This is a genomic window from Porphyromonas sp. COT-108 OH1349 (assembly GCF_000768755.1).
GTDB classification, from domain to species: domain Bacteria; phylum Bacteroidota; class Bacteroidia; order Bacteroidales; family Porphyromonadaceae; genus Porphyromonas_A; species Porphyromonas_A canoris.
Window position 1 is genome coordinate 173,015 of the sequence record NZ_JRAH01000034.1, and the last position, 57,671, is coordinate 230,685.

Annotated in this window: 45 protein-coding genes (2 of these 45 running past the window's edge); 29 read left to right on the forward strand and 16 right to left on the reverse strand. The window is 44.0% G+C overall.

All coding sequences use genetic code 11. The annotated features are described in order from the left end of the window. The 3 genes in view from ftsH to JT26_RS08575 are tightly spaced (at most 36 nt apart) and all read right to left on the reverse strand, a layout consistent with a single transcriptional unit that may run on beyond the window. Positions 1-1,289, reverse strand: partial view of an ATP-dependent zinc metalloprotease FtsH gene (gene ftsH, locus JT26_RS08565; protein WP_052110480.1) — the 5' portion only. Its footprint begins 757 nt before the window's first position; the window shows 1,289 of its 2,046 coding nt (coding positions 1-1,289); it begins with the start codon at positions 1,287-1,289; its stop codon lies beyond the left edge, outside the window. A gap of 36 nt (positions 1,290-1,325) precedes the next feature. Then, positions 1,326-1,682 carry a ribosome silencing factor gene (gene rsfS, locus JT26_RS08570; RefSeq protein WP_036848857.1) on the reverse strand — a complete coding sequence of 119 codons (357 nt, stop codon included), beginning with the start codon at positions 1,680-1,682 and terminating at the stop codon, positions 1,326-1,328. A gap of 27 nt (positions 1,683-1,709) precedes the next feature. Then, entirely contained in the window at positions 1,710-3,113 is a 1,404-nt protein-coding gene (locus JT26_RS08575) for an MFS transporter (protein WP_036848860.1), read from the reverse strand. Between the two features lie 1,042 nt (positions 3,114-4,155). Between JT26_RS08575 and aspS the strand changes: the two genes are divergently transcribed. The 5 genes from aspS to rho all read left to right on the forward strand — a co-directional run bounded on the left by aspS (position 4,156) and on the right by rho (position 11,741). Then, on the forward strand, positions 4,156-5,919 hold the full coding sequence (gene aspS / locus JT26_RS08580) for an aspartate--tRNA ligase (protein ID WP_036848863.1): 1,764 nt from the start codon (positions 4,156-4,158) through the stop codon (positions 5,917-5,919). A 12-nt stretch (positions 5,920-5,931) separates the two neighbouring features. Beyond that, positions 5,932-7,038 carry a Nif3-like dinuclear metal center hexameric protein gene (locus tag JT26_RS08585; RefSeq protein ID WP_052079276.1) on the forward strand — a complete coding sequence of 369 codons (1,107 nt, stop codon included), beginning with the start codon at positions 5,932-5,934 and terminating at the stop codon, positions 7,036-7,038. 4 nt (positions 7,039-7,042) lie between these two features. After that, entirely contained in the window at positions 7,043-7,804 is a 762-nt protein-coding gene (locus JT26_RS08590; RefSeq protein ID WP_036848866.1) for a zinc ribbon domain-containing protein, read from the forward strand. A gap of 124 nt (positions 7,805-7,928) precedes the next feature. Continuing rightward, positions 7,929-9,278, forward strand: a complete 1,350-nt coding sequence (tilS, locus tag JT26_RS08595; RefSeq protein WP_036848869.1) for a tRNA lysidine(34) synthetase TilS — start codon at positions 7,929-7,931, stop codon at positions 9,276-9,278. 339 nt (positions 9,279-9,617) lie between these two features. Beyond that, on the forward strand, positions 9,618-11,741 hold the full coding sequence (gene rho / locus JT26_RS08600) for a transcription termination factor Rho (protein ID WP_036848872.1): 2,124 nt from the start codon (positions 9,618-9,620) through the stop codon (positions 11,739-11,741). Positions 11,742-12,400: 659 nt separating this feature from the next. On the opposite strand, the gene JT26_RS08605 is transcribed toward rho, so the two are convergent. The 9 genes from JT26_RS08605 to folB all read right to left on the reverse strand — a co-directional run bounded on the left by JT26_RS08605 (position 12,401) and on the right by folB (position 24,107). Further along, positions 12,401-14,869 carry an endonuclease MutS2 gene (locus JT26_RS08605; RefSeq protein ID WP_052110481.1) on the reverse strand — a complete coding sequence of 823 codons (2,469 nt, stop codon included), beginning with the start codon at positions 14,867-14,869 and terminating at the stop codon, positions 12,401-12,403. Then, on the reverse strand, positions 14,870-16,174 hold the full coding sequence (rseP, locus tag JT26_RS08610; protein ID WP_036848875.1) for an RIP metalloprotease RseP: 1,305 nt from the start codon (positions 16,172-16,174) through the stop codon (positions 14,870-14,872). It lies immediately after the preceding gene. Between the two features lie 25 nt (positions 16,175-16,199). Further along, complete coding sequence (locus JT26_RS08615) at positions 16,200-17,378, reverse strand: 1-deoxy-D-xylulose-5-phosphate reductoisomerase (protein ID WP_036848878.1); 1,179 nt, start codon at positions 17,376-17,378, stop codon at positions 16,200-16,202. Beyond that, positions 17,375-17,950, reverse strand: coding sequence for a 5-formyltetrahydrofolate cyclo-ligase (locus JT26_RS08620; protein WP_052110482.1), 576 nt, complete (start codon positions 17,948-17,950; stop codon positions 17,375-17,377). The genes JT26_RS08615 and JT26_RS08620 overlap by 4 nt, the downstream gene beginning before the upstream one ends. A 4-nt stretch (positions 17,951-17,954) precedes the next feature. After that, on the reverse strand, positions 17,955-19,688 hold the full coding sequence (locus JT26_RS08625) for a S41 family peptidase (protein ID WP_052110483.1): 1,734 nt from the start codon (positions 19,686-19,688) through the stop codon (positions 17,955-17,957). Next, complete coding sequence (locus JT26_RS08630; RefSeq protein ID WP_036792156.1) at positions 19,678-20,121, reverse strand: dCMP deaminase family protein; 444 nt, start codon at positions 20,119-20,121, stop codon at positions 19,678-19,680. Before JT26_RS08630 ends, JT26_RS08625 begins: the two co-directional genes overlap by 11 nt. 44 nt (positions 20,122-20,165) lie before the next feature. After that, entirely contained in the window at positions 20,166-21,962 is a 1,797-nt protein-coding gene (argS, locus tag JT26_RS08635; RefSeq protein WP_036792159.1) for an arginine--tRNA ligase, read from the reverse strand. Positions 21,963-22,784: 822 nt separating this feature from the next. After that, the gene (gene rfbA / locus JT26_RS08640) at positions 22,785-23,672 is read right to left on the reverse strand and encodes a glucose-1-phosphate thymidylyltransferase RfbA (RefSeq protein WP_036848881.1); all 888 of its coding nucleotides are present in this window, start codon (positions 23,670-23,672) and stop codon (positions 22,785-22,787) included. A 54-nt stretch (positions 23,673-23,726) separates the two neighbouring features. Next, entirely contained in the window at positions 23,727-24,107 is a 381-nt protein-coding gene (gene folB / locus JT26_RS08645; protein ID WP_036848884.1) for a dihydroneopterin aldolase, read from the reverse strand. A 120-nt stretch (positions 24,108-24,227) separates the two neighbouring features. Between folB and purB the strand changes: the two genes are divergently transcribed. From purB to meaB, 16 genes are all read left to right on the forward strand, one after another. Next, positions 24,228-25,592, forward strand: a complete 1,365-nt coding sequence (purB, locus tag JT26_RS08650) for an adenylosuccinate lyase (protein WP_036848886.1) — start codon at positions 24,228-24,230, stop codon at positions 25,590-25,592. A 150-nt stretch (positions 25,593-25,742) separates the two neighbouring features. Continuing rightward, complete coding sequence (locus JT26_RS08655; protein ID WP_052110484.1) at positions 25,743-27,329, forward strand: pseudouridine synthase; 1,587 nt, start codon at positions 25,743-25,745, stop codon at positions 27,327-27,329. 31 nt (positions 27,330-27,360) lie between these two features. Continuing rightward, complete coding sequence (asnS, locus tag JT26_RS08660) at positions 27,361-28,764, forward strand: asparagine--tRNA ligase (RefSeq protein ID WP_036792171.1); 1,404 nt, start codon at positions 27,361-27,363, stop codon at positions 28,762-28,764. Between the two features lie 467 nt (positions 28,765-29,231). Beyond that, positions 29,232-30,089 carry a neutral zinc metallopeptidase gene (locus JT26_RS08665; RefSeq protein ID WP_036848888.1) on the forward strand — a complete coding sequence of 286 codons (858 nt, stop codon included), beginning with the start codon at positions 29,232-29,234 and terminating at the stop codon, positions 30,087-30,089. 122 nt (positions 30,090-30,211) lie between these two features. Beyond that, on the forward strand, positions 30,212-31,576 hold the full coding sequence (locus tag JT26_RS08670) for a dipeptidase (RefSeq protein ID WP_036792173.1): 1,365 nt from the start codon (positions 30,212-30,214) through the stop codon (positions 31,574-31,576). A gap of 8 nt (positions 31,577-31,584) precedes the next feature. Beyond that, positions 31,585-32,871 carry an amidohydrolase gene (locus tag JT26_RS08675; protein ID WP_036848890.1) on the forward strand — a complete coding sequence of 429 codons (1,287 nt, stop codon included), beginning with the start codon at positions 31,585-31,587 and terminating at the stop codon, positions 32,869-32,871. Positions 32,872-32,900: 29 nt separating this feature from the next. After that, positions 32,901-33,728, forward strand: coding sequence for a purine nucleoside phosphorylase I, inosine and guanosine-specific (locus tag JT26_RS08680; protein ID WP_036848892.1), 828 nt, complete (start codon positions 32,901-32,903; stop codon positions 33,726-33,728). A gap of 419 nt (positions 33,729-34,147) precedes the next feature. Beyond that, positions 34,148-35,095: a LiaF domain-containing protein gene (locus JT26_RS08685; RefSeq protein WP_036848895.1), complete on the forward strand. Its 948-nt coding sequence runs from the start codon at positions 34,148-34,150 to the stop codon at positions 35,093-35,095. A gap of 3 nt (positions 35,096-35,098) precedes the next feature. Next, positions 35,099-35,854 (forward strand): LytTR family DNA-binding domain-containing protein, encoded by a 756-nt coding sequence (locus tag JT26_RS10280; RefSeq protein WP_052110485.1) that lies wholly within the window; start codon positions 35,099-35,101, stop codon positions 35,852-35,854. Between the two features lie 97 nt (positions 35,855-35,951). Beyond that, positions 35,952-38,429: a DNA translocase FtsK gene (locus JT26_RS08695; RefSeq protein ID WP_036848897.1), complete on the forward strand. Its 2,478-nt coding sequence runs from the start codon at positions 35,952-35,954 to the stop codon at positions 38,427-38,429. Between the two features lie 28 nt (positions 38,430-38,457). After that, complete coding sequence (locus tag JT26_RS08700) at positions 38,458-39,102, forward strand: LolA-like putative outer membrane lipoprotein chaperone (protein ID WP_036848899.1); 645 nt, start codon at positions 38,458-38,460, stop codon at positions 39,100-39,102. 31 nt (positions 39,103-39,133) lie between these two features. Beyond that, on the forward strand, positions 39,134-40,081 hold the full coding sequence (gene trxB / locus JT26_RS08705; RefSeq protein ID WP_036792858.1) for a thioredoxin-disulfide reductase: 948 nt from the start codon (positions 39,134-39,136) through the stop codon (positions 40,079-40,081). Positions 40,082-40,602: 521 nt separating this feature from the next. After that, entirely contained in the window at positions 40,603-41,187 is a 585-nt protein-coding gene (locus JT26_RS08710; protein WP_081966427.1) for a DUF5063 domain-containing protein, read from the forward strand. Next, the gene (locus JT26_RS08715) at positions 41,180-41,854 is read left to right on the forward strand and encodes a 3'-5' exonuclease (RefSeq protein WP_036849158.1); all 675 of its coding nucleotides are present in this window, start codon (positions 41,180-41,182) and stop codon (positions 41,852-41,854) included. Before JT26_RS08710 ends, JT26_RS08715 begins: the two co-directional genes overlap by 8 nt. A gap of 11 nt (positions 41,855-41,865) precedes the next feature. Next, positions 41,866-43,062 carry a class I SAM-dependent rRNA methyltransferase gene (locus JT26_RS08720; RefSeq protein WP_036849159.1) on the forward strand — a complete coding sequence of 399 codons (1,197 nt, stop codon included), beginning with the start codon at positions 41,866-41,868 and terminating at the stop codon, positions 43,060-43,062. 31 nt (positions 43,063-43,093) lie between these two features. Beyond that, positions 43,094-44,182 (forward strand): methylmalonyl Co-A mutase-associated GTPase MeaB, encoded by a 1,089-nt coding sequence (meaB, locus tag JT26_RS08725; RefSeq protein WP_036848902.1) that lies wholly within the window; start codon positions 43,094-43,096, stop codon positions 44,180-44,182. Between the two features lie 41 nt (positions 44,183-44,223). Here the strand turns inward: meaB and JT26_RS08730 are convergent, their stop codons facing one another. The 3 genes from JT26_RS08730 to JT26_RS08740 form a co-directional block, all read right to left on the reverse strand. Further along, positions 44,224-45,699, reverse strand: a complete 1,476-nt coding sequence (locus JT26_RS08730; protein WP_160217653.1) for an AMP-binding protein — start codon at positions 45,697-45,699, stop codon at positions 44,224-44,226. A gap of 62 nt (positions 45,700-45,761) precedes the next feature. Continuing rightward, positions 45,762-46,625, reverse strand: coding sequence for an SDR family oxidoreductase (locus JT26_RS08735; RefSeq protein ID WP_235300060.1), 864 nt, complete (start codon positions 46,623-46,625; stop codon positions 45,762-45,764). 160 nt (positions 46,626-46,785) lie between these two features. Then, positions 46,786-47,289: a hypothetical protein gene (locus tag JT26_RS08740; protein ID WP_036848904.1), complete on the reverse strand. Its 504-nt coding sequence runs from the start codon at positions 47,287-47,289 to the stop codon at positions 46,786-46,788. Between the two features lie 302 nt (positions 47,290-47,591). Here JT26_RS08740 and JT26_RS08745 point away from each other — a divergent pair, with 302 nt between their 5' ends. The 4 genes from JT26_RS08745 to JT26_RS08760 all read left to right on the forward strand — a co-directional run bounded on the left by JT26_RS08745 (position 47,592) and on the right by JT26_RS08760 (position 53,562). Next, complete coding sequence (locus tag JT26_RS08745; protein WP_036848906.1) at positions 47,592-49,655, forward strand: family 20 glycosylhydrolase; 2,064 nt, start codon at positions 47,592-47,594, stop codon at positions 49,653-49,655. 77 nt (positions 49,656-49,732) lie between these two features. Next, positions 49,733-51,313, forward strand: a complete 1,581-nt coding sequence (locus tag JT26_RS08750) for a fimbria major subunit (protein ID WP_036848907.1) — start codon at positions 49,733-49,735, stop codon at positions 51,311-51,313. A gap of 220 nt (positions 51,314-51,533) precedes the next feature. Then, positions 51,534-52,301: a 4-hydroxy-tetrahydrodipicolinate reductase gene (gene dapB, locus JT26_RS08755; protein ID WP_036792220.1), complete on the forward strand. Its 768-nt coding sequence runs from the start codon at positions 51,534-51,536 to the stop codon at positions 52,299-52,301. Further along, the gene (locus JT26_RS08760; protein WP_052110488.1) at positions 52,291-53,562 is read left to right on the forward strand and encodes a Gfo/Idh/MocA family protein; all 1,272 of its coding nucleotides are present in this window, start codon (positions 52,291-52,293) and stop codon (positions 53,560-53,562) included. The genes dapB and JT26_RS08760 overlap by 11 nt, the downstream gene beginning before the upstream one ends. A gap of 76 nt (positions 53,563-53,638) precedes the next feature. Here JT26_RS08760 and JT26_RS08765 read toward each other — a convergent pair whose 3' ends face one another. After that, complete coding sequence (locus JT26_RS08765) at positions 53,639-54,169, reverse strand: hypothetical protein (protein ID WP_036848909.1); 531 nt, start codon at positions 54,167-54,169, stop codon at positions 53,639-53,641. Positions 54,170-54,761: 592 nt separating this feature from the next. On the opposite strand from JT26_RS08765, the gene pyrH reads away from it, so the two are divergent. The 4 genes in view from pyrH to JT26_RS08785 are tightly spaced (at most 46 nt apart) and all read left to right on the forward strand, a layout consistent with a single transcriptional unit that may run on beyond the window. Then, positions 54,762-55,475, forward strand: a complete 714-nt coding sequence (gene pyrH / locus JT26_RS08770; protein ID WP_036848912.1) for a UMP kinase — start codon at positions 54,762-54,764, stop codon at positions 55,473-55,475. A 46-nt stretch (positions 55,476-55,521) separates the two neighbouring features. Continuing rightward, complete coding sequence (gene frr, locus JT26_RS08775; RefSeq protein ID WP_036792226.1) at positions 55,522-56,082, forward strand: ribosome recycling factor; 561 nt, start codon at positions 55,522-55,524, stop codon at positions 56,080-56,082. A 41-nt stretch (positions 56,083-56,123) separates the two neighbouring features. Beyond that, positions 56,124-57,101 (forward strand): ribosome small subunit-dependent GTPase A, encoded by a 978-nt coding sequence (rsgA, locus tag JT26_RS08780; protein WP_036848914.1) that lies wholly within the window; start codon positions 56,124-56,126, stop codon positions 57,099-57,101. Positions 57,102-57,143: 42 nt separating this feature from the next. Beyond that, positions 57,144-57,671: the 5' portion of a rhomboid family intramembrane serine protease gene (locus tag JT26_RS08785; protein WP_036848916.1), read on the forward strand. The gene runs 141 nt beyond the window's last position; the window shows 528 of its 669 coding nt (coding positions 1-528); its start codon is at positions 57,144-57,146; the stop codon falls past the right edge of the window.

The window sequence follows — 57,671 nt, forward strand, 5'->3', positions numbered from 1 at the left end:
GCAATAAGAGCTGCTTCGTTGCACACATTTGCAATATCAGCTCCGGAAAATCCCGGTGTTTGTCTGGAGAGAAGATCTATATCAACACTTTCGTCCATCTTCAGCCTCTTCATGTGCACCTTAAAGATCTCCTTTCTGTCGTTAAGATCCGGTAGATCTACATGGATTTGTCTGTCAAATCGACCGGCACGCAGTAGGGCTTTATCCAAGATGTCGGCTCTATTAGTTGCAGCGAGTATGATGACTCCACTATTGGTATCAAATCCATCCATCTCTGTAAGGAGCTGATTCAATGTGTTTTCTCTTTCATCATTTCCTCCGAATCCGGCATTTTTACCCCTTGCTCTACCTATGGCATCTATTTCGTCTATGAATATGATAGAAGGTGCTTTCTCTTTTGCTTGTTTGAACAGATCTCTAACTCTAGAGGCTCCGACTCCCACAAACATTTCCACAAAATCAGAACCGGATAGAGAGAAGAAAGGAACATTAGCCTCTCCCGCCACGGCTTTTGCAAGAAGTGTTTTTCCTGTTCCCGGAGGTCCCACAAGCAGAGCTCCTTTAGGTATTTTACCGCCAAGATGAGTATATCTCTTGGGCTCTTTAAGGAAGTGTACGATCTCTTCTATTTCTGTTTTGGCCTCACTCAGACCTGCAACATCGGAGAATGTTACTCGCACTCTGTTCTCTCTGTCGAACAGTTGGGCATTGCTCTTACCCACATTGAAGATACCTCCGCCTCCGCCTTTAGCTCCCGACATTCTACTCATTACAAATATCCAGAAGCCAATGAGGAGGATGAGTGGGAGAGAAGAGAAGATATACTGGAAGATGGAAGGTCTCGGATTGATATACTTGATCCTTGCATCCGGGAGCTTGTCTGCTTCTTTCAACTTCTGATAGTAGGCTTCAAAACTTCCTGCTCCGGGTACTTCCGTCGTAACATCGTTATTTGCCAATAGAGTCCTTTTGGCTCCTATGGAATCGTCATTACCGGCTTCTTCTTGCTTTGACTTGTGATATTTCTCGGCAGCCTCTTTTTTCAGAGTCCCCACAGCTTCTCCATTTTCGGTATAGACTGTTATGGACTCAAAACTATTGCTATCCATATAAGACTGGAACTCGCTCCAGTCCATCTTGTTTTCCGGAGATGGACTGATTAGGAACATCGTTCCCAGTACTATTAGAATAACGACATATATCCACCCAAAACCGATACCCTTCATGGGGTTCCTACCCCTTGAAGAGTTCGGTCCTTGAGGTTTATTGCTGTTCATATTTCCGTTCATGCTGTTTTTGGTATTAGATAATTTGTCGGAGAAACTCTATTCTTCGCTTTTTATGTGCGTAATTTTAGCATCTGCCCAAAGTTGTTCCAGAGCATAATAGTTACGCAATTCGGGTACAAATATATGTACCATGACGGAAATATAGTCTATTGCGATCCACTCGCCACTACCACGATCACTCCAAGTCGGATTTTCTCCGGTTTCTTTCCTTACAATGGTTCTAACAGAGTCTTCAAGAGCCTCCACTTGCGTGTTGGTGTTACCATTGGCAATGACCATATAGTCGCAGATAGGATCATCTAAAACAGTCAGATCAAGAAGGACAATATCTTTGCCCTTCTTCTCTTCAAGTCCTTTTATAGCCGCAAGGGCCACGTCTTTTGATTTTATCATTCAAATAAAAGTGTATGTTCTTGTTGTTTATTTGGCGTTCGGTTTTTCCAATCCGTAGCCTTTCTTTTTATCTTCTATTTTAAGAAGAAGACTCAAAAAGAATGCCAAAACACCAAAAGAGGCAAATACCATCATTGCAAACATAAAGTTCTTTGGTTCTCCTGCCTGAACATTGGGGTTGGTAGAGTCCAAAACCTTACCTACAAACGTTGGTACAAGCATCAGTCCGATGTTTTGAATAAAGAAAATAGCAGAGTATGCCGATCCTAATACCTTGTTGTCTATTAGCTTAGGTACGGAAGGCCATAGAGCGGCAGGTACAAGAGAGAATGCAAGACCAAGCAAAACTATTGCCATGATAGCCTCAACAAGGGCTCTTGTTGTTCCTCTGTCAAAATCGTAGAAAGCAAATATGGAGTGGCAGACAAACATCAAGAAAGATCCCATCATCAGCATGGTTGCTGCTTTACCCTTCTTATCGAGGAAAATACCCATTAGTGGCGTGATAAACACAGCGCCGAGAGGGAACAAGCTGAATATCTGTCCTGCTGTCTCGACACTCAGTCCGAGATTGCTTTGAAGCATATCCGAAGCAAACTTTTGGAATGGGAATATTGCAGAATAGAACAGAACGCAAAGCAGCGAAACAATCCAAAACATCTTGTTGAAAACGATATATTTGAGATCCTTAATGTGGAAAGCTTCATCCTCTTGTGCTTCCATGGATTTTTCTCCTTCTTGCTTGTCCAGCTTTTTGTCGAATACGCAGTAAACAAGATAAAGCAGGAATGCTATCATGAGAAGCGCTGTGCAGAAGATAACAGGTGCTTGCACACTTTCAAAAGTCTTGTTCAAGTATGGAGAGAGCCAGAATACGGCAAAAACACCAAGGCGGGCAATAGACATCTCCATCCCCATTGCCAAAGCCAGCTCTTTGCCTGTAAACCACTTCACGATGATGCGAGACACGGTAACGCCGGCCATTTCACATCCGGTGCCGAATATGGCAAATCCTACACAGGCAAGCTTAGCCGTTGCAGGAAATTCGGGCCAAAAAGAGTTGAAGAACTCATATCCGGGTCCTCCATTGATAAAGGTACCACTCAGGGCATAAACCTTTATGAGCGCACCGAGCACCATAAGCCCTCCGGAGAGACGGATAGTGAAGCGAATCCCCATAGAGTCCAAAATGATACCTGCAAATATGAGGAACAGCAGATAGACATTGATGAAAAATTCACTGCCGGCATACGTTCCGAACACGGAAGAAGACCAGCCTAACACTTCGGGGCGTTCCAATTCTGTCTTAATAGGGGAGAGAACATCCACAAACATGTAGGCAAAAAACATCGTGAAGGATACTGCGAGAAGCAGTCCCCATCTTACCCATACATTTTCTCTTAGGGTAGTGTGGTTAATTTGAGTTGTCATTTACTTAAAGTTAAATTTATAGGGTTATTCTATATAGCTTACAAATGTACAAAAAATAACGAGTGATGAGCGTTTGACCAATCCAGTTCCAATGTCTCTCGTTTTTATCTCAATTTTCCAATCATTCTATGTTTCCTGATTTCGGATTTATTCGATCGCTATTCGGCACCCAAATGGATACTCAAAACTCTTCGGATAAATATCCTAAAAAATACACCCTGTATCGTGTACATTTTACGCTCTTTTTTGTCAATAGAGACCCCTTTTTCAGAGCCTCATTTTTATATATTCCATCCCGAAAAATGCTCACTTTTTTCGCTCTCTCTATTTTGATCGGAGGGGTCGTTTTCAGAGTACGATCAAATTGTTAAATTGATCCTGTTTTATTAACACAAATTCTGATACCTGCTAAGCAAAAACGCTAAACGAACATATTTTGTCGGCTTAACGTGTTTAATTTTTCAATGAACACGTTTAGTGATTTCATTAAACACGTTTACCGGATTCGATTAACGTGTTTAGAATTTTTAGTTAATCGGTTGGTTGTTAGTGCTTTATCTGTTTTCTGGTCGATTTTGCCGATTTTACCCGATCTTCTTTGTTGTGTTTTGTTTACATTTCTGTGGGCTTATTTTGATCTTTATTAACTCGAATTTGGGGCTTCAATTCGATCACGAGGAAAAAGTTTTCAAATTCGCGATATTTTGTAATCGTTTCATGGTGAGTTTGTTATCGGTTTTGTCCTGAGATTTTTAGGAGATTCCCTGTTTTGACGACTTCATTTTTCGGGACCTTTTCGCTCTTCATTTTTATATAAAAATACCATCTCCAAAGCCCCCTTTTTATGTCGATTTTTACGTCTAAAAAAGACCGGTTTTATTCGATCATTTGCTCAGAATATTTGAGATGCCGATTGAAGAAAAAAGCGGAGTTCGTAAGAGATTTAATACAAAAGAAATCTACAAATAATACAGAGATTTTATGTACTTTTGTGGAAGTGTAAAAACTATGAGACAAGTAATAGATTAACAGAATAAATATCATGCTTAGAACAGAGACTTGCGGAAGTCTGAGACTTCAAGATGCAGGAAAAGAGGTTACTCTTGCCGGTTGGGTACAGAGAGTACGTACTATGGGAGGGTTGGTTTTTGTCGATCTCAGAGACAGATATGGCATTACTCAGCTGACTCTCAATGGAGAAAGAGATAACAATCTAAAGGAACAGGCAGAGCATCTTGGGCGAGAGTTTGTGATACAGGCTCGTGGAGTAGTCATAGAACGTGTGTCTAAGAACAAAAACATCCCGACGGGGGAGGTCGAGATAGATGTTAAGGAGATCAAGATACTGAACAAAGCAGCCACTCCACCCTTTACCATCGAAGATGATACAGACGGAGGAGACGATCTTCGGATGAAGTATCGCTATCTCGATCTAAGAAGAAACGCAGTGAGAAAGAACCTCGAACTTCGTCATAAAATGACTATCGAGGTGCGAAAATATATGGACTCGCTTGACTTCTTGGAGGTTGAGACCCCGGTACTTATCAAGTCCACTCCGGAAGGGGCAAGGGATTTTGTGGTGCCTTCACGTATGAACGAAGGAGAGTTCTATGCTCTGCCACAATCTCCACAGACATTCAAGCAGCTTCTTATGGTCAGTGGTTTCGACAGATATTTCCAGATCGTAAAGTGTTTTAGAGACGAAGACCTGCGTGCCGACAGACAGCCGGAGTTTACACAGATAGACTGCGAGATGAGCTTTGTAGAGCAGGAAGATATTCTTCAGACCTTTGAAGGACTTTCCAAACATCTTTTCAAGAATATTCTCGGAGTAGAGCAGACAGAGAGCTATCCTCGTATGTCTTGGCACGATGCCATGAAATATTACGGCTCGGATAAGCCCGACATCCGCTTCGATATGAAGTTTGTGGAGCTGGATAACATCTTGAAAGGACACGGATTCAGCGTCTTTGACAACGCCGCATACATAGGAGGCATTTGTGTGGAAGGCAAAGCATCCATGACAAGAAAGGAGATAGACAGCCTGACAGACTATGTGAAGCGTCCGCAGGTTGGGGCTAAGGGTATGGTATATGCCCGTGTGGAAGCAGACGGATCCGTAAAGAGCAGTGTGGATAAGTTTTATACTCCGGAAGTGCTTCAGCAGCTAAAGAAGGAGATGAATGCCAAAGAGGGAGATTTGATCCTGATTCTGAGCGGAGACGATATCATGAAGACGAGAGAACAGCTTGGTGAACTTCGTCTTGAAGTGGCGCGTCGTATCGGACTCATGGACCCGAATAAGTATGCTTGTCTTTGGGTTGTGGACTTCCCTCTATTGGAGTGGGATGAAGATACCAAGAGGTTTTATGCCAAGCACCACCCGTTTACATCTCCAAAACCGGAAGATATATCTCTTCTCGATTCCGATCCGGGTGCTGTTCGTGCAAATGCTTACGATATGGTCATAAACGGAGTAGAAGTGGGTGGCGGTTCTATAAGAATATACGACTCCGATCTTCAGAAAAAGATGTTCAAAGTGCTTGGCTTCTCGGATGAGCAGGCTCAATATCAATTCGGTTTCCTTATCAATGCCTTCAAATATGGGGCTCCTCCTCACGGCGGTATAGCATACGGATTGGATAGATGGGTTTCCATCTTTGCCGGTCTTGGCAGTATAAGGGACTGTATCGCATTCCCTAAAAATAACTCAGGAAGGGATGTCATGATAGATGCTCCTTCGATCATAGATAATGCACAGCTGGAAGAGCTTTGTTTGCAGGTCTGTATTCCTCAGAAGAAGTAATAAAAGATTCGGATGATTGTTACTGTTCAAGATGTTTGTCGTGCCATAGAGGAGGTTTTTCCACTCCCTTTGCAGGAGTCTTACGACAATAGCGGACTGCAGGTGGGCATCCCTTCTGATCGGGTGACGGGAGTACTTCTGACCCTTGATGTTACGGAGCAGGTGGTGGAAGAGGCTATAAAGAAAGGATATAACTTTATTTTGGCGCATCATCCTCTTCTGTTCAGAGGGCTGAAGAGGATTACCGGAGCCACGTACGAGGAACGAGCCGTCGTACTTGCTTTACGAAATGGTATAGCAATCTATGCAGCCCACACGAACTTGGACAATCATCCCGACGGGCTTAACCACTATTGGGCGAAAGAGTTGGGGCTCGTAAATCTTCGTCCCGTTCTTCCTATGGAGGGGCAGTACTGTAAAGTGCAGGTTTATGTGCCGCAGTCTCATGCTCAAAAAGTTCGTGAAGCTATGGCAGAGTCCGGTTGGGGGAAGCAGGGGTTGTATGATGTCTGCAGCTTTACCCATACAGGAGAAGGACGTTTTAGAGCACTTGATGGAGCGAATCCGTTCTGTGGTTCTCCGGGGGAGATTCACACCGAGCCGGAAGAGGCAATATCTACGGTGGTACCACGAATATTTCTGCATGAAGGAGTAAAAAGAATAAAGGCGGTGCACCCTTATGAGGAGGTTGCTATGGATATCTTGCCTCTTGAGACATCTTTTTCTTCTTATGGAGCAGGTATCGTGGGAGATTTTCCCGAAGAAATGCCCCTTGAAGAGGTTTGGAATTTGCTGAAAAGCAGTAATGAGAACATAAAGCAGATAGCTCATTCCCATCCGATTAAGACAAAGATTCGGAAGGTTGCGCTTTGTGGAGGTAGCGGTGCATTCCTGTTAAAGCACGCCATACGTGCCAATGCTGATATTTTTATCACCGGAGAGGCAAAATATAACGATTATCTGGACGCAAAAGAGAGCATCGTCTTGGCAACGATAGGGCATTATGAATCCGAAATGATTGCATTGAAATGCTTTAAGGAGGTAATATCACAGAAATTCAGTAACTTTGCACTCTGTTTCTCAGAAAGAAATCAAAATCCGATTCACTATATACATTAGTAATATGTACATGGCCAAGAAAAAAGTAGAACAAGAGATAAGCATCGAGGAGAAACTGAAGGTGCTTTATGATCTTCAGGAAGTAATGTCTGAGGTTGACCGTATTCGTATTCTTCGCGGAGAGCTTCCGATAGAAGTTCAAGAGCTTGAAGATGAAATCGCAGGCCTTCAAACCAGACAGTCTAAGTGCGAGGCAGACATTGCAGAGATTAAGAAAATCATTGCTGACAGAAAGGTGCGGATCAAAGAAGCACAGACAGCGATTGAAAAATATACTGCTCAGTTGGACTCTGTTCGGAACAATCGAGAATATGAGAGCTTAACCAAGGAGATCGAGTATCAGTCTCTTGAGATTCAGTTCTTGGAAAAGAAGATTGGAGAAGATGAAGGTGTGATCAAGCATATCAAGTCGGTCTTGGAAGAGATCATGGAGGTTGTTTCTGAACGAAGCAAAGATCTTGAAGAAAAGAAAGGCTTGTTGGATGAGATAGTCTCGGAAACCAAAGTGGAAGAAGAGAAACTTAGAGAGAAGGCATCCAAGTTGGAGACAAAGTTGGATGAGAGACTTTCCAAAGCATTCAAGCGTATCCGCAAATCTGCCAGAAACGGATTGGCTGTATCAACAGTAGATAGAGAGTCCTGTTCGGGTTGCTTTAACAAGATTCCTCCTCAAAAACAGCTTGAGATTAAGACTCGAAAGAAAGTTGTGGTTTGCGAGTACTGCGGGCGCATCTTGGTAGATAAGAATCTTGGAGAAGAGAAGTAAGATTTTCTCCTTGTGAGATTCTTTGGCTAAAATCTCTCCTTTCTCTTCGGAGTAGGAGAGAGAATTGCTTTTTGTCGCTTTTTAGATTGTAATTATTGTCGTTTATATTCCCACAGGTCTTACTATGCAAATAGATCTGAAATCGTATGTTATGGAGCGCACTTCCGATATTCTACCGGAAGGAGCTACCGTTGTGGTTGGTCTTAGTGGTGGTTTGGACTCCATGGTTCTTACTCACTTGTTGGATGCAGCCGGTTACAATCTTATCATAGCCAATTGTAATTTTCAGCTTAGAGGCAAAGAGTCGGAACGGGATGCTGCCTTCGTGCGTGATGTCTGCGCAGAACGTTGGTCTAATCACCGGTTTTTCTACATGGTGTTTAATACACAAAAGGTAGCAAAAGAGAAAGGTATTTCTATCGAAATGGCTGCCCGGGATCTCCGCCATGCGTGGCTGAAAGAACTAAAAGAGACCTATGGGGCAGAAGCGATAGCCCTTGGACATCATCACACTGACCAAGTAGAGACGATCCTTCTAAATCTGATTAGAGGAACAGGAATCAGAGGTCTTTTGGGAATGGAAGAGTGGAGATCTCCTATTTTGCGTCCTCTTTTGGGAATAAAAAAAGAGCAGTTGAGAGCGTATGCGAAGCTTCATTCCATACCATCCATAGAAGATTCTTCTAATCATCAGCCTATCTACAAGAGAAATAAGGTCAGACTGGAGCTGTTACCCTTGCTTAAAGAGTTTAATCCATCGATAGAAGACACGTTATTCAAGAGTGTAGATTACTGGAAGGAAGAGCATCTTGCTTTTCAGAAGTCCTATTTGGATTTTGCAAAGGTTGCAATTACACGCTTCGGGCAGAGGTTAGATATGCACAAACTTGTGATAAGCACTTCTCCTGCTGCCTTTTTACATGAGTATCTTTCGGACTATAATTTTTCATCTGAAGTTATCGCGGATATTTTAAGAGAGCCTATGCTTTCGGGACGTCGTTTTTTCAATAGAGACTTGTCTTATGAGGCCGAACTCTTTAGAGGCGCGCTCTATCTCTCTCCTGCCAATGCGGAAAGAGAGTTTAAGATAACAATACCCAAAGTCAATGGCTCTTGGCACGTAGGAAAAGGTACTATTGCTGCTTCGTTTCTCGATGTCGAGGAAGTCGGAGCATACGATAAAGGATGTTTATATCTGGATGCGGATACAATTCCGGAGACACTTGTTCTTCGTACCGTCGATACCAAAGATTCTTTTTCTCCTATGGGTATGAGAGGACGAAAAGAAGCAACGGATTTTCTTAAGGATCACGGGGTACCCAATATTTTTAGATCCAATTATTTGGTAATAGAAGCTGTGGGAGAGGTATTGGGAGTTTTGCCCTTTAGAGTTGCAGATTCCGTTAAGATCCGTCCTAATACACGGAAAGTTTTCTGTCTCAAATGGGAACATCCTTGTCATTCCGATAGATAATAAGAGGTTTTTAATTGATTCCGATCCTCGTATCCACCTCTGAATATTGTATAAGTCGCATTTTTAATCTACCTTTGCGCAGAACAAAATTCCTTAGAGCTTCTTTCCGAATAACCTTTTATCTTCTAAATTCCTGTTTTAAGGACTGAAAGTTGGAAAGATTCTCTGTTTTGTTTTTATCTTATTTGGTCTTTTTCCGGACCGAGTGTTTTCTTTTCATTTTTAGTTTTGTACGTTTTCCTTTGTATCTAAGGAAATCCGATTAGAAGTTCATACATCAAATTACTATAAACCGATACTCTTCATTCTTTTGCGGATGGAGATGAGATTAAAATAAGTATGTCACAGAATTACAATATTTCTCAACTTGAGAAAATGTCGCCGGAGCAGTTGCAAGAGGTGGCAAAGTCCATGGATATTCCCAATGCGGAGAGTGCCACTCAGCAGAATCTTATATACTCCATATTAGACAAGCAAGCCGTAATGATGGCTGCGAAATTGCAGGGGAAAGATTCGGCAAAACAGCCCAACGGAGCCGGAAATACGGCTCAAGCCAAGCGCAAAAGAGGGCGTCCCAAGAAGGAAGAACAGCAAGCCTCAGTGGCGGAAGAAAGAAAAGATAAGCCTTCTGCTCAGACCCCGGAGGGAGCAAAAGATCCTGTGGGAGGAGCATCTGCAAAGAAGGCGGAAGAGGGCAAGTCTCAGAAGTCTCACATCAAGCTCGTACCCTCTCAAAAGGGAAAAAAGGAGCAGGAGCAACCCGTATCTTCTGCTACTCCGTCGACCGATAATAACGCAGCAACAAGAGAGATTTCCAAGAATATCAGGCTGGTTCCTCGTGCGGAAGAAAACAGACAGCCAACCTCGGAGGAAGTAAAATCTCTGCCTGCGAGACCGGACTCACATATCAAGATTGTATCTCCATCCGGCTCTCCAAAGAAGATTTCCGAGCCATCGCAGGAGAACGGAGTGCAGAAGAATCTCCTTTCGGAGCACCCGGAAGAATTATCAAGAGAGGAGGCGGTAAAGCCGGCGGAGGCATCGCAGGGTGCTTTTGTGTTCAAAAATCCGAAAGCCAACAACTCTCTGCTTGGAGAGATGATGCCTCTCATCTCTACTCCCAACCCGCAGAAGAAGCAGCAGGAGAACAAGAAGAAACAGCAGAATGGCCAAGCGGCAGGCGCACCTCAAGCAGGAGCAAATGTTGAAGCCAAAGATCACAAAGCTGCTCAGCCCGTGGCAAAAGGCGTTAAGGTCGTTCCCGTAAATCCTCCTGCCCCTCATCAGCAGTCCGGCAAGAAGAGTGCTCTGCCCACGGATGCCTACTACGACTTTGGCGAGGCGCTCGTCATGAGCGGTGTTTTGGAAGTGATGAGTGAGGGCTTCGGCTTCATACGCTCGGCGGACTACAACTATCTCTCTTCTCCGGACGACGTCTACGTTTCTCCGCAGCAGGTAAAGTATTATGGGCTGAAGTCGGGCGACGTCATCGAAGGCGTCGTAAAAGCACCGAAAGATGGCGACAAGTTTTTCCCTCTTGCCACGGTCAAGGGCATCAACGGCTGCGACCCGTTGAAGGTGAGAGACCGCGTTCCGTTCGACCACCTGGTGCCACTTTTCCCGACGGAGAAGTTCAACCTGGAAGCACCCAAGTCCCCAAAAGTTTTCGACAAGATCGGCACGCGCATCGTAGATCTCTTCTCTCCCATCGGCAAGGGTCAGCGAGGCTTGATCGTGGCTCAGCCAAAGACCGGTAAGACGATGCTGCTCAAAGATATAGCCAATGCCATTGCGTACAATCACCCTGAGGTCTACATGATTGTGCTGCTCATAGACGAGCGTCCCGAAGAGGTAACGGACATGCAGAGGAGCGTCAATGCGGAGGTGATTGCTTCCACATTCGATGAGCCGGCAGACCAGCACGTCAAGATTGCGGAGATTGTCCTGAACAAAGCGAAGCGACTCGTGGAGTGCGGGCACGACGTGGTCATTCTTCTCGACTCCATCACCCGTCTGGCACGTGCTTACAACACCGTTCAGCCCGCATCCGGAAAGGTCTTGACCGGTGGGGTGGAAGCGAATGCGCTCCAGAAGCCCAAAAGATTTTTCGGTGCCGCGCGCAATATCGAAGGGGGAGGGAGTCTCACCATTTTGGCTACGGCACTCACCGAGACCGGCTCCAAGATGGACGAAGTGATCTTCGAGGAGTTCAAGGGAACGGGCAACATGGAGCTTCAGCTCGACAGGCGTCTTGCCAACAAGCGCATCTTCCCGGCGGTGGACATTTTGGCGTCCAGCACAAGGCGCGACGACCTGCTCCAGGACGACCTCACGCTCAACAGAATGAGAATCATCCGCCGCATGGTCGGGGAGATGAACTCCATAGAGGCGATGGAGCAGATAAAGAGCAACATGGAGCTGACGTTGGACAACAGGAGCTTCCTCGAAAACATGAACGATTAGTCTGCAATATGATCCGCCGATGTCCCGAATCTTCGTTTCGGGCATCCGCCAACGAACAAAAAGTTCCCGGTGCCGCATCTGTTGGCGCCGGGAACTTTTTCATTTCTCCCTGCTCTGTCCTGTGTCGCCACAAGCCGGACGGGGATGCTTTTTCTGCTTTTTGATCTTAAAAGTCGCCCTCTCCGAAAACAGCTTTAATACTCAGGCATTTAGCCGCTTTCGGGAAGCATGAAAAATTCCTTACCTACGAAAATTTTTTTTCTTACCTACGGAAATTTTTTTTCTTACCTACGGAAATTTTTTTTCTTACCTACGGAAATTTTTTTTCTTACCTACAAAAATATTTTTTCTTACCTACGGAAATTTTTTTTCTNCTTACCTACGAAAATATTTTTTCTTACCTNCCACGGAAATTTTTTTCTATGCCCATGAAAATTTTTTTCTATGCCCACGGAAATTTTTTTCTATGCCCATGAAAATTTTTTTCTATGCCCATAGAAATTTTTTTCTATGCCCATAGAAATTTTTGCTCTTCCGAACGGAAGGTTTTTTCTGTGTCTATAAGTATTGGGAGGTCTCCGAAAAAAGATTTTTGGGGCTTGTCGCAAGCTCTTTCGGAAGAGGGTAAGGAGCCGGGAAAGAGGGTAGAAGAGAGAGGATTACAGCTCCACGACGGTGATGCCTGCTCCTCCTCTGTCGGCGTGTTCGTCCCGGTACGACTTGACGAGATGTGAGGAGGCGCAAAAGCTTCGTACCATCTCTCTTAATGCCCCGGTGCCCGTGCCATGAAGGATGCGGACGGGCGAGATGTTTATCTTATACGCGTCGTCTATGTAGTACGCCAGCGCTTCCATGGCTTCGTTGGCTCTCATGCCTCTCAAGTCTATCTGAGGTTTGAAGTGGAGCCTGCTCTCGGAGCCGGATTCAAGGACGATCTTCGAGGTGCTTTTCTGTACTTTCGTGGGCGATTTTAGGGAGGGCTTGAGCCGGCTCACCGGCACTTCCATAGAGATCTGCCCTAAACGAATGCGCGCTTTTTTGCCTTTTATCTCCAGGACTTCTCCCACTTCTGCCGCACCTTCTACGGCTACGCTGTCTCCGGGCTTGAAGGTCGGGGCAGGGGAGGATGCCTTCTCGGAAGATCGGCTCTTGGTCTCCAGGCGGCGGTGCTGCTCGGAGAGATTTTGTCGCAGCCCCTTGGTTACGGACTTGTCCGCGCCGGACTCCCGGATCTCCCGGATGGTCTTCTCGATCTCGGAGTTGGCGCCTTTTATGATTGCTGCCGCCTGCTTTTCTGCTTCTTTGATCAGCTGTGTCTGTTTGAGCTTGAGCTTTTCGTTCCGCTCTTCCCATTTTCTTTTTTCCTGCTCCAGCTCGCTCAGCTTTGTCTTGAGGTCGGCTCTTCTCTCTTCCCAGTACTTTTTGTCCCTCATGATGCTCTGAAGATACTGGTCTTGCATGATGAAGTCTTCGCCCACCTTCTCGGAAGCGCGGCCGAGTATCTCCTGCGGCAGACCTATCTTCCTGGAGATCTCTATCGCAAAGGAGCTTCCCGGCTGACCGATGGAGAGCTTGAAAAGAGGTTCTATCTTGTGCCGGTCGAAAAGCATGGCTCCGTTGACGGCACTCTCTTGGGTCTCGCAGAAGTCTTTGATGTTGGTGTAATGGGTGGTGATCACGCCGAAGCATTTTTTCTCTATGAAGCATTCCAGCAGAGACTCCGCAATGGCTCCACCGATGACGGGCTCCGTGCCGGAACCAAACTCGTCGATAAGCAGCAGCGAGTGAGACCCCGCATGAAGGATGAAGTGCTTCATGTTGGAGAGGTGAGAGGAGTACGTGCTGAGGTCGTTCTCCAAACTTTGCTGGTCTCCGATGTCGAGAAAGATGTTGTTGAAGATGCCGGCATGGCTCTCTTCGGACATCGGTACGGGCAGACCGCACTGCAGCATATATTGCAGTAGCCCTACGCTCTTCAGACAGACGGACTTGCCTCCGGCGTTGGGACCGGAAATGACCAATATGCGCTCCCTCTTGGTCAGCCTTATGTCCAAAGGCACAATGCTTTTCCCCTCCTGCTTGAGGTGATGCTCCAGGTAAGGATGGCGGGCTTCCTTCCACTGAAGCCCCGGAGAGGCAGAAAGATGAAGAGGAACGATCGCGTTGTACTTGCTGCCCCACTTCGCTTTGGCAGTGATGAAGTCCAGAATCCCGAGAGCAAGCGAGTTGCTTTTGATTTCAGGCAGATGCTCGCGAACAAGTGCCGTGAACTCCTTCAGTATGCGCACGATCTCTCTCTTCTCTTCGCTCCTTTTTTCTCTAAGCTTATTATTCGCCTCGACAACGGCTTCCGGCTCTATGAAGAGCGTCTTACCCGTGGCGGACTCGTCGTGCAGTATCCCTCGAACCATTCTTTTGGCATGAGGTATCACGGGAAGAACAAGTCTGCCATCCCTCATCGTAACGCTGTGATCTTTGTCTACCCAGCCTTCGGCATGTGCTTGGGCGAGGATAGACTGGATCGTCTTCCCAATGCCGACTTCCATTCTTGCCATCTCCCTCCGAATCTCTCGAAGAAGCGGAGAAGCACTGTCCGAAACATTGCCCTCATCGTCCAGAATCACGGAAAGTCTTTTGGAGACATTCCTTACAGGTACGATTTGAGAGGCTACTTCTCTGAGATTGTCGATACAAATCGGAGAATCTTCGCCCTCCTGCTTGGAATACTGCTCAAAGTAGCGTTGCACCTCTTCGGAAGCAGACAGAAGCTCTCTCAACGAAATGCACTTCTCTATGGGCAGATACGTTCCTTCGGGGCGAATGGCAGAAATAGCTTCTTTAATATCCCCATATCTTGTGGAGGGGAAAGCACTGCCGGAAGATGCGGTAAGCGTCTGCATCTCTCTTACCAGGGAGAGCTGATGGGAAATCTCCTTGAAGTCGGTCGAGAACTTGATGCTTTCCGCAAGATGTCTGCTGACTTCATTGCCGCATCTCTCCAAAATCTCTTCCCGAGTCTTAACAAAACCAAGCTTCTCCTCCACATCCGATGGATATAAAGGAGAAGCTGTTCTAAAGCTCTGTTTGTACTGTCTTCTTCTGCTGCCGGGCTTTTGATTTTCTGTCATCTATCTAAAGAAAAACTTGATGATGTCATTGATATTCGCATAGAGCATAAGACCAAAGAGGAGTACTAATCCAAAGATCTGAGCTCTTTCGAGAACCTTGATGCTGGGGGTTTTTCTTGTGATGATCTCATACAATAAGAATACAATATGCCCCCCGTCTAAGGCAGGAATGGGCAGAATATTCATCACCGCCAATATGATCGAGATCAGAGCGGTTAAGCTCCAAAAATTCATCCAGTTGAAAGACTCCGGGAACAGACTGCCTATACTTCCAAGCCCTCCTATTTGGGAAGCTCCTTCCTTGGTAAACAGGTATTTCAAAGAAGAGGCATAAGAAGACAAAGTCGTGTACATCTTTTTGAGCCCCACAGGAACAGATTCAAGGAGGGAGTAGGAGATATGGATAGTCGGACGGACAAGAGATACACCCAACTTGTTTTCACTGTTCACCATTGCCGATATGGAAATTTTTTCTCCATTCCGATCAACAAGCAGCTCTACCGAGTCTCCTCTATGGGCTTCCATTGCCGATACAAATCCTTGCAGATCTTGGGCTGCTCCATTTACCTCCAAAATCTTATCTCCACTCTTCAAATCAGCTTTGGATGCTTCGGAGTCGGGGATCACATTCTCGATGATGGCAGGCAGGGAGAGGGTAGAGAATGGTTTGTTGGAAGCGATGACTGCCTGCATGAGATCAACAGGGATTTCGATGTCTTGCTTTACGCCGTCTCTATCTACCGTTAAAACCTTACCGTCAACGATCTTTCTTAGCAGGGTATTATCGTAGTATTCCAGTTGAGTGCCATCCACAGCAAGAAGCATATCCCCATCCTTTAGTCCCATATCGTGTCCTACACTACTGTAAGCGATATTATGACCGACAGATGACATCGGGAGCAGGTCATCTCCATAGTTAAATGCCAAGCCTGTGTATATGACAACAGCCAATATGATATTGAATATTACTCCTCCTGCCATAACAAGTAATCTTTGCCAAGCTGGTTTGGATCTGAATTCCCATGGCTCTGCCGGTTTGGAAAGTTGTTCCGTATCCATGCTTTCATCCACCATGCCTGCAATCTTACAGTAACCTCCAAGAGGAAGCCAACCAATACCAAACTCTGTATCAGAGCCCTTGGGCTTGTACTTAAAGAGAGAGAATCCCCAGTCGAAGAAGAGGTAAAACTTATCGACACGTATCTTAAAGAGACGTGCAAAAAGATAATGACCTAACTCGTGTATAAATATAAGTATGGAGAAAGATAGGATAAGCTGGAGAGCTTTGATTAGAAAAGGGGACATATATGAAAGTCTAAAAAAATCGATTTTAATGTTTTAACCACAAAGAGGCACTATGCCTTACATCTTTGTTGAGAGAGATAAGATCATCCAAAGAGAGAGGATTTGCACAGTTGGATGAGTATTTGTTCAGCATCGTCTCTATCAGATGAGATATATCCGTGAATCCGATCTCGTGGTTGAGAAAACGTTCTACGGCAATCTCGTTGGCAGCATTCAGAATACACGGAGCAACTCCTCCGGCTTCAATACTACGATAGGCAAGAGAAAGATTGGGGAAATCTTCTGTGCGAGGAGCCTCAAAAGAGAGAGAACTCATAGCCTGAATAGAGGGAGCTTGAACGCCTGTTGGCTTTCTGTAAGGAAAAGAGAGAGCATAAGCGATAGGTACTCTCATATCCGGGACTCCCAATTGAGCTTTCAAGCTGCCATCTTCAAATGCAACCATCGAGTGTATGATGCTTTGGCGATGGATGAATACTTCTATATCAGAAGGATTAACATCAAAGAGCCATCGAGCTTCTATCATCTCAAATCCCTTATTCATAAGAGAAGCCGAGTCGATAGTTACTTTATTCCCCATCTTCCAGTTTGGATGTTTAAGAGCCTGTTCCGGTCTGACATTTTTAAGTTCCGAAGCCGGAATATCTATGAAAGGGCCTCCGGATGCGGTAAGAATCAGTTTTGAGATCTTATTGCAACTCTCTCCCACCAAGCATTGAAAGATCGCAGAATGTTCAGAATCCACAGGAATGATACACGCATTGTATTGGCTTGCCATGGCAGTGATCATCTCTCCTGCTACCACAAGAGTTTCCTTATTGGCTAACGCAATTGTCCTTCCTGCTTTTAGAGCAGCTATTGTCGGTTCCAGCCCTGCAAACCCAACCATTGCGGTAAGAACGAGATCAGCTTCCTGAGATGCAGCCACACCGGTAATGGAGTCCTTTCCTGTCCATACATGGATAGGAAGATCCTTCAAAGCGTCTTTCACCTCTAAGTAGCAAGACTCATCTGCAATTACGACTACCGCAGGAGAAAATGCCCTTGCTTGAGAGATAAGCAGATCACTATTTCTGTTAGCAACAAGAGCATAGACCTCAAAAAGATCCGGATGACGATTGATAATGTCTAAGGCTTGTGTTCCGATGGATCCGGTGCTTCCAAGTATGGTTATGGATCTTTTACGTTGATTTCCCTGTTTCATTCTCTGTCGTTAAAGGCCTTCAAGCCGGATGCTGATATTACATAGTCCATCTTGATATCGTGTTCTTCTGTGGGGATTTCCGGCAATATTTGGCAGCTGAATGCGTAACCGATCTTTACGGTTGAAGGGTGCGCATTAAGGAAGCGGTCATAAAAACCTTTGCCTCTACCCAGTCTGGCTCCTTTGTGATCAAATGCCATACCGGGAACTATAACCACTTCGATATCTTTACATACACGATCTTCTACCTCTCCGATCGGTTCTCGAATACCGTATTCAGATATATCAAAAAAGTCTCCTCCGGGTTTACCCACAGGATAGAAGTGAATATATTCACCTTCCACACGAGGCAAACTCACCTTAAAATCTTTTGTCGTTAGAGTATGGATAAGATCTCCTGTTTCGATCTCTCCGGTCATAGAAAAAAACAGTGCCACGTTTGCTTTTGGGAAGTTCTGCTCCAAAAAGTTTACCAAAATCGTTGCAGCTTCTCCTGCTTCCTGGATTTGCTGAGTTCGAGTTAGAGATTTTATTTCCTGCTTTACTTGTTGCCGTATTTCTTTTTTTGTCATAGCATTATTGCTCTATTGGTGTTTCGGCACTTTCGTCCTCTTCATCAGTGGTCGGAATACTTACTGTATAGAACAAGTACCTGTTATGGGAAGAAGGTTTATAGCCTTCTAAGTGTAGAGGAGAGGTAAATCCTTCTTTCACGAGTTTCTGTGCCTCCAAGATATCCCAGTCATTTAAGGCAAGAAGTTTTATACGTTCCCCTTCATCGTATGCAAAGAAAAGAATTTGCGAGAAAATAGCTTCCAGAATAAGCTCTCTGGATTTGAAGATCAGATAATTCTTAGGTGTTACTCCCTTTCTTGCCGCAAATCTCGAAAAGTCATATAGAAGGGATTGAGACTTAAGATAGGGGAGAGCTTTTTCTATTCCCTCCAAGCTCTTGAACAGTTCTCTTCTTGCATCCACATATCTGAAAGCATACTCCGATACCAATCCTTGCTTCATCACTGTCGAATAGTAGGAAGTGATACCCATGGTATCTTGTGCCACAAATATATCCGGGATGATACCTCCACCTCCGTACACTTCTCTTCCTCCGGCGGTATGGTAGAGGAGAGACTTATCCGAGTGTATGCTATCCTTGACAAACCACTCTCCACTCATGCTACGCTTTATGAGGTCTTCCCCATACTGGGCAGATTGTCCCAGCTTGTACTCTTTCTGAATACTTCTACCGCTTGGGGTGTAGTATCTGGCGACGGTCAGGTGTATTGCCGAACCATCTGAAAAGAAGAATGGTTGCTGGATGACTCCTTTCCCGAAACTTCTTCGTCCTATCAATATAGCTCTATCATTGTCTTGTAATGCGCCGGCCAACAGTTCGGACGAAGACGCAGAGAATTGGCTGATAAGGATATACACGGGCAGATCTTGAAAAGATCCTGTCCCGTCCGAAATGTAGTCTTTTCGGGGGTGTGCTCTACCTTCTGTATAGGTAACGAGCTTTTTAGGAGGAAGAAAATCGTTTGCAATGAAGAGTGCTCCCTGTACGAGTCCTCCCGAATTGTCTCTCAAGTCCAGTATCAACGCTTTAGCACCATCTTTCATGAGAGATACCGCCGCTTTTTGAAACTCCGATATGGTCGTCTGCCCGAAGCTCTTTATGTTGATGTATCCGATGCTGTCAGACAAAAGAAGAGCCGGAGAGACCAAAGGAACGGGTATCTGTCCTCTTTTTATATTGAAGCTGTAATTCTTCTTTTCTGATGGTCTGTGCACAGACAATCTTACAGAAGAGTCTTTAGGACCTTTAAGCAGTCCCATGATACTATCTTGGGAAACTTCTTTTCCGGTAATGCTTATAGAATCGACTGCTATAATTCTGTCTCCGGCTTTTATCCCTACAATATCCGAAGGCCCGTTAGGTACGGTTTGAAGAACAACTACTGTGTCTATAAGCTTGTTAAATGAAACACCAATGCCGAAGATATGACCGGAAAGCCTTCCCGCCTCTTGCTCATAATCTTCTTTGGTAAAATAGCTTGAGTGAGGATCAAGCTCGGAAAATATGGTCGGGACGATGTTCTGAGCGATAGAGTCTATGGAGACTTCATCCACATAGTTGTCTTTTATCAGTTGCAGAGCCTTCTCTACCTTCTTTATTCCCGCAGCTTTAGAAGAGTTGCCGTAAGATATAAAGTGGTAAGTGACGGATCTTGATCCGATAAATATACCGACTCCGAGTACTACAACCAGAATAAGTATCTTGGAGAACGGGGAGAGACTTTTATTCTTCATGGTTTTGTTCAAACTGAGAAATATCCAAAAACAATACTTCTACTCCGGCACGTCTCAGCAGATCTTCTCCATCTGTAAGCCTGTATGGGCGTCCGAATACTACTCTTTTGACACCACTTTGTATGATCAGTTTCGCGCATTCCAGGCATGGCGAGTCCGTTACATAGACTGTCGCTCCCTTACTGCTGTTAGATGAGCCGGCAACTTTTGTTATGGCATTTGCTTCTGCATGGAGTACGTATGGTTTCGTAACCCCATCATCGTCTTCGCAGATATTTTCAAATCCGGAAGGTGTCCCGTTATAACCATCGGATATAATCATCTGGTCTTTGACCACAAGACAGCCCACTTGTCTGCGCTTGCAGTATGAGTTTTCCGACCAGATAAGAGCCATTCGGAGATATCTCAAGTCCAATTCCCGTTGCTTATCCATGTTGGTGATGCGTTGTGTGAGATACTTTGTATATCGTTATGAAGTTACATCTTTTCCGGAACTTCTATTCCCAGAAGATCCAAAGCTCTGCGGAGTGTTTCGGAAGTAATGTAAGAGAGTTTTACACGCAATCTCTTGACCTCTTCATTCGGAGCATTCAGAATGGAATGGTCATGATAAAACTGGTTGTACTCCCTTGCAAGATCGTATGTGAAGTTTGCTATCAGTGCCGGACTCAGCTCCTTGCCTGCTGCATCGACTATTTCAGGATACTGCGCAAGTCTTAGTACCAGTGTCTTTTCCTTATCGGAAAGCTCGTATTCGCTATCGGCTTTGGTATAAACTCCCTTAAAGTCTATCCCCTGTGCTTCTGCATTGCGTACGATGCTTCTGATACGTGCATAGGTATATTGTAGGAAAGGTCCCGTGTTGCCGTTAAAGTCTATCGACTCGTTGGTATCATACAGCAGAGTCTTTCTGGGGTCCACCTTCAGCAAGAAGTATTTAAGAGCACCAAGCCCCACCTTTCTTGCAACTTCCAAAGCCTCTTCTTCGGTAAGCTCTTTCACCTTGCCAAGCTCTTTGGACGTGTTATAGGCTGTCTGTATCACTTCATCCATAAGATCGTCAGCATCTACCACCGTGCCTTCACGGCTCTTCATCTTTCCTTCCGGAAGCTCTACCATGCCGTAAGAGAAGTGGACGAGATCTTTACCGAACTTAAATCCAAGAGCATCCAGTAGTAGCGAGAGGACTTGGAAGTGGTAGTTCTGTTCGTTCCCTACTACGTATATCATCTTATCTATGGAGAAGTCGTTGAATCTCATCTTCGCTGTTCCGATATCCTGTGTCATATATACAGAAGTCCCGTCAGCCCGCAGCAGGATTTTTTGATCCAGACCTTTGTCTGTGAGATCTGCCCAAACCGATCCGTCTTCGTGTCTGCAGAAGATGCCTTCATCCAATCCTCTCAACACCTCTTCCTTACCTACGAGATAGGTGTCGCTCTCATAGTAAATCTTATCAAAGTCGACCCCCAATCGTTTATAAGTAACATCGAAGCCATCGTAAACCCATTGGTTCATCATTCCCCAAAGTTCCAATGTCTCTTTATCACCGGCTTCCCACTTGCGAAGCATTTCTCTTGCTTGCTGCATCAAGGGAAGATTATCTATGTTTTCGGGAGTACGCTCATTTTCGGGTAAGGTATTGGTCTCTTCTTTGAGCTTGGTGTTGAAGAGGACATAATATTTCCCTATCAAGTGATCTCCTTTCAGTCCGCTCTGTTCAGGCGTTTCTCCATTACCCCAAAGCTTCCATGCAAGCATCGACTTACAGATATGTATTCCTCTGTCATTAACGATGTTGGTCTTCACTACACGGTTTCCGTTTGCCGAAAGGATCTTACAGAGACTATACCCCAAAAGGTTGTTTCTGATGTGTCCGAGGTGAAGAGGTTTATTGGTATTTGGAGAAGAGTATTCGACCATCACCAACGGAGACTTTTCTGTCTCTGTCTTGTGCCCGTAGTTGTCCGAAGAAGAGATGTGGTTGGTCTCTTGGATGAATGCTTCATCCGTGAGAGAAAGGTTCAGAAAGCCTTTTACCACGTTGTAGCTCTTTACTAAGCCGCTCTCTTGAAGAAGCATCTCTGCTATTTCTTGTGCGACATGTTCCGGATTTTTCTTCTGAGAATATTTCAGATATGGGAAGACAACCAAAGTATAGTCCCCTTCAAACTCCTTTTTTGTTCTCGAAATCTGTGCCGTTGGCACGCTATCTCCGTATAGTTTTTGAAGGATCGCTCCAATCGTGTTGGTTAGTTGGTCTTGTATGTGCATTGTCGTGTCTGATTAGTGATAATCTATATCTTTTGTACGTGAATATATGATACCATATTTATTATTACGCAAAGATACGGAATTTTGGATGTTCTGAATAAATAGAGGCATGACTTTTCTAAAAAAAATCTATGCTTGAAATCCCGTTGCGAAGAGGAAAAAGAGAGGGGCTTGGAGAACTTTTATATAAAAATGGAAGGGCTGTTTGCCGTTGGCTGGAGGCATCTGTTTTGACGTTTTTGAGCCGACCTCTTTTTGTGTGAAATGGTAACTGATTTGTAATCAATTCTATGCGAAAAATCTTGAATTTGGAAAAAATTTTTTCTCAGTCCATTTCATGGGGCTTTTTCGCGTTAATTGGTGTGAATTTTAACGCCTCTATCTGCAAATAAATCCTAATGCAATTTTGAGCCAAAAAGTAGCAGAAAAGAGGAAGAAATAGCTAAAACACTAATAACCAAATAAGTAAGTAAAAATTCTAAACACTTTAACTGAATCCGGTAAACGTATTAAATGAAATCGGTAAACGTGTTCATTGAAAAATTAAACACATTAAGCCGAAAGAATATGCTCGTTTAGCGTTTTGGATGAACAGGTATCGGAATTTGTGTTAATAAAATAGGGCGAATTTAACAATTCTGCCGTGCTCTGAAAACGACCCCTCCGATCAAAATAGAGAATGGGTTTTTGAAGAGGTTTTCGGAGGGATGGAATATATAAAAATGCCTTTTGCAGAACATCTTTTTCTGTCTTGCAAAAAGTATTCGGTCGTTTTGGATAAAATGGAAAAAAAGCCTTCCTTTTTCGACAAAGGGCAGAGGGTTATTTCCGATGATTCTCTATCATTTTTTTTAGATAGAGTCCGTAGCTGCTGTTGGGGTATCTGCCAAGCAGGCTTTCTAAGGATGAGACTTCTATCCAACCATTTCTCAAAGCTATCTCTTCCAGGCATGCAATCTTCAGTCCCTGCCTGTTTTCGATTGCTTTGACGAATGTGCAGGCATCGTACATAGAGTCGAAAGTTCCGGTATCTAACCATGCAAAACCTCTTCCAAAGGTAGTTACTTGAAGTCTGTCTTGCTTCAGGTACATTTCATTCAAGGTTGTAATCTCAAGTTCACCCCGATCGGAAGGTTTTACATCCTTAGCCATTTCAGCCACTCCCGGCGGATAGAAGTAGAGCCCGACCACTGCATAGTTGCTTTTTGGCTCTTTCGGCTTCTCCTCTATGGACAGAGCTCGCTTGCTGTCTTCTGCCAATTCTACCACTCCGTACCGCTCCGGGTCATTGACATAGTAGGCAAAGATGTGGGCTTTTTCGCTCCGAGAGGTCTGTTCGATGGTTTCAGCCAAAAGCTGCGTAAATCCTTGTCCGTAAAAGATATTGTCTCCGAGAATGAGCGCGACAGAATCCGAGCCGACAAATTTTTCGCCTATGATGAATGCTTGAGCAAGTCCCTCCGGTTTGGGCTGCACTTCATAGGTCAGAGAGATACCCCATTGGGAACCATCCCCAAGCAGTCTTTTGTATGCTTTCTCGTCTTCGGGTGTGGTGATGATGAGTATCTCCCGAATCTTTGCCAGCATAAGCACGGAGAGCGGGTAGTATATCATCGGTTTGTCGTATATGGGGAGAAGCTGCTTGGAAACGGCTGTGGTAACGGGATAAAGACGAGAACCGCTTCCTCCGGCAAGAATGATACCTTTCATTGTACTGATAGTTTTGATGCAGTGAGACGAGTAACTTGTATGCCGAGTCCGTAATCAAAAAACAGCCGTTGCCGTAAAAGAGGCTCCGGAGCCTTGGAAAGAGGCGATGGGAGGAGCTTTTTTGGTAATGGATACAGTGGCTTCCTTTATCTGTTTGCGGCTATCCATATCGCCTATACGAGCAAGTATTCGATAGACGACATGCTCTAAGAGGTCGCTCGGAGAAGCCATCTCTTCCTGTGCGATCCTGTGCAGCTCGGCATAGTTTACGGTATCTTCAATGCTGTCGTTCCGCATGGCATCTTCAAAAGATCCCGATACCGACAAGGAGACCAAGTAGTGAGCACCTACGACTCTCTCTTGCTCCAAAACGCCGTGAAAGCTATAAAACTCAAGATCTGTAAGGCTGATGGTCTGCTCCGGATGTATCTGCATGACAAATATGTATGATTGTTTGAGGAACAAATATAAGCTTAATCTTTGATTTCTTGCATCATTGTAAGTATAGTGCTATCTTTGCGACTTAGAAAGTATAGTAGTTTACTCCGAACAGATATGAGTTTATCTTCTCTTTTAGCAATATCGCCGGTGGATGGCAGGTACAGAAGCAAGGTGGAGTGTCTGGCTCCGTTTTTCTCAGAATATGCCCTTATTCGTTACAGAGTATTGGTGGAGATAGAGTATTTTATCGCTTTGGCACAAGAGATAGGTCTTGGAACGCCGGAAGGTAAACTGCCTTGCAGCGAAGATGATCTAAGGAATATCTATCGGGATTTTTCCGAATCGGATGCCGAAAAGGTGAAGTCCATAGAGGCTGTAACCAATCATGATGTAAAGGCGGTAGAGTATTTCATCAAAGAGAAATTCGACACTCTCGGACTCGGGGGCTATAAAGAGTTTGTGCATTTCGGGCTTACCTCTCAAGACATCAACAATACCTCTCAACCCTTGATGCTGAAAGAGGCATTGGAGCAGGTGATCAATCCGGAGATAGAAGCTATTATAGACTATCTGAAAACTCTTTCCACCGAGTGGAAAGAAGTACCAATGCTTGCAAGAACCCACGGACAACCGGCTTCTCCTACGATATTGGGCAAGGAGATATATGTGTTTGTCTACAGATTGAAGGAGCAGATGAAGCAGCTTGCTCGTATTCCTCACTCTGCAAAGTTTGGGGGCGCAACAGGAAACATGAATGCTCACAAAGTGGCTTATCCCGATGTGGAGTGGAAAAGGTTTGCGGCAAACTTTACTCGTAATCACTTGGGTTTGGAGTTGGAATCGGTAACCACTCAGATTTCCAACTATGACAACTTGGCAGCTCTATTCGATGCTTACAAGCGTCTTTGCGTTATTCTGATAGACTTGTGTCGTGATATTTGGCAATATATCTCCGATGGATATTTCAAGCAAAAGGTCGTAAAGGGGGAAGTAGGCTCGTCTGCAATGCCACACAAAGTGAATCCGATAGACTTTGAAAACGCAGAGGGAAACTGTGGTATAGCCATCGCAATATTTGAGCACCTTTCTCACAAGCTGCCTATATCCCGTCTTCAGAGAGACTTAACGGATTCGACTGTCATGCGAAACATGGGTGTGCCGGTGGCTCATCTTCTTATTGCTTTGCAAAGCTTGAAGAAAGGATTGGGTAAACTTATGCTTGCACCGGAAAGATTAGCGCAAGATCTGGATCTTGCATGGGCTGTTGTGGCAGAAGGTATTCAGACAGTCCTTAGAAGAGAAGGATACCCGGCACCTTATGAAGCACTTAAAGAACTGACTCGTGGCAGAGACAGCATTACCAAAGAAAGTATATCTGCTTTTGTGGATACCCTGAACGTATCGGAAGCAGTCAAGGCAGAACTAAAGAATATAACTCCTGAGTCTTATACCGGATTGAGGTTGGACTATACGGAGTAAGTATAAACCATAATAAATAATACCGGAAAATTTCGATTGAAATTATTACACTAATATCCAACAAACCTTACCTTTTATCGTTTTAACTGATAAAAAACCGAGAGGTTGTAGAATAATAATGTAGAGTTTACATCATTAAATCAAAAAAAGATGGAGAATAAGTTTTTTGAGAATGAAGAGAGAGTAGAAGAAAAGAACTCTTCGACTCCGAGAGGTTTTGAGGAGTACACTCAATCACCACAGAAGCAAAGATTTCCAAGAAGAATGGATAATGGAAACGAACCACAGGCTGAAGGTCGCTCCGAAGAGTATGGAGCATCCAATGCACCCGCAGGTCCTGTGGGACGGAGACGTGTTCGCATATCCGAAATGGACAGAGAGCGTTCTTCTTCGGACTATCAACAAAACTATAGAAGATCTATGGACTCTGAGTCTTATCGTTCCAACGAGTATGGTAATATGAACAGACACCCAAGACCTCAGTATCAAGACAACAGAAGATCCGAGCGATCTTATAACAGTTATCAGGCAGGAAATGACAGGTATAATCAGGATAACAACAATTATCGTGATTATTCTCCGGGTAACTATCAGAGAGAAAGATTCGGTTATGAAAATAACGGCTACTCTCCTGCCCAGTCTGCCGAATACGACGAGAAGTACGAACAAAGAAGATATTCCAGACAAAACCAGTACGGAGACAACAATTATCATCCTCACGGGGAGAGAAACTTTACTCCTTACAGGCAGCCAAGAGAGCCACGTTATGGCAATAACAATCCCCAGTCTCGTGGTCGCTACAACAATAACAACAATCCGTACAGACAAAGACCTCAAAGAAACGAGTATAATGAAGGGTATGGTGCGCCTAATAACAACTATTACGGCAACAACAGACCCAACAATAATTTCTCTAAGAACAATAAGGGCAAAAAGCAAAGGTCTAATCAGTCTCAACAGAGAGTGTTCCATCCAAGACCCAAACCGATAGTTTACACTCAGGATCATATTGATGTTACAGAACCTATACGTCTGAACAAATATATGGCTAACTCCGGAGTCTGCTCAAGAAGGGAGGCAGATGAACTCATTCAAGCAGGTAAAGTAATGGTGAACGGTGTTGTGGTTTCCGAACTTGGCGCAAAGGTTTATGTTACAGACGAAGTGAAGTTGAATGATCAGCTGCTCTCTTTGGAGAACAAAGTATATGTCCTTCTCAATAAACCCAAGAACTGCGTAACCACTTCCGATGATCCGCAAGAGAGATTGACGGTTTTAGATTTGGTTAAGACTGCTTGCAAGGAGCGTATCTATCCTGTCGGACGTCTCGATAGAAACACTACGGGAGTCCTTCTTCTAACTAATGACGGAGATCTTGCAACCAAGTTGATGCACCCGTCGTACGATAAAAAGAAGATCTATCATGTGTGGCTCGACAAGCCTGTGGCAGTAGAAGATATGCAAAAGATAGCCGATGGTATAGAGCTTGAAGACGGAGAGATACACGCTGATGCAATTTCTTACGTTTCTCAAGACGATATGTCTCAAGTGGGTATAGAGATCCACTCCGGAAGAAACAGGATTGTAAGACGTATATTCGAGCATCTCGGATACAAGGTGTACAAGCTTGACAGAGTTTATTTTGCCGGATTGACCAAGAAAAATCTTGGAAAAGGAAAGTGGAGATACCTAAGTCAAGAAGAGGTAAATATGCTTCGCATGGGAGCATTTGAATAAAATAGATTGATGTAAAAAGAAGATAGTAAATATGTCTATCAAAAGAACTAAAATAGCAGATGTATTTAAGGCAACTCCCGTAGGGTCGGAAGTTACCGTTATGGGATGGGTCAGAACCAAGAGAGGCGGTAAGAGTGTAACCTTTATAGCTCTCAACGACGGCTCTACTATCCATAATCTTCAAGTGGTTATAGTACCAAACGAAGAGAATGAAGAGACACTTAAACTTGTTACTACGGGAGCGAGTGTGAGTATTGTCGGAGTTGTTGTCGAATCGCAAGGTAAAGGTCAGAATGTAGAGGTTCAAGCCAACTCTATTACGGTACTGGGTACGGCAGATCCTAATACTTATCCTCTTCAAAAGAAGGGACACAGCATGGAGTTTTTGAGGGAGATTGCTCACTTGAGACCTCGTACCAACACCTTTGGAGCGGTATTCAGAATACGCCACCACATGGCTATGGCTATCCATACGTTCTTTCACAACAAAGGCTTTTACTACTTCCATACACCACTGATTACTGCCAGCGATGCCGAAGGTGCGGGTCAGATGTTTAAGGTAACCACGTTAGACCTTAACAATCTGCCTTTGACCGAGAGCGGAGAGATAGACTATTCGGAAGACTTTTTCGGAAGACACGCCAATCTTACCGTGTCCGGACAGTTGGAAGGAGAATTAGCAGCCATGGCTCTTGGCGGTATCTATACTTTTGGTCCAACGTTCCGTGCCGAAAACTCAAATACTCCGAGACACTTGGCTGAGTTCTGGATGATCGAACCGGAAGTGGCTTTCTTCGATAACGAGGATAACCAAAACTTGGCGGAAGAGTTCATCAAGTATTGTCTCCAATGGGCTTTGGATCATTGCGAAGATGATTTGAAGTTCCTCAATGACATGATAGATAAGGAGCTTCTCGACCGTATAAAGTTTGTTTTGGACAAACCTTTTGTGCGTTTGAAATACACGGAGGGTATCGAAATCTTGGAAAAAGCGGTGAAAGATGGCGTTAAGTTCGAGTTCCCAATCTTTTGGGGAGCAGATCTTGCCTCCGAACACGAAAGATATTTGGTGGAACAGCACTTCAAAGCACCGGTTATTCTGACAGACTATCCTAAGGAGATCAAGTCTTTCTACATGAAGCAGAATGATGATGGTAAGACTGTCCGCGCAATGGATGTCCTATTCCCGAAGATCGGAGAGATAATCGGAGGATCCGAAAGAGAGGCTGACTTCGATAAACTTACCCAAAGAGCCATAGATATGGGTGTGCCTCACGAAGAGATGTGGTGGTATTGGGACACTCGTCGCTACGGTACGGCTCCACATGCCGGATTCGGATTAGGTTTTGAACGTCTGCTTCTATTCGTTACGGGTATGAGTAATATCCGAGATGTGATACCTTTTCCAAGAACTCCAAACAACGCAGAGTTTTAATATTTCAAGATAAACAGACAGAGAGGTCTGCATAGAAACGGGAAGAGCCGCACAAAAATGTGCGGCTCTTCCCGTTATGTTTGCTTCTTGTTTAATGATAGATGAGGTGCTATGCAAAGGTTGAGATAAACTCATGATGCTTTCTTGAAGAAGAGGTAAAAGCGTTCGGATGTTTCTCTTATCCCGTTCAATAGTTTCGTTAAACAGGAACAGCTTTACAGATCAAGGCACGATTTCCGGAGATCAAGATTTGAAGAATGGCAATCAAGCGCTGATTTCTAAAAACCAAGCCTTGAATGTGAAGATTGAATCTGTTCAGGAAAAGTTCTTAACAGGGTAACAGAAAGTTTTGAACGGCTAAAAAAATCCTTTTTCAAAAGTCTCATATTATTGCATACGAGCCTGAATGATAAAATTTCGTGTAATTTTGTCTTTGTACAGTAGTTTAAGCAAAAAAGATATTGATTATGAGGCTTGATGGAAGAAGAGAGAGCAGTAATGTTCAAGACAATAGAAGAATGAAAATATCCGGCAAAGCCGGAGGACTCGGATTGGGTGGGCTTATCATTGTAGGGCTTATCACGTGGCTTTTAGGAGGGAATCCTCTTACGGTGATACAGGAAGGCATAGGTGGCTCATTCAGTTCAGAGCAGAGTTATGAACCTTCTGCAGAAGAAGATGCCCTGGCTGCTTTTTCTTCTCAGATACTCGCAGGAACAGAAGATGTCTGGACAAAGATTTTTGCGGACTATGGTCGCAGATACCAACCTCCCCGCTTGGTGCTTTTTACCGGAGCCACCAATAGCGGCTGCGGATATGCTTCTGCAGCGACAGGACCTTTTTACTGTTCGGCTGACCGGACTATATATCTGGATGTTTCTTTCTTTAAGGAGATGGAGCAGAGGTTTGGAGCCAAAGGGCAGTTTGCTTTTGCGTATGTCATAGCCCATGAAGTGGGGCATCACGTTCAGTATCTTTTGGGTACTTTGGATAAGGCTCATGCAGCCATGTCAAAGGCTTCCGAGAAAGAGTCCAATGCCATCAGTGTGAGGCTCGAACTGCAAGCGGACTATTATGCAGGGCTTTGGGCGCATCATGACAACAAAATGTTTCAGTCCATGGAGATAGGCGACCTGGAAGATGGACTTGTTGCGGCTCAAGCCATAGGGGATGACAGACTTCAGATGCAGGCACAGGGATATACGGTGCCGGAGTCTTTCAATCATGGTACATCCGAACAGCGGATGGTCTGGTTGAGAAAAGGCTATACCACAGGTACGTTGGAAGGAGGAGATACATTTAATCTGCCTGACCCCAAAAGATGAAAAGATGATGCGCCCGGACTATCCGGGCGCACTCTTTTTAGCTTGGTTATCTTGCAATATCTTGGTATCTTTGGAATGATATGCCTTGAAACAATATAAAACCAACTAAAAATATAAACATTATGGCTACTATTAAGCAGTACATTGCAGAGCATGAAAATAGATTTATAGAAGAGTTGTTCGATCTTATTCGCATTCCTTCCATTAGTGCCAAGACTACTCACAAAGAGGATATGATCCGTTGTGCGGAAGCATATAAAGCGTTGCTGCTGAGCTCCGGATTTGAAAAAGCAGAGGTAATGCCGACCAAAGGCAATCCGGTTGTCTATGCCGAACGTATCATAGACCAAGCTCTTCCTACGGTATTGGTGTACGGACACTATGACGTGATGCCGGCAGAGCCTATCGAATTATGGAAGAGTGGAGCGTTTGAACCCGAAATTCGCGACGGACATATCTGGGCACGTGGTGCAGATGACGATAAGGGTCAGAGCATGGTACAGATCAAGGGGTTTGAGACAGCATTGAAGTTGGGCTATGTCAACTGCAATGTGAAGGTGATCATGGAGGGTGAAGAAGAAGTGGGTTCTCCTTCTTTGGAAGAGTTCTGCATAGAACACAAAGAGAAGCTCCGTGCCGACATCATTCTGGTAAGCGATACCAGTATGATAAGCAAGGATGTACCGTCCATCTGTACAGGGCTTAGAGGCTTGGCATACTGGGAAATAGAGGTTACGGGACCAAGCCACGACCTTCACTCCGGACACTTTGGAGGAGCGGTTGCAAATCCTATAAACGAGCTTTGTAAGCTTATCGCCGGACTGACCGATGAGGATGGCAAGATCACCATTCCTCACTTTTATGATGATGTGGAAGAGATGTCACCGGAAGAACGAGAGATGATAAAGCAGATTCCATTCTCGGAAGAAGATTACAAGAAATTCTTAAAGATAGATGCGGTACATGGGGAAAAGGGATACCATACCCTTGAACGGAACAGCTCTCGTCCGAGCTTAGACTGTTGCGGTATATGGGGCGGCTACACCGGAGAAGGCGCCAAAACAGTATTGCCATCCAAGGCTTATGCAAAGGTTTCTACACGTTTGGTGGCTAATCAGGACTTTGAAAAGATCTCCATAGACTTCGTTAAACACATTAAGAGCATTGCTCCGGACTACATCAAGGTAAAGGTTACACCTCTTCACGGAGGCAGTCCATACATCTGCCCTACTAATCTTGAGGTTTACAAGGTAGCGGAAGAGGCTTTTGAAGTAGCATTCGGCAAACGCCCATTGGCACGTAGAAGCGGTGGAAGTATTCCTATTATTGCCACTTTCGAGCGAGTATTGGGTCTTAAGAGCGTACTTATGGGGGTCGGACTTGAAAGTAATGCCATTCACTCTCCAAACGAAAATATCAGCATAGATATCTGGAAGAAAGGTATAGAAGCCGTGGCTGAGTTTTACAAGCGTTTTGGACATAAATAAGAGGATACATGCCTATACTGATACAAGATGTCCTGCACATAGACAGGCAGGTAGATATTTTAATAGAAGGAAACAGAATAACAAAGGTAGAGAATGCCGGGTCTATAAATCCGGCATCTCTTTCAGGTGAGGTGGATATCATTTCCGGTAAAAACAGGGGAGTGATACCGGGGCTGGTCAACTGTCATACTCACGCAGCGATGACCTATTTTAGAGGTTATGGAGACGATAGAGACTTGATGGATTGGCTCGAAAACATGATTTGGCCGGTAGAGGCACATCTTACGCCGGACGACATCTATTGGGGCTCTCGTCTGGCTTGCATGGAGATGATACAGACCGGAACGACGGCTTTTTTGGACATGTACACATTCCCGGAAGCTACTGCACAAGCGGTGGAAGATAGTGGAATAAGAGCCGTATTGTCTTACACCATGTTTGACAGATGGGATGATGCACGAGCAAAATTGGATCAGAAAAACTGCCATAAGTACTTTGAGCTGTTTTCTCATTACTCCGACAGAGTCCGGTTTGCAGTAGGACCTCATGCCATATATACCGTTTCCGCTCCCCAGTTGCAGTTTGCACATGAGTTTGCGAAGGAGCATGACTGTCTCGTGAATCTGCATTTGGCTGAGACCTATCAAGAGTGGAAAGACTGCACCAAAAACTTTGGAACTACTCCGGTAAGGTATCTCAAAGATCTCGGTGTCCTTTCTCCTCGTTTGGTTTTGGCTCACTCCCTTTGGATGGATAGTGAGGAACTGCAAATCCTTGCCGACTATGGTTGCAGCACCGTACACAATCCGGCTTCCAATATGAAGCTGGCATCCGGATATAAGTTCAGGAGCGAAGAGATGTGTGAGAAGGGGATACGTGTGGGAATTGGTACGGACGGGTGCTCTTCTTCCAACAATCTGGATATGGTGCAAGCGATGAAACTCGCTTCGCTTCTCGGGAAAGCTTGGCGCGGAGACCCCAAAGCAACACCGGCTAAAGAGATGTTCGTGGCTGCCACAAAGGCGGGAAGCGAGATTCTTAGAATAGACGGGGGAGAGATAGAGCCGGGAAAACTGGCAGATTTGTCTCTTGTCCGACTTGATATCCCGGAGATGACACCATGCCATGACTTTATTTCGAATTTGGTCTATTCTGCCTCCGGTAGTGCCGTGGATACCACTATCGTAGATGGAAAAGTACTGATGAGAGAACGGCAGATACCGGAATACGATCTACTCTTAAAGAAAGGAGTGGAAGTCTCTAACGACCTGCTTCGCAGAGCCGGAAGAGGATAAATATTAACAGACACTTATATTGCTACATTATGACACAGTTTGAATATAAACATTATGAAGAGGCGGCAGCTTATCTGCGTCGCTTCATCCCGGAAGATACAAAGGTTGCCATCACGCTTGGTAGCGGATTGGGAGCATTGGCAGATATGATAGAGGATGCCAAGGCAATACCTTATGATACAATTCCAAACTTTGTAAAGTCCACAGCCATAGGGCACAAAGGTCAGCTTATCATAGGAAAGTTGGGAGGTGTTCCGGTTGTCGCCATGCAGGGACGCTTTCATTACTATGAGGGGTACAGCATGCAGCAGGTAACATTCCACGTAAGAGTGTTCAAGCTTTTGGGTATAGAGTATCTTTTTGTTTCCAATGCCGCAGGAGGTACCAACGAATCTTTTAAGGTCGGAGACTTGATGATCATAACGGATCATATAAATCTTCTGCCCAATCCTCTCATTGGACCGAATATGTCAGAGTTTGGACCTCGTTTTTCCGATATGACCAGAGCTTATGATCGTGCACTTATCGCAAAAGCCAAAGAGGTGGCAGCCCAACAGGATACCGCTCTGAAAGAGGGTGTATATGTGGGTTGGACAGGTCCTTCTTATGAAACACCGGCGGAGTATAAGTTTCTGAATATAATCGGAGGGGATGCAATAGGTATGAGTACAGTGCCTGAGGTGATAATGGCTCGCCATTGCGATATTCGTGTATTTGGTATGTCCGTGATAACAAATGAGGGATACCATTTCGATGATGACTTTGTAAATGATGGCGATGACGTGATACGGGCAGCAAATGCCGCTTCCAAGAAGATGACGGCACTCTTTACAGAGGTTATCCGATCTCTGTATTGATGATTGACTCAAAGGCGTTATCCTGTACGAAATCCCTTGATGCAAAAATCTTTATGAAAGATTAGTTTGAGGGAAGATCTCTGACAGAGATAATGTTTGACAATAAAACAGAAAGACCGACTTGCTTTAGAAGGCAGTGTCGGTCTTTTTCGATAAAACAGAGAGGCGGAATGCCTTTTCAGGAGACCTTTGGGAAGAACACCTTATCGGTATAAGGAACAAAAATGAAGATTGATTTTGTCGGTTTTGATCGTCTAAAAGAGGTCATTCGTCGGGATTATTAAGCCGTTTAGTCGGGGTTGTATTGTATTAGGAGCCTGATTATCCTATTTTTGTATCAGATAGACGAGAGTACTGCTCCGGATGAGAGAGCCAACTCTTTGGTCTGAATAGTAACTGATAAACTAATGTATTGTGATATGAATATTTCAAATCAAAAATCGGGATTTACTCTGTTCTTTTCTCTCTTGCTTATGATAGCAGGTGGAGGTCTGTTGTTTGCCGGTGTTATATCCGGAGGGGACAACTTCGATGCTCTTATAGAAATATTGGGAGCGGTGATGCTATATATATTAGGAGCGGGATTCATGGGACGGTTTTTAGCTAAAAGAGATACCGGAGGCAGGAATACAACAGCTTCGATTGCGTTATTGATCATAGCAGGAGCACTTCTCTTTTTATTGTCTAACATGGGATTATTGGACAAATCATTCCTTAGAATCATATTCTCATGGCAGATGTTGCTCATTACTGTCGGACTTTTTTATCTGTCTCACTCTTTTGATATCGGAGGATTGGTGGTTACCGGATTTGGTTTGGGCTTTCTTCTGCTGAAGCTTAGTAAGATATTTCCGGAAATATCCTTTTATCTTGAGTCATTGTCTACATATTGGCCTATTGGAGCAATGGTTTTGGGAGCTCTTCTTTTTCTGTATGCCTTACCGGCTATTCAGAATAACAGGAGGGAAAAACTACGAAAATCTTTTACAAGACACTATACCAAAGAAACTAATGGCAATGGGATAACAGATGATGGAAGAATAGATTGCCGATATCTTTTCTCCGGTGGCGAGTACGTTGTACTGGATCCGGTATTCAGAGGAGGGAGTATAGATGTTTTGTTTGGCGGAGTCGATTTGGATTTAAGACAGACCACGCTTCCTGTTGGAGAGACTGAATTGGTAGTTACAGCAGCTTTTGGTGGTGTTGAGATACTGATGCCGCCCGATTGGAACGTAGAAGTGAAATCAGTTTCTACATTCGGAGGTGTTTCCAATAAGCGCATGAGAATTTTCAATCAGAATTCAGACCGCAAACTGATTATCAATGTCAAGTCTGCAATATTCTCCGGAGTGGAGATCAAATAACGGATGGAGCAGCTGCACAACATAGAGAAACACCGCATCTTTGCTTGTTTGGTAATAGCATCAGTATATACCTTTGCAGTAGGAGGGCTTAATCTTTATCTTTCTGTTTGGGATATACTTTTCTATGCTGCGGTACTATTCTTAGGAAGTTATGCCTTTTCTTACTTGCTCCGGTTTAGTAAAGTAAGAGTTTGGATAGCTGTTGCATTGTTGTGTATAAGCATTGTGGCTGTTGGTGCAGAGTATCTTTTTCTAAATCTTTTTGAGTCTCTTTCATGGGAGCAGTGGCTGAAAACGGCTCCGGTAAGAGTGTTGATCACTTGTCTGTTCGGGATAATATTCATGATGAGATACCTCAACAAAGTGAAAGAGACACAGGAAGAGGAGGAGAAGATACCCGTTGAAGAACAGGCTTTGACCGCTTCTTCTCCGGTGGTAGATAAGCTGACTGTAAGGAGCGGATCTAAAATACGGATACTTTCTTTAGATGAAATCCTTTATATTGCAGCGGATGGAGACTATATTGCTATCCATACACCGGACGGACATTGGCTGAAAGAGCAAACGATGAAAGCAACAGAAGACATGCTTCCTCAAGATCTTTTTGTTCGCGTACACCGCTCCTACATTGTAAATGTCAAGCACATTGCAAGAATAGAGCGTTATGGAGAGCAGAGACAGCTGGTTTTACACAGTGGGGACATTATACGCATCAGTCTTTCCAGATACCGTTTACTGAGACAAAAACTGGGATTATAAAAGAGAAAGAAGAGATATGTAAGGGCAGAAAAGGCTCTGAATAGTACGAAAAAATCACTACATTTGCTAAGCTAAATAATCTCTCCTTACTCTGAAGATGAAGACAAATAAAGGCAAAACCAAAAATATAAAACTCCCTGAATGGGTCAAGAATACCGGCATACACGTTACGAGGGATACGTATGTGCTTTTGATCGGTGCTCTTTTGACTTTCTTGGGAGTCTTTCTTCTTATAGCATTCTTCTCTTATTTCTTTACCGGAAAGGCGGATCAGAGTGTTGTGCTTAATGTCCCACAAGCTGAAGTCTCTACGGGAGATACTATTGCCAATCCTTCGGGAGTAAAGGGCGCATACTCCATGCATAATATTGTTAATGGGTGGCTTGGATTGTCTGCCATTTTCCCCATTGTCTTTATCTGCTTAGCCGGGTTGCGCATTTTACGTAATCGCAAAGGGGGATACATAAGACTATTCTTCCTGTGTGGTTCATTGATGTTTTGGAGCATGCTTTTACTGGGTCTTGCAGGAGGCGCATTATTCCCGAATCAGTTCTTTTTCCTTGGTGGCCTTTTTGGTAAAAAGCTCGCAGATTACAGTGTACTACAGATAGGATATCCGGGAACCATTCTTGTCTTGATCTTTTTCCTTTTTGCGATACTGCTCATATTCTTTCAGAGTTTTACTCCAAAGGTCAAAGGATGGTTGGAGATAAAGAAAAAACAGCCAGCCGATGCTATCCCTGTTGTGCCTGAAGAGAGGAAAAAAGGGAACGGTTTCTTTGCACGTTTCAAAAGGAAAAGAAAAGAAGAAAACGATTATGATACTTTGGGAGATGAGATTGAAGGTATTGATAACGATGTTTTTACTTCCGATTCTTCTTCTCAACCGGCATCATCCTGTTCGCCAACCCATTCCGGTTCTGATGAGGAACTTATTGATCATCATATCGAAACCTATGCTTCCGGAAAAGAAGATGGGATAGATCTTGAAGTTGTACGTCCCAAGAGTGATACTTTAGAAGATAATGCCTTAGCACAAGCCTTATTGCAGGAGTTGGGAGAGTATGATCCTCATATCGAATTGAGTCATTTCAAGATGCCTTCCATAGAGCTTTTGGACGACAGAAAAGAGGATACGCAGACGGTAGATTTAGATGAAATAGAGGATAATAAAAGGCGTATCACTGCGACATTAGAGAGTTTTCAGGTCAGCATTGTCTCTATCAGGGCAACCGTTGGTCCTACTGTTACTCTTTACGAAGTGGTACCGGCAGATGGTGTGCGCATTTCCAGAATAAAAAATTTGGAGGATGATATTGCACTTAGTTTGTCTGCACTCGGAATACGTATCATTGCTCCTATTCCGGGCAAAGGTACTATCGGTATAGAGGTAGCCAATAGAAATCCGAAAACTGTCGGCTTCCGTTCTGTGCTAAGCTCTCAAAAGTTTTTAGAGAAAAAGTACGAGCTTCCGGTTGCATTGGGTCGGACCATTACGAATGAAGTATTCAGCTTCGACCTTGCAAAGATTCCTCATCTTCTTGTAGCCGGAGCAACGGGGCAGGGAAAGTCCGTAGGTCTTAATGTGATCATTCTTTCACTGCTGTATAGCAAGCATCCGAGTGAACTTAAATTCGTCATGGTGGATCCTAAAATGGTTGAATTCAGTGTCTTTTCCATGATTCAAAACCACTATATGGCTAAGTTGGAAGATGAGGAACAGGTTATCATTACCGATACAGCCAAGGTGGTAAGTACACTTAACTCTCTCTGCAAAGAGATGGATGACAGGTACGAACTTCTCACCAAAGCCGGTGTAAAAAACATTGTGGAGTATAACCACAAGTTCAAACGCAGGCTTTTGAGTCCGAGCAAGGGATATAAGTTTATGCCATACATAGTGCTGGTGATAGATGAGTATGGAGATCTCATCATGACAGCGGGTAAAGAGATAGAGCTTCCTCTTGCTCGAATCGCTCAAAAAGCCCGTGCAGTGGGAATACACTCTATTATTGCCACTCAACGTCCAACGGCAAGCATCATCACCGGAACCATTAAGGCCAACTTCCCTGGACGTATCTCATTCAAAGTCTACTCATCCATCGACTCTCGTACCATTCTTGATGCTTCAGGAGCTAACAGGCTTGTTGGTCGAGGCGATCTGCTTTATTCGCAAGGCAATGAAGCGATACGCGTACAGTGTGCTTACATAGATACCGAAGAGATAAACAGAGTTGTGGATTATATATCCAAGCAGCAGGGGTATCCTCATCCCCTTTATCTCCCGGAAGTAGGAGGCAACGGCTCATCCGGAGGTCGTGGAGAGTATGGTAGCGATATGGATTCCGGCAGCAGAGACGCTCTTTTTGAAGAGGCGGCTAATATTATGCTTTTAGAGCAGAGTGGCAGTACATCTCTGCTCCAAAGACGTCTTGCCATCGGTTTTGCCCGTGCCGGCAGACTTATGGATCAGCTTGAGCAGGCAGGCGTGGTAGGACCATCCGAAGGAAGTAAGCCGAGACAGGTATTGATTGAGTCCGCAGAAGATCTTCGGAAAATCCTTGAAAGATCTTAACAGATAACCAACTTTAAGAAGAAACATCATGAAACACCAAATAGTAAAAACAGTATTCAGTGTCTTGTTGGCTGTTGTCGCCATCGGTTCGATGGCACAAGTGAAAGCAACGGATCCGATAAAGGCATTGTCGGACAAGGTCAATCCGTCGGATGGTATGTTGATAGAGTTTACACTGACCTATCCCGACCAGAAGCCTATACATGGTTGTACTCTCACGGCTCAAGGAGAAAAGTTTTACCTCAATACTGCTCCTCTCACCGCCTGGTACAACGGAAAGCTTCTTTGGGTCATGTCGAGTGGAACAAACGAAGTCAATCTGACCTCTCCTTCAGAGTCAGAACTTGAAGAGCTCTCTCTTCTTATCTCTTTAGGCAGACTGCTCAAGCAAGATTTTACAACCTCTGTACAGAAATTGCCTAATAATATGTCTCGCTTTTTGGCAACGCCGAAAGCCGGTTATGGAGGCATGCTTACCTCTTTGTCCATAGATACAGACGCATCTTACACACCTTCGATCATCCGTTTCAAGGAAAAGGGAGATAGAAAAGAGGACAAGGAGACCATCATAGAGATTAAGAAGATAACGAAACCCTATGGTACAACGGGAAAACTTTTTGAGTTCGACAAGAAAAATTTTTCCCGAAATATTGAAGTAATAGATTTAAGATAAACCAATAAATAAACAACAAAAAATGACCGACATGAACACAACTCCCACAGTGCGTTGTCTGATAGTAGGATCCGGTCCTGCGGGATACACTGCTGCCATATATGCATCAAGAGCAAATCTTTCTCCCGTTCTTTTCGAGGGGATACAACCCGGAGGACAGCTTACCACTACTACCGATGTAGAAAATTTCCCCGGTTATCCCAATGGTATCACCGGTACAGAGCTGATGATGGACTTGCGTGCACAGGCAGAGCGTTTCGGGGCAGACATAAAGCCCGGACTCGTTACAGACATAGACTTTTCCTCTAAACCTTATAAGGTAACCGTAGATGGCACCGAAAGCTATCTGGCTCATGCTATCATCATTTCTACGGGAGCCACAGCCAAATACTTGGGCTTGGAAGATGAGAAGAAGTACAATGGAATGGGTGTGAGTGCTTGCGCCACTTGTGACGGATTCTTCTACCGCAACAAGGTAGTAGCAGTAGTAGGAGGCGGAGATACCGCTTGTGAAGAGGCTATCTATCTTTCCAGTTTGGCATCGAAAGTATATCTCATCGTTCGTAAACCATATTTGAGAGCTTCTAAGGTTATGCAAGATCGCGTTATGAAGAACGAAAAGATCGAGATTTTATTTGAACATAACACTGTCGGACTCTTTGGTGAAAACGGAGTGGAAGGCGCTCATCTTGTTTATCGCAAGGGTGAAGCAGATGAAAAGATGGTGGATATTGCCATAGACGGCTTCTTTCTGGCTATCGGTCATACTCCTAATACGGATTTGGTTAAAGGTGTGGTAGATCTTGACGAACAAGGTTACATCAAGACCATAGAAGGCTCTCCAAAGACCAATGTTCCCGGTGTTTTTGCCGCAGGAGACGTGGCAGACCCTCACTATCGTCAAGCCATTACAGCGGCAGGAAGCGGATGTAAGGCTGCGATAGAAGTAGAAAGATATTTGTCTGAGAACGAGCTGTAATATCTCTCCGAAGAGTAACAACTCTCTTTAGAAACTTTCCCGAAATGCTCAAGTAAGATTGAGCATAGTCGGTAAACTGCAAGTATTACCTCTTTTAAGGGGAGTGCTTGCAGTTTTTTATTTCCTGAAGAGATCCACAAACCATTGCTCTGTGCTATTTAGGCGCGAGAGAAATGAGTATTAAGCCGTACACTTTCTTTGATAAACCTATTCAAAAGATTGGTCGAATAGGGCAAAGAGTTGCCATCGGGCTTTGACTGCTCCCTTTCAAGCTTTGGTTCGTATATCTCAAGGTTCGATTTCCACAAATCAGCCCTTGATATTGAAATATAAAAGGCATTAAAGCTCTTTTTTGAAAGGATTAAAAGAAGATTTAATCATGTATAGACGATTATTGTAGCGTGATCAAGATTGTACCATACTGTTTTCTTCCACTCTCCATATTTATTCAATCAAAGGACAAAGTTTGTCATCAAGTATCGTTACCTTTGTATTTGGAAGTATAAACCAGCAATCGTAAGATGAGTATAAAAGTATCATCAGACACTGATCAGGGCAGCTCTATGCCTACAAGCCTGCTTCTCGAAAGCAGTCAAGGCTGTATAGGAGCCATCTATGCCGTTCTTCGGCAAGAGTCTTCGTCCGGAAATCGTGAAGCAAAGCTTCGAGGTTTGCAGGGGCATCTGTTGGCTCTCTACTCTGCGGCTCTATCTACTCCTGTTTCAGACTATGAGGAGTATCAGTATGAAGAGTCGGAGCGCGAGTATATAGTAACCGAAGAGCAGTATAATGCCGTACAAGACAGTATCGCTGAACTGATGGGAGAGTACGATACCATAATAGACAGCTCCATAGATGTGGCTCAGCCGGAGTATGAATCCAAGGCTTTCACGGTCTCGGAGCTGGTGGCAGATGTTTTTCAGGAGATAGTTGACTTTGTCTGGAACTACCGGATAGATGTTCAGACCGATGAAGTAAAAGGGATGCTAATCTATGACTACCTGCAAGGATTCACTCACACGTGGGGAAAGAAGGTGCTGATCATCGCTCGTGCCATTCATGATGCTATTGAGATGGAGATGGAAGGGGATGGAGAGTATGAATAGCATCCGGAAGACAAATATCACGGAGGAAGAGCTGCAAGAAGTAGAGATAGAACAGCTGTCTGAACCTGTTGTGGTAATAGACGAAACCACTTCGGATACGCAGCTGCAAAAGATAGTGGAAGAGATCCGGCATGCCGATGTCATCGGGATGGATACGGAGACAAAGCCGGCATTTAAGCGTGGGGTACATCACAAGGTGAGTCTTCTGCAAGTGGCTATTCCGGGAAAGGTTTATCTTTTCCGTCTGCCCCGAATACTGGATAGTGAGGAGAAGAGAGACTATCTCTCTTTCCTATGGTCGGAAGCACCGGTGAAGGTGGGTGTGGGCATTGGAGACGATACCAAAGCTCTGCTGTCCGACTATAAGATGGAAACTCATAACTTTTGTGAGCTTCGACACCTCTCTTCGGCAGCCGGAATAGAAGTCCTGGCTCTTTCAAAAATATATGCCGTGCTGTTCAACAGAAGGCTTTCAAAGGCGCAACGCCTGACCAACTGGGAAGCCCCCGTTCTTTCGGCACCTCAATGCACTTACGCGGCATTGGATGCCGTGGCAGGGCTCAAGATATATGTTGCGCTGAGAGAGTATATGAAAGAGGAGTTTTTGGCTTCCACCGTAGTTAAACCAAAGAGGAGAGTCATAAAAAGACGAAGAAGAAAAGTGTAATGGAAAAAGGTATATATCCTATCATAACTCTGAAAAAAGGGAAAAACGAATCGCTCCAAAGACGTCATCCGTGGGTGTTCTCCGGAGCAATACAACACAGTTCTCAACCACTGGAAGAGGGAGAACTCGTGGACGTGTATAGTGCCGACGGCTCTTTTCTTGCTCGTGGATATTGCGAGATAGGCTCCATAGCTGTTCGGGTTTTAACTTTCAAAGAGGAGGTTATAGATAGTGCTTTCCTAAAGCGAAGATTGGAGTCTGCTTTGGATCTTAGAAAAAAGATCGGGCTTATACGTTCCGATAATACCATATACCGGCTTGTGCATGGGGAGGGAGACTTTCTTCCCGGATTGATAGTAGATGTATATGGCTCTGTTGCGGTTATTCAAGCGCATACTATCGGTATGCACTTGCTAAGGGAGTCTGTAAGGGATGTCCTCCTGCAAGCTCCTTTTTCGGAGATTATCAAGAGTGTCTATTACAAGTCGGACACTACATTGCCATTCAAAGCCGAAGTTGATTTTACAAGTGGTCTTATTGGCGGAGAGAAGTTTGCAGATAACTATGCTTTAGAGAATGGCATCAAGATATATCCGGATATCCTTAGAGGGCAGAAGACAGGCTTTTTCGTGGATCAGAGAGAAAATAGAACACTTCTTGAACACTACTCTAAGGGAGCATCCGTACTGAATATGTTCTGCTATTCGGGAGGCTTCTCCATCTACGCTTTGCGTGGAGGAGCCAAGAGGGTAGTATCGGTGGACAGCAGCGCCAAAGCCATAGAGATGATGCAGCGAAACATAGACGAGAACAGAAGTGTATGGAGTAAGGATGCCACTCATGAGGCTTATGTGGAAGATGCGTTCCGCTATTTGGACAGGGTAGAACCGGGAGAGTTTGATGTGGTAGTACTCGATCCTCCTGCTTTTGCCAAACATCGTAAAGTGTTGCATAATGCTCTTCAGGGGTATCGTAAGCTGAATGTGGCAGCGATGTCCAAGATGAACTCCGGAAGTATTTTGTTTACGTTCAGCTGTTCACAGGCTGTCTCTCCCGAACAGTTCAGACAAGCTGTTTTCACTGCTGCGCTTCAGGCAGGAAAGCAAGTGCGGATACTTCATCAGCTAACACAGCCGATGGATCATCCGGTAAGTATCTATCATCCCGAAGGAGAATACCTGAAAGGACTTGTGCTCTATATCGACTAATGCGTTTTAATATTTAATACCGTTATCACAGATGTTTCACCCGGAGAACGACGAGAAGTATAAAGGTCTGAAAGTAAATAAGGGAGTAGAAAATGCTCCCATAGTCAGCCCATATCTTAAAAAGAGAAAGATACGCACATACACGGCTGCGGAGTATGTGGAAGGCATTCTGAAAGGAAATATGACAATGCTTTCTCAGGCGGTAACACTCGTGGAAAGCTCGCTGGAGAGCAACCAAGTGATAGCCCAAGAGGTGATCGAGAAGTGTCTTCCTCATGCCGGGAATAGCATACGTCTCGGTATAACGGGCGTTCCCGGTGCAGGTAAAAGTACGAGTATAGATGCTTTCGGGATGCATGTTATCCGTAAGGGACATAAGCTTGCAGTGTTGGCAATAGATCCCAGTAGTGAACGTTCTAAAGGCAGTATCTTGGGAGATAAGACACGAATGGAGGATCTTTCAAAGGAAGATAATGCTTTTATACGTCCTTCTCCCTCGGCAGGATCTTTGGGAGGTGTTGCCAGAAAAACGCGTGAAACCATTGTCCTCTGCGAGGCTGCAGGTTTTGATACCATTTTTGTTGAAACCGTAGGTGTGGGTCAGAGTGAAACGGCTGTGCACTCTATGGTCGATTTTTTCCTGCTTATTCAGCTTGCCGGAACGGGAGACGAGTTGCAAGGGATCAAGAGAGGTATCATGGAGATGGCGGATGGCATTGTCATCAACAAAGCAGACGGAGATAATATAGACAAAGCCAAGCTTGCAGCATCTCACTATCGCAATGCGCTGCACTTGTTCCCCCCTGCAGAAAGCGGTTGGTTTCCCAGAGTCTTGACCTATTCGGGCTATTACGCTTTGGGTATAGATGAAGTGTGGCAGATGATTGAGAACTATGTCGCTTTCGTAAAAGAGAATGGCTACTTCGAGAAGAAGCGTAACCAGCAGTCCAAATACTGGATGTACGAAAGCATACATGAAGAACTTTTGAGAAACTTCTATCACAATAAAACGATAGAAACACTTCTTCCTCTTGTAGAGAACGATGTGTTGGAGAATAGAAAAAGCTCATTTGTTGCCAGCGCAGAGCTATTAGAGACCTATTTTGGTAAGAAGAGATAGAAGCCGGGAGAGGACAAAAGAAAGTGTGAAACAGACTCTTTTTATTTCCTCTCTTGATTTACGACTTCCTTTAGCTCATTCTGATTGGCAACTCTTTTCCCTGTTGCCAAAAGAGAGAGCTTGCCAATATTTATCTTTCTCGGCATCTCTGCGCGGGAAAGTCTTGGACGAAGCCATGTTTTAAGCTCCTCTTCCGAAATTTCCGACCCTTTCACCGGCTCTATGTCTGCTACCAAGAATGTAACGCCATCGGTAGTCGACTCGGAATAAACTTTGGTTGAGAGGACATTCGGATGCTCTACAATGACTCTTTCTACAACTTCCGGATAGACATTTTCTCCACCACAAACCACCATCTGATCCTGACGTCCTTCGTGAAAGTAATACCCATCCGGAGTTTTGCGAGCCCTATCACCTGTGTTTTGCCATCGGTTTCTTCGCTCCTGCATAGCCCATGAGGAGGAGACCCAAAGCTCTCCTATTCCTTCGGAAGAGGTATTTCTTATTTCACATTTTACTCCTTTTATGGGCTTTCCAAGAGTAGTTTTACTATTTGCATCCAGATCTTCCGGTGTAGCCAATAGGAAAAAACCTGCTTCGGAAGTGCCATATAGATTGAAGATAATAGGGGATACCGCCGTATGTACGTGGGAGATCAGTTTGCGATCCAGCCTGTCTCCTCCACAGATGATCGCTTTCAGGGATTTAAGATGTTGTTCTGCTTGCGGACATTGTATCATTCGAGAAAGCATGAGTGGAACTAATGGCATTACCTCTATCCTATATTTTTCTATGCCGTGGATAGCCTCTTCCGGATCGAATCTGCGAGTCAGCCATACTCTTTTGCCCATCACAAGCGATACTATGAGCGTAGCTAACCCAAAGCCGTGATAGAGAGGGAGAGCAATGTAGGTAGATTCGTAGTTTTGAATACCGACTTGACGGAATAGAGCCAATAGGGGAAGGAGAAAATTTGTAGCTGAAGGCTTTCGAGATACTTCCTTGTATTTCCCGCTTGATCCTCCTGTCAGAATAGAAAATGCTCCTCCTCTCCAAATGCGTGGCAGGGTAGTAGAGAAGGTTTTATCATGATAAGAAGAGAGCAAAGAGTCTATGGCTTCGGTTGCAATCCAAGTGAAAGGTAATGGTGTGAGTGGAAGCACACTCTCTCGAAGCTCTTCATCTATGATAAGAAGAGAAAACCTCCTCTTGGTGGTTAAGATTTCTTCTACTTTGGAAGCATTCAGATCTGTATTCAGAAGATGAATATCTGCCCCTATACGAGACAATGCGGGCAGAAGCATGACAGCTATATGATGATTTCTTACCAGGACTGCAATCTGATCTCCTCTTTTTACTTTATAACATTGAATAAGGAGTTGGGCTAATTTAAGGGAGTCTTCGTACAACTCTTTGTAGTTTTTCTTCTCATCTTGTCCGTAGATCAATGCCAATCTTTTCGGATAAAGTTTAGCAGAAAAATGGAGTAGAGCCATGAGAGATAAGCCTTCTTTCATAAAGGATTTTATCCAATAGAAGATTCCTTTAGGGGAGATAAAATTTTGATTATAGAGGGCTTTTATAATCGAGTAGCGGTATTGAGACATCTTTTTTTCTTGAAATAATATTTATAACCAATGGTTACAAGAGGAGAGAAAGCTTGAGCGAGAGGAGCGGACAACCTTGCCCACCAAGGGATATATCTGTTTCGTCTGCCAATGGCAAGCCTTAGAAGTATTCGGGCTGCCGCTTCCGGTTGATAACCGGGAAGATTTCTGTAATCAAGATTAGGTGCAGACATCTCGGTGTGTACCAAAGGAATGTAAGCAATGCGAACTTTTACTCCTTCTGTAAATAACTCTGTCGATGCCGTGCGAAACCAGATATCTGCCGCTCCTTTTGAGGAATGATAGGCAGACCATTCGGGTGCAAAAGGGTAGAGGAGACTTACGGCAGAGGTTGATATGATGGTACCATGAGATCGTTTGAGGGCAGGAAGAAGAGCAAGAGATAGGTGTATAGCTGCGGTATAATTCAGTGAGATGGTTCGGTCAAAGTCATGTGAACGTGAAATAGAGTCTGATATCTTGCGCTTGATAGATTTTCCCGCATTGCTAAAAAAGAAGTGAACATTGGGAAGTAAGCCCGGAAGCTCTTCGCAAAGAAAGGAGAGTTGCTCTTGGTTACGCAAGTCCAATGCCCGATAGATAGCAGAACAACCATGGGATGATGCCTTCCTGCAAAGCTCCCGGAGTTTATCTTCAGATCGGGCAATGAGCAGCAGATTTGCTTTTGACGCGATGAGCTCTTCCACCAAACAAGCACCTATGCCACGAGATGCACCGGTAACAACAACCCATTTGCCTTTGAAATACTGTTCTCGTTCTTTCTCAGAAAGAGAACAAATGGAAGGATAAAGCAAAGGAGCCAAATATCGTAACATAGAAGAGAGCATTCTGTGAGTTTGCCCCAAAGATACAAAGAGAAAAATAAACCCCTCACAATTGGCATCCGAAGATACTATTGTGAGGGGTTTAGATATCAATAACGACTTTTAGGTCGTGCTTTAGTCTTTTTAAGACCATGCATACTCTTTCGATGAACTATAATCCTGAGTAGGTTTTCCACGCATCTTCATTGGAGAAGACCTCTTCTATTATCCCTGAAGCAGATACAAGAAACGTCTTTGTCTGTCCTTTTCTTACTTCAAAGTCTCGAGCAAGAGTACGGTAATCATTCAAACGGAGGTATTTATTGAAGCTGCCTTGAGGGTCTATCCCATCCAAAGCCAAGCATTGCTCCATATCCCGAAGCGAGCCATCAATACAGATAGAAATAAAATTTACATCTGAACCTTTGCAACGCTCGTTAAGTAACGCATTTGTCAGTCTGGATTTTGCATCTTCAATACTCCAAAAGTGTACTATTGAAGAGTCTTCATCACCCACAGACACCGGTACTATTTCTCCCTCCACTTTGATCCTTTGCAACATATCTCCCGGATTATAACCATAAATGGCACGCTCTCCTTTACCGACAGAAGCAGTTAGTAGCACTGAGAGCAAAATCAGAAAAACTGTTGCCAAGGCAAAAGTTTTAGAATTCATACAATAAGTTTAAGTTCACACTGGCTCTCCGGTAGCAGACATATCTTTAGAACGTCCGAAACGAAGAGGTACCCGATTTTCGGATACTTTTAAGCTATTCCGCTGAATAGCCGAAAAGCAAAGGTATGAAAAATATTTTTTCTTGCCAAAACTCTTATTTTAAGGCACTTTCTAAGGGACATTCTTTACCGAAATGATATTTCAGAAGTTTATGACAGTATTCTTGGGTAGAAAGAAATAAAAATCTCTCGAAATATTACAGCCATATTTTTATCTTTACCATTCAATAATACTCACAAGGAATGCGCACGACTTTTAGACTTTTAAGCCCCTCTCTTATTGCTTTGCTTGCAATATGTATATCTACGAATGTTTACGCCTCTGTTCATCATCATCTATTGCCCAAGCCACAGAGCTATAAGGAACACAAAGGATTTTTTACTGCTCAAAAAGTCAAACTGATATCTTCTTCTCAAGATATTCCTATTGGAACTTGGTTATCGAGAGTGGGCTTAAAAACAGATACCAACTCTCCTCATTTCATACAGCTTTCTGTCGTGGACAGTTTACCATCTCAGGTAACTCAAAACGAGGAAGAGGCTTATCGGTTATGCGTATCAGAGCAGTCCATAACTCTTTCTGCTCTGACAGAAACGGGACTTTATAGAGGATTGCAAACGCTTGCCCAGCTATGGGAACAGTATCCTTACAGACTTCCGGCTTGTGAAATTATAGATTGGCCGGCTTGGAGGATCAGAGGATTCATGCACGATGTCGGAAGGACTTACATTCCCATGTCCGAACTTAAAAAGCAAATACAACTGCTTTCATACTTTAAGGTTAATGTCTTTCATTGGCATCTGACGGAGAATCAAGCTTGGAGATTAGAGAGTAAGATTTATTCTCAGCTGAATGCTCCGGAACATACCACTCGTATGCCGGGTAAATACTATACATTGGAAGAGGCTAAAGAATTGGTCGAATGGTGTAAACAACATCATATGTTACTTATTCCTGAAATAGATATGCCCGGACACAGTGCTGCTTTTGAACGTGCCATGGGATATGGTATGCAAATAGAACAAGGTAAGACTGTTCTTAAAAGATTGCTTGCTGAAGCAATAGAGGTGATGGATGTGCCTTATATACATATAGGAACAGATGAAGTAGAGTTTACAGATCCGGGTTTTGTGCCTGAAATGGTTGCGTACGTCCGTTCTTTGGGGCGGAAAGTTATCTCATGGAATCCCGGCTGGAACTATGAACCAACGGAGATAGATATGACACATCTGTGGAGTTATAGAGGTAAAGCCCAGTCCGGTATTCCCGCAATAGATAGTCGACTTCACTATATAAACCATTACGATCTTTTTGCAGATATAAGGGCATTATACAGCAGTACTATTTACAATAGCCACAATGGCTCTTCGGATCTGGCAGGAACGATACTGGCGGTATGGAATGATAGATATATTTCCGATATTCCTACCTTAATGGCTGAGAATAATTTCTATCCGACAATGTTGGCTATGGCGGAACGTGCGTGGTTCGGAGGCGGATATGGATATTTCGACAAGAGTACAAATCTATTTTCAGACAGATTTAGTGATGCCTATAAGGAGTTTGCCGACTTTGAGAGAAGACTTCTTTGGCACAAAGAGCGTACTCTATCATCAGAGTTAATTCCCTATGTTCGGCAGAGCCAAGCATCTTGGGTTATTGTCGATGCTTTTGAAAATGGTGGAGATTTGGAAAAAGTCTTTCCTCCAGAAGAGATCTACCTTTCAGATAAATCTTTTACTTATCCTCCTAAGCAGCTTCCTCACTATATATTTGAGGGAAAGAGGAGAGATAGCCATCAATTCTTTGGATCGGGTTTCTATCTAAGGCATGTTTGGGGTAATGTTATTTGTCCCAATGTTTATGATAATCCTAAAGAGTATCACACCGCTTATGCAATGACTTGGGTACATTCTCCGAAGAAACAAACTGTTGGTTTGCTATTCGAGACACAGAATTATAGCCGTAGCGAAAGCGATTTACCTCCTCCCAAAGGAAAGTGGGATTACAGAGGGAGTAAGATTTGGATAAATAAGAAAGAGATCCCGGCTCCCGAATGGTCTGCGACACATAATAAAAGAGATAATGAGATCTTGTTGGGAAATGAGAATATTCCCTCTCGAAAACCTATTCATGTAGAATTGAATAAGGGTTGGAATCATATACTGATCAAGCTTCCTGTCGGAGCATTTCGTTCTCCGGAAATACGTTTGGTGAAATGGATGTTCACGGCAAGCTTTATCGATATCACAGGTAAACAGGCTGCAAACCTCCGTTATCACCATTTCAATACGATAAAGAAGTGAATTATGAGTAAAAATTTGTTTATGAGACCGCCTTTATTTACCTTTAACCTCCAAATTAACGTAAAAACAAAGAATTTATGAGGAAAAGCCACATTTCAGCATTAGTGCTTGCACTTGCTCTGTTCTCTTCCGGTTGTAAGGAAGAACCATTCAGACTTCCTAATAACGGTAAAGAAACTCCACAAGAGAAGCTGATGGAGTTACATTTGACCTCTTCCACAAGATACAATGAGATGGTTTTTAGAGGAGAAGAGGAGGGGAGCAACAAACTTTTAGAGATTAAGAAGCATCTTTCGCAGGATATTCAAAGTGTTTATTTTCTCTTTTTTGCACCTTCCGGTAAAGAGTATATCCTTAAACAGCAGATATACTATCCTGTATTCAGAAGCAAAGAAGGTATAGTTTCGGATGCTTTTGAATCTTTGACTTTAACAGAAACAGGAGTCGATATAAAATTCAATCCGATCAAGATTAAGCAAAACAATTATAAGCTGATTGTTTTGTTTAACCCTTATAAGACTCTTATAGACAAGCTTGAACTTAATAAAACCAACATAAAGATATTTGACAGTCCGGTATCAATCTATGACAAAGACTCTAAAGACGACTTTTTCATCCAAAACACATACATCTGTAAAGATGGAGCGGTAACCATAAAACCCACTCCGGACACTCATGATTCAAACTCCGATACATCTCAGCATTATCAGCTATTCGAGATGACTCCCGTCAGCTCTTATTATACTCTCTCATTTGATAACATGGTCGTGGAAGGAGGACGTATCGGTGAAGAGATAAAGATCTATCCGGATGTTGTGAACAAGAGCATTGTTCCATTTCCCTCCTACTCCAAGATGATCATAAGAACCGGTGTGGAAAGCGATTTTTCCATTCCTAAGGATGGAAATTTTGGTAGCATCAAGAATTTTGATCAGGTTAATGCTCAGTTTTTTCGCATTGAAGACTCTAAGCTCTCCCGGACCAATATCGGAAGGACAATAAACATAAACTCTCCTTCCGATACTCCGTTTTACGGAATGATTCCCGAAAACACCATTCAGGGACCTGAATTTTTAGCAACCAACTGCTCGCGCTTAATTGTCTCTGTTGCCTACGCTCCGGAGACAATAGAGTTAGGTTCGAGTTGGGCAACATATAAAGGACGAACATTTGACGACAATAGTTTTAAGACTCTTATCACAAAGGTTACTACTGCAAAGGTAGATCAGCTGGATGCTTACGAGCAGGCATTTAAGAAAGACTATGAAGAAGGCAAAAAATACCTGGAAAACTTTATCAAGCAAGCTACGGGAAGCCAACGTGAGAAAGACAGAGCCCGTTACATATTATCGGGAATGAACTCTCATACCAACTCTTACCACATTAGAGGTATATCTTACCATCATGGCGGCATCTGTTTTTATGCCATACCATTGGTTCATAAAGAGATTTTAGACTCATCCTCATCCAAGATTTTCAAACTTTACTCTTCGGTAAGAAACCACTTATACCATATCTCCGTTAGCAAGATAAGAAAGCCGGGGAAGGCAATGATTTCTCAACTTCCAACGGACGAAGAGCTAAAAGAAGAGAAGACGTCAGGTTTTGGTTCGGGATATAATTATCCTGAAGAGGTCAGTATGAACGTTGAGTTATAATTTTTCACATAAAGAAATAAGAGATTCTTTAGATCCGAGTGGAGAGAAAAAGTTTAGGGGTTTTGGTTATCGCCGAAGCTCCTAAACTTTTTTCGGGAGACTATATCAGTTTGCAGTTTTTTTATTTTAAGCTTCATATCTGTTCCGTTAAGCTTTTGTTGCTTTCGATGGGATGAAATAATAAGTATATTTGTGAGCGAAAAATATATACGAAGACAGCATGAAAATAGCTCTTATAGGATATGGAAAGATGGGTAAAACCATCAAAGAGATAGCGGAAAGGAGAGGGCATAAAATAGTATCGGTGATAGACGAGGAGAATGTATGGGAGTTGGAAGACCGTTCATCCTCTTTTTTCACTGCGGATGTTGCCATAGAGTTTAGCACCCCTTCGTCTGCTCCGGGGCATTTGGAGGCGTGTTTCAGAGCAGGAATACCTGTTGTCTGCGGTACTACAGGCTGGCTTTCCGAGTGGGATAATGTGATCCGCACGATGGAGAAGGAGAATGGTACACTATTTTATAGCTCCAACTTCAGTATCGGTGTCTATATCTTCGGAAAGATAAATGAGCTGCTTGCCACTTATATGAATCTTCTTCCCCAGTATGGTGTTATTATAGATGAGACACATCATACCGAGAAGAAAGATGCTCCAAGCGGTACGGCTCTGACGCTTGCCAATCAGATTCTCGACAAGATAGATCGGAAGTTGGCTATATTTACCACTACGGATGGTTCGCTTGCTCCTGTGGATGAGGGTATTACCATTCGTGCGCATCGCAAAGATAATGTACCGGGCACGCATACAATATCTTACTCTTCAAAGATAGACGACATCACGATAGAGCATAAAGCTCACGGGCGAGAAGGATTTGCCACCGGAGCGATCATGGCAGCAGAATATATTCCGGGACGGAAGGGTCTGTTCTCCATAGATGCCCTGATGGAGGATTTGCTCAAGAGTAGCGAGAAAAGAGATGAACCATAATCATCTCCTTTCCTTTAGAGCCGAACCTATTCCGGTTGTACGCATCGGTATAGTTGGTTTAGGTGTAAGAGGTAGCAAGGCTTTGGATAGACTTGTAGAGATTCCCGGTGTCAGAATAGTGGCTCTTGCAGATTTGGACGAGTCTGTCGTACGGAAAGCATCGGAGCTTTTACCTTATCGTGAGGTCTCTTGCTATACCGGAGAGCGAGCCGCGACTTCTTGTGTTACGGACTCTTGTGTGGATTTGCTCTACATCACAACCACATGGGAGAGTCATGCAGAGATAGCAACGGAGGGGATGATGCACGGAAAGCATGTCGCAATAGAAGTGCCGGCAGCCATCTCCATGGCTCAGATATGGCAACTTGTAGAGACCGCCGAGCAGACCCGGAGGCATTGCTTCATGTTGGAAAACAGTGTGTACGACCGCTTTGAGCTGTCCATGCTTCACATGGTACAGTGTGGCATCTTCGGGGAAATCGTTCACGCAAAGGGAGGATATGTACACAATCTTCACAGCCAATGGCTGCAACACAGAGAAGATTGGAGATTGGCGCATAATATTGCAAGGCGAGGAGATCTCTATCCAACCCATGGAGTGGCTCCTCTCTGCCTTGCCATGAACATACACAGAGGAGATCGTCTTTCACGATTAGTCGCTATGGAAGCCGTCCCGAAGCATACTCCTCGTGTGTTGGGCGATCATTATGGCGAAGATTTCAGCAGCTTTGCAAATGGAGATCACACTCAGACCATCATACAGACAGAGAAAGGATGCACGCTCTATATCGAACACGATGTTGCCTCATACAGACCTTACTCTCGCTCTTTGCAGATTGTCGGCACGGACGGATTCGCTCAAAAATACCCTTATCCCGTACTCTCGCTGAAGCCTGAATATTGTAACGGCATCTCTTATAACAGCGTAGTTCATCCGGATCTTCCGGACTATCTGCCACACGAACAGACGGAGCAGCTGTTGCAGAAATACAGCCATCCGATCCTTACACCGGATATTCTTGACGGCATAAAGCATTTGGAGGGACATGCTCCTATGAGCGGCATTATGGACAGACGGCTTATATACTGTCTGCAGAAAGGTTTACCTCTTGACATGGATGTCTATGACATGGCAGAGTGGTGCTCTATCATTCCGCTTTCGGAAGAGTCTCTTCGTCTCGGATCAGTTCCGATAGAGATCCCGGACTTCACTCGAGGGGCATGGGATATACTGGAAAAAGTAGATTGGCATATATCTTAAACAGAAAAGGATTCGTACAGCGTGGTAGTTTTACCACATCCGTACGAATCCTTTTTTCTTTCGGACAGAGAGGTTGTTATCCTTTCACGATCTTGATAGGACGAGAAACCTGTTTGCCGTTGAGATAAAAACTCCTCTTTACCTTTATATCATTCTTTTTCCTGTGCGCTTTCTGGTTGATGGTTATTACATCTTCCGGCCAGCCGTTCCCCCAGTTCAGCACCAACTTTTCCGATTCAAACGTACTGTCGCCTGCCAATTCTCCAAAATATAAAACCTTACGTCCATTTTTGTTTGTCCCAATAAGCAGCCCATGAAATGTAGGCATATAGGCTCGGAAAACATCAGGAGTCGGTCGGTCTATTCTTTCTCCCATCTTAAAAGTCTTTCCTAAAAATGTGGCGGTAACATCTTGAGAGAGCAGGTTGCCCGGAGTATTGGCATCCAAAAGATCTCTTCCCTCCTTATCTGCCACTTCTATTTCTATGTTGAGAGGATAGAAATCGAAGATGATATCGGGGTCTTCTCCCTTACAAGAGCTTATCAGAAAAGAGCCTGCAAGCAGTAGCAGGCAAAGATGAAATAGTGTAGAAAAACTGTGTTTCATCGGATTGCGCTTTTAGTTTGATGGCACAAATGTAAAGAAAAAACGAATAACGGAGAGATCTTTTATGGAATGTATTTGAGATTTTGAACGTATATAATAGATCCGGTATTCGGTATTAAATCTTTTGCCAAACGTTATAAAATCTCGAAATCAGGCTTTGAGTTGTGGAAGTCAAGCCTTGACTTTTGAAAATCCAATCTTGAAAGAGAGCGAGCAAGCCTTGATTTGAATTTCCGATTGCGTTCAGAGCAAACTCTAAATACGGTAAATATCTTTTCTAATCAGGTTCAGACTCTTTTGGAGGCAGCTTAGGAAATGAACATTTCTCTGTCTTTAAGATGTATATGGGGCAGATGGGTTAAAGAATAGATGTTTTTCCAAAATGTTCTATCTCTGAATCACCTCCGTTACAAGCATGAAAACAGCATCATGATGCAAAATCCGGAGCGTGTAGAAATAGGGTATAAACCATTTTGGATGCGGAGTATTAAACTAAATTCTTTATCTTTGAGGGATAGAGAAGGTGGCTTTTGTGCTTCCTTCTGCCGAATAACAGAAATACGAATAATATTATACCTAGCAGAGATTGGAAATGAAGAGAGTCTTATTGAAACTCAGTGGCGAAAGTCTCATGGGGACACGGTCCTATGGCATAGACCCTTCCCGACTAAATTCATACGCACAAGAGATAAAACGCTCTCGTGATTTGGGTATTCAGATTGCAATAGTAATAGGAGGAGGAAACATCTTTAGAGGTCTATCCGGAGCCACTCAGTCCGGTTTCGATAGAGTAAAAGGAGATCAGATGGGGATGTTAGCCACGTGTATCAATAGCTTGGCTCTAAGCTCTGCACTGACGGCAAACGGAGTGGATAATGTGGTCTATACCGCCATCCGAATGGAACCAATAGGGGAGTTTTACGATAAATGGAAAGCAATAGCAGCCCTTCAAGCCGGTAGGGTGGTCATCTGTGCGGCAGGTACCGGAAATCCTTTCTTTACCACAGATACCGGTTCGTCTCTCCGAGCGATAGAGTTGGAAGCGGATGCCATGCTTAAAGGAACGAGAGTGGATGGCATATACGACAAAGACCCGGAAAAGTATCCGGATGCTATTCGTTTCGATCGGATATCCTACTCGGATGTTATAGCCAAAGATCTGAAGGTAATGGACGTAACGGCTACGGCAATGTGTATGCAGAACAAGATGCCTATCGTGGTATTCGATATGGATACACCTGGAAATCTGTTCAAGCTTCTCTCCGGAGAAAATATCGGTACACGTGTCTATATAGATAAGGAGTAACAACAATAGAGAGTAAACAATCATCAAAAAACAAGTATAATAATTTATGGAAGATATTAAAGTAGTTATAGAGCACGCAGAAACTCTAATGAATGATGCCATTTCATTTTTAGATGAGCAGCTGGCACGTATTCGCGCAGGTAAGGCAAATGTGAAAATTCTTGACGGTATCATGGTGATGTACTATGGCAACATGACACCTTTAGCCAATGTCTCGTCTCTTACTACTCCGGATGCCAAGACTATTCTTATCACTCCGTGGGAGAAGTCTATTATTAAGGACATAGAAAAGGCAATCATAGATTCGGATCTTGGAATCACTCCGGAAAATAACGGAGAGCTTATCCGCATCGGTATTCCTCCTCTTACAGAAGAGAGACGTAAGCAGCTCGCCAAGCAGAGCAAGCATGAAGCGGAAACTGCTAAAGTGAGTGTTCGAAATGCCAGAAGAGATGCAATAGACCAGCTTAAAAAGATGGTGAAGAACGGTCTTGCCGAAGACATGGGTAAGGATGCAGAAGCAAAAGTGCAGAAGATCCACGATAAGTTTGTACAAAAGATAGACGAACTCTACGCAGCTAAAGAGAAGGAGATACTTACTATTTAAGAGAAGAGAAAAGCTCTGCTCCTTTGTTTTGTGGATAGTAGATGACATCGCTACAGACAGGAATTGTTATAGGAAATCCGGGTAATGAGTACACTGTTCGCAGTGAGGGAAAAGATTATCCGTGCAGACTGAAAGGACGCTTCAAGATAAAGGGGATAAGGACAACCAATCCTATTGCCATCGGTGATAGGGTGCGGTTTTCCATTCCCGAAGGTTACGGAGAGTCTTCAAGTGGTAAGGCGGATCTTTGTTGCTTTATTACTGAGATACTGCCCCGGAAAAACTATATCATCCGTCGGAGCATCAACCTTTCCAAAGAGGCACATATAATAGGAGCCAATCTGGATAGGGCATTGCTCATCGTTACGATAAACTATCCGGAAACACCGCTTACATTCATAGACCGATTTTTGGCAACAGCCGAGGCTTATGGTGTGGAAGCTGCTTTGGTCTTCAATAAGATAGACCTTTACAGCGATGAAGAGCAACAGATGCTCGGACAGCTCTGTAAAATGTACGAGGAGATAGGGTACAGGTGCTTCTCTGTCTCTGCTATCGAGAATGAGGGAATGGAGACCCTTCGACAGTATGTAAGCAGAGGGGTAACACTCCTGTCCGGTCAGTCCGGAGTGGGGAAAAGCTCTATCATAAACGCTCTTGTGCCTACCGCTTCCTTACGGACAGCGTCTATCTCTTCCACTCACCTTGCCGGTGTGCATACGACAACCTATTCTACCATGATAGATTTGCCGGATGAGCCGGACTCTTTTCTGATAGATACGCCGGGGATAAAGGGGTTTGGAACGTTGGATTTTGACCCTAAAGAGGTGGGACATTTCTTCCCGGAAATCTTCCAAGTGTCGAAATCTTGTCGTTTTTCCAACTGTACACACACTCACGAACCCGGATGTGCCGTAAATGTAGCTGTGGAAGAAGGGCATATTTCAGAGTCGAGATTTCGAAGCTATCTGAGTATCTTGGAAGACAAAGACGAAGCTAAGTACAGAGAAGCCTACTGAGTATCTCGGTTATTATAAAATCTATATCATTATAAATGCACAATGAACCCTTTAAGTCATTTTCCTCCCGTTACAAAAAACCTTGTGATCATAAATGCTTTGGCTTGGGTTTCCATGTTCATCCTTTCAAGGCTGGGCTGGGATCTCACTTATCTACTTGGTTTGCACTACTTCCCAACAGAGAGTTTTAAGCTGTGGCAACCTTTCACATATATGTTCATGCATGATGCTTCAGGGTTTTCTCATATATTCTTTAATATGTTTGCCTTGGCGATGTTCGGACCAAGTCTGGAGAGAATATGGGGTGGAAAGAAGTTTTTATTCTTTTACCTCTTCACAGGGATTGGTGCCGGCATTGTGCAACAGATCGTTTGGTATCTCACTCTTACAGGATACTCGGAGTATAGTATATTCCTTTCTTCCGGTTATTTAGACCAGTTTATAACCGTGGGAGCAAGTGGTGCCATATTCGGAATACTGCTTGCCTTTGGTATGACCTTCCCTAATGTCCCCATGTATATCATGTTCATACCCATACCTATCAAGGCAAAATATATGATGATAGGATAT

Excerpts from the sequence above, each read along its gene's own strand:
- rsfS (WP_036848857.1), bottom strand. The coding sequence starts at position 1,682 with ATGATAAAATCAAAAGACGTGGCCCTTGCGGCTATAAAAGGACTTGAA.
- JT26_RS08575 (WP_036848860.1), bottom strand. The coding sequence starts at position 3,113 with ATGACAACTCAAATTAACCACACTACCCTAAGAGAAAATGTATGGGTA.
- aspS (WP_036848863.1), top strand. The coding sequence starts at position 4,156 with ATGCTTAGAACAGAGACTTGCGGAAGTCTGAGACTTCAAGATGCAGGA.
- JT26_RS08585 (WP_052079276.1), top strand. The coding sequence starts at position 5,932 with ATGATTGTTACTGTTCAAGATGTTTGTCGTGCCATAGAGGAGGTTTTT.
- JT26_RS08590 (WP_036848866.1), top strand. The coding sequence starts at position 7,043 with ATGTACATGGCCAAGAAAAAAGTAGAACAAGAGATAAGCATCGAGGAG.
- tilS (WP_036848869.1), top strand. The coding sequence starts at position 7,929 with ATGCAAATAGATCTGAAATCGTATGTTATGGAGCGCACTTCCGATATT.
- rho (WP_036848872.1), top strand. The coding sequence starts at position 9,618 with ATGTCACAGAATTACAATATTTCTCAACTTGAGAAAATGTCGCCGGAG.
- JT26_RS08605 (WP_052110481.1), bottom strand. The coding sequence starts at position 14,869 with ATGACAGAAAATCAAAAGCCCGGCAGCAGAAGAAGACAGTACAAACAG.
- rseP (WP_036848875.1), bottom strand. The coding sequence starts at position 16,174 with ATGTCCCCTTTTCTAATCAAAGCTCTCCAGCTTATCCTATCTTTCTCC.
- JT26_RS08615 (WP_036848878.1), bottom strand. The coding sequence starts at position 17,378 with ATGAAACAGGGAAATCAACGTAAAAGATCCATAACCATACTTGGAAGC.
- JT26_RS08620 (WP_052110482.1), bottom strand. The coding sequence starts at position 17,950 with ATGACAAAAAAAGAAATACGGCAACAAGTAAAGCAGGAAATAAAATCT.
- JT26_RS08625 (WP_052110483.1), bottom strand. The coding sequence starts at position 19,688 with ATGAAGAATAAAAGTCTCTCCCCGTTCTCCAAGATACTTATTCTGGTT.
- JT26_RS08630 (WP_036792156.1), bottom strand. The coding sequence starts at position 20,121 with ATGGATAAGCAACGGGAATTGGACTTGAGATATCTCCGAATGGCTCTT.
- argS (WP_036792159.1), bottom strand. The coding sequence starts at position 21,962 with ATGCACATACAAGACCAACTAACCAACACGATTGGAGCGATCCTTCAA.
- rfbA (WP_036848881.1), bottom strand. The coding sequence starts at position 23,672 with ATGAAAGGTATCATTCTTGCCGGAGGAAGCGGTTCTCGTCTTTATCCC.
- folB (WP_036848884.1), bottom strand. The coding sequence starts at position 24,107 with ATGCAGATACATCCGGAGCAGACCATCAGCCTTACAGATCTTGAGTTT.
- purB (WP_036848886.1), top strand. The coding sequence starts at position 24,228 with ATGAGTTTATCTTCTCTTTTAGCAATATCGCCGGTGGATGGCAGGTAC.
- JT26_RS08655 (WP_052110484.1), top strand. The coding sequence starts at position 25,743 with ATGGAGAATAAGTTTTTTGAGAATGAAGAGAGAGTAGAAGAAAAGAAC.
- asnS (WP_036792171.1), top strand. The coding sequence starts at position 27,361 with ATGTCTATCAAAAGAACTAAAATAGCAGATGTATTTAAGGCAACTCCC.
- JT26_RS08665 (WP_036848888.1), top strand. The coding sequence starts at position 29,232 with ATGAGGCTTGATGGAAGAAGAGAGAGCAGTAATGTTCAAGACAATAGA.
- JT26_RS08670 (WP_036792173.1), top strand. The coding sequence starts at position 30,212 with ATGGCTACTATTAAGCAGTACATTGCAGAGCATGAAAATAGATTTATA.
- JT26_RS08675 (WP_036848890.1), top strand. The coding sequence starts at position 31,585 with ATGCCTATACTGATACAAGATGTCCTGCACATAGACAGGCAGGTAGAT.
- JT26_RS08680 (WP_036848892.1), top strand. The coding sequence starts at position 32,901 with ATGACACAGTTTGAATATAAACATTATGAAGAGGCGGCAGCTTATCTG.
- JT26_RS08685 (WP_036848895.1), top strand. The coding sequence starts at position 34,148 with ATGAATATTTCAAATCAAAAATCGGGATTTACTCTGTTCTTTTCTCTC.
- JT26_RS10280 (WP_052110485.1), top strand. The coding sequence starts at position 35,099 with ATGGAGCAGCTGCACAACATAGAGAAACACCGCATCTTTGCTTGTTTG.
- JT26_RS08695 (WP_036848897.1), top strand. The coding sequence starts at position 35,952 with ATGAAGACAAATAAAGGCAAAACCAAAAATATAAAACTCCCTGAATGG.
- JT26_RS08700 (WP_036848899.1), top strand. The coding sequence starts at position 38,458 with ATGAAACACCAAATAGTAAAAACAGTATTCAGTGTCTTGTTGGCTGTT.
- trxB (WP_036792858.1), top strand. The coding sequence starts at position 39,134 with ATGAACACAACTCCCACAGTGCGTTGTCTGATAGTAGGATCCGGTCCT.
- JT26_RS08710 (WP_081966427.1), top strand. The coding sequence starts at position 40,603 with ATGAGTATAAAAGTATCATCAGACACTGATCAGGGCAGCTCTATGCCT.
- JT26_RS08715 (WP_036849158.1), top strand. The coding sequence starts at position 41,180 with ATGAATAGCATCCGGAAGACAAATATCACGGAGGAAGAGCTGCAAGAA.
- meaB (WP_036848902.1), top strand. The coding sequence starts at position 43,094 with ATGTTTCACCCGGAGAACGACGAGAAGTATAAAGGTCTGAAAGTAAAT.
- JT26_RS08730 (WP_160217653.1), bottom strand. The coding sequence starts at position 45,699 with ATGAAAGAAGGCTTATCTCTCATGGCTCTACTCCATTTTTCTGCTAAA.
- JT26_RS08735 (WP_235300060.1), bottom strand. The coding sequence starts at position 46,625 with ATGTTACGATATTTGGCTCCTTTGCTTTATCCTTCCATTTGTTCTCTT.
- JT26_RS08740 (WP_036848904.1), bottom strand. The coding sequence starts at position 47,289 with ATGAATTCTAAAACTTTTGCCTTGGCAACAGTTTTTCTGATTTTGCTC.
- JT26_RS08745 (WP_036848906.1), top strand. The coding sequence starts at position 47,592 with ATGCGCACGACTTTTAGACTTTTAAGCCCCTCTCTTATTGCTTTGCTT.
- JT26_RS08750 (WP_036848907.1), top strand. The coding sequence starts at position 49,733 with ATGAGGAAAAGCCACATTTCAGCATTAGTGCTTGCACTTGCTCTGTTC.
- dapB (WP_036792220.1), top strand. The coding sequence starts at position 51,534 with ATGAAAATAGCTCTTATAGGATATGGAAAGATGGGTAAAACCATCAAA.
- JT26_RS08760 (WP_052110488.1), top strand. The coding sequence starts at position 52,291 with ATGAACCATAATCATCTCCTTTCCTTTAGAGCCGAACCTATTCCGGTT.
- JT26_RS08765 (WP_036848909.1), bottom strand. The coding sequence starts at position 54,169 with ATGAAACACAGTTTTTCTACACTATTTCATCTTTGCCTGCTACTGCTT.
- pyrH (WP_036848912.1), top strand. The coding sequence starts at position 54,762 with ATGAAGAGAGTCTTATTGAAACTCAGTGGCGAAAGTCTCATGGGGACA.
- frr (WP_036792226.1), top strand. The coding sequence starts at position 55,522 with ATGGAAGATATTAAAGTAGTTATAGAGCACGCAGAAACTCTAATGAAT.
- rsgA (WP_036848914.1), top strand. The coding sequence starts at position 56,124 with ATGACATCGCTACAGACAGGAATTGTTATAGGAAATCCGGGTAATGAG.